Source organism: Microbispora sp. KK1-11 (genome assembly GCF_006874435.1).
In the GTDB taxonomy this organism is placed as follows: Bacteria; Actinomycetota; Actinomycetes; order Streptosporangiales; family Streptosporangiaceae; genus Microbispora; species Microbispora catharanthi.
The window spans coordinates 170,920-212,843 of the sequence record NZ_VIRJ01000016.1; the positions used below are offsets into that span (position 1 = coordinate 170,920).

Annotated in this window: 38 protein-coding genes and 1 pseudogene (1 of these 39 running past the window's edge); 28 read left to right on the forward strand and 11 right to left on the reverse strand. The window is 71.5% G+C overall.

Translation table 11 applies throughout. The features are described 5' to 3' along the window. From FLW16_RS23275 to thiD, 3 genes are all read left to right on the forward strand, one after another. Window positions 1-756, forward strand: the 3' portion of a protein-coding gene (locus tag FLW16_RS23275; protein ID WP_142562230.1) for a thiamine-phosphate kinase. The gene continues 195 nt to the left of window position 1, outside the view; only the last 756 of its 951 coding nucleotides appear in the window; the start codon falls outside the window, past its left edge; its stop codon occupies window positions 754-756. Window positions 757-1,066: 310 nt separating this feature from the next. After that, window positions 1,067-2,329 (forward strand): hypothetical protein, encoded by a 1,263-nt coding sequence (locus FLW16_RS23280; protein WP_142562231.1) that lies wholly within the window; start codon window positions 1,067-1,069, stop codon window positions 2,327-2,329. A gap of 76 nt (window positions 2,330-2,405) precedes the next feature. Next, a complete protein-coding gene (gene thiD / locus FLW16_RS23285; RefSeq protein ID WP_142562232.1) occupies window positions 2,406-3,203 on the forward strand; it encodes a bifunctional hydroxymethylpyrimidine kinase/phosphomethylpyrimidine kinase in 798 nt (265 codons plus the stop codon). A 4-nt stretch (window positions 3,204-3,207) separates the two neighbouring features. Here the strand turns inward: thiD and FLW16_RS23290 are convergent, their stop codons facing one another. Both FLW16_RS23290 and rpmB read right to left on the reverse strand, forming a co-directional pair. Next, window positions 3,208-4,095, reverse strand: a complete 888-nt coding sequence (locus FLW16_RS23290; RefSeq protein ID WP_260615491.1) for an NAD(P)H-binding protein — start codon at window positions 4,093-4,095, stop codon at window positions 3,208-3,210. 77 nt (window positions 4,096-4,172) lie between these two features. Continuing rightward, window positions 4,173-4,358: a 50S ribosomal protein L28 gene (gene rpmB, locus FLW16_RS23295; RefSeq protein WP_079312702.1), complete on the reverse strand. Its 186-nt coding sequence runs from the start codon at window positions 4,356-4,358 to the stop codon at window positions 4,173-4,175. A 206-nt stretch (window positions 4,359-4,564) separates the two neighbouring features. Here rpmB and FLW16_RS23300 point away from each other — a divergent pair, with 206 nt between their 5' ends. The 12 genes from FLW16_RS23300 (at window position 4,565) to ftsY (ending at window position 18,404) form a co-directional block, all read left to right on the forward strand. Next, the gene (locus tag FLW16_RS23300) at window positions 4,565-6,139 is read left to right on the forward strand and encodes a DAK2 domain-containing protein (protein ID WP_142562233.1); all 1,575 of its coding nucleotides are present in this window, start codon (window positions 4,565-4,567) and stop codon (window positions 6,137-6,139) included. A gap of 36 nt (window positions 6,140-6,175) precedes the next feature. Then, window positions 6,176-8,338: an ATP-dependent DNA helicase RecG gene (gene recG / locus FLW16_RS23305; RefSeq protein WP_142562234.1), complete on the forward strand. Its 2,163-nt coding sequence runs from the start codon at window positions 6,176-6,178 to the stop codon at window positions 8,336-8,338. Window positions 8,339-8,689: 351 nt separating this feature from the next. Continuing rightward, window positions 8,690-9,259: a 16S rRNA (guanine(966)-N(2))-methyltransferase RsmD gene (gene rsmD, locus FLW16_RS23310; RefSeq protein ID WP_142562235.1), complete on the forward strand. Its 570-nt coding sequence runs from the start codon at window positions 8,690-8,692 to the stop codon at window positions 9,257-9,259. Window positions 9,260-9,276: 17 nt separating this feature from the next. Beyond that, window positions 9,277-9,753: a pantetheine-phosphate adenylyltransferase gene (coaD, locus tag FLW16_RS23315; protein WP_142562236.1), complete on the forward strand. Its 477-nt coding sequence runs from the start codon at window positions 9,277-9,279 to the stop codon at window positions 9,751-9,753. Window positions 9,754-9,823: 70 nt separating this feature from the next. Further along, the gene (locus FLW16_RS23320; protein ID WP_142562237.1) at window positions 9,824-10,378 is read left to right on the forward strand and encodes a DUF177 domain-containing protein; all 555 of its coding nucleotides are present in this window, start codon (window positions 9,824-9,826) and stop codon (window positions 10,376-10,378) included. 1 nt (window position 10,379) lies between these two features. Next, the gene (gene rpmF, locus FLW16_RS23325) at window positions 10,380-10,559 is read left to right on the forward strand and encodes a 50S ribosomal protein L32 (protein ID WP_030506036.1); all 180 of its coding nucleotides are present in this window, start codon (window positions 10,380-10,382) and stop codon (window positions 10,557-10,559) included. 241 nt (window positions 10,560-10,800) lie between these two features. Continuing rightward, complete coding sequence (gene rnc, locus FLW16_RS23330) at window positions 10,801-11,550, forward strand: ribonuclease III (RefSeq protein ID WP_142562238.1); 750 nt, start codon at window positions 10,801-10,803, stop codon at window positions 11,548-11,550. A gap of 16 nt (window positions 11,551-11,566) precedes the next feature. After that, window positions 11,567-12,448 carry a bifunctional DNA-formamidopyrimidine glycosylase/DNA-(apurinic or apyrimidinic site) lyase gene (gene mutM, locus FLW16_RS23335; RefSeq protein ID WP_142562239.1) on the forward strand — a complete coding sequence of 294 codons (882 nt, stop codon included), beginning with the start codon at window positions 11,567-11,569 and terminating at the stop codon, window positions 12,446-12,448. Between the two features lie 96 nt (window positions 12,449-12,544). Further along, a complete protein-coding gene (locus FLW16_RS23340; RefSeq protein ID WP_182899574.1) occupies window positions 12,545-12,814 on the forward strand; it encodes an acylphosphatase in 270 nt (89 codons plus the stop codon). A 188-nt stretch (window positions 12,815-13,002) separates the two neighbouring features. Beyond that, window positions 13,003-13,197: a hypothetical protein gene (locus tag FLW16_RS23345; RefSeq protein WP_036331364.1), complete on the forward strand. Its 195-nt coding sequence runs from the start codon at window positions 13,003-13,005 to the stop codon at window positions 13,195-13,197. A 260-nt stretch (window positions 13,198-13,457) separates the two neighbouring features. Then, the gene (locus tag FLW16_RS23350) at window positions 13,458-17,171 is read left to right on the forward strand and encodes an AAA family ATPase (protein WP_142562240.1); all 3,714 of its coding nucleotides are present in this window, start codon (window positions 13,458-13,460) and stop codon (window positions 17,169-17,171) included. 51 nt (window positions 17,172-17,222) lie between these two features. Next, window positions 17,223-18,404 (forward strand): signal recognition particle-docking protein FtsY, encoded by a 1,182-nt coding sequence (gene ftsY, locus FLW16_RS23355; protein WP_142562241.1) that lies wholly within the window; start codon window positions 17,223-17,225, stop codon window positions 18,402-18,404. 54 nt (window positions 18,405-18,458) lie between these two features. On the opposite strand, the gene FLW16_RS23360 is transcribed toward ftsY, so the two are convergent. Continuing rightward, entirely contained in the window at window positions 18,459-19,529 is a 1,071-nt protein-coding gene (locus tag FLW16_RS23360) for a PLP-dependent cysteine synthase family protein (RefSeq protein ID WP_142562242.1), read from the reverse strand. A gap of 340 nt (window positions 19,530-19,869) precedes the next feature. On the opposite strand from FLW16_RS23360, the gene FLW16_RS23365 reads away from it, so the two are divergent. After that, window positions 19,870-20,463, forward strand: a complete 594-nt coding sequence (locus FLW16_RS23365; RefSeq protein ID WP_142562243.1) for a sigma-70 family RNA polymerase sigma factor — start codon at window positions 19,870-19,872, stop codon at window positions 20,461-20,463. A gap of 156 nt (window positions 20,464-20,619) precedes the next feature. Here FLW16_RS23365 and FLW16_RS23370 read toward each other — a convergent pair whose 3' ends face one another. Continuing rightward, window positions 20,620-21,423, reverse strand: a complete 804-nt coding sequence (locus tag FLW16_RS23370; RefSeq protein ID WP_260615493.1) for a DMT family transporter — start codon at window positions 21,421-21,423, stop codon at window positions 20,620-20,622. Between the two features lie 98 nt (window positions 21,424-21,521). Here FLW16_RS23370 and FLW16_RS23375 point away from each other — a divergent pair, with 98 nt between their 5' ends. The 5 genes from FLW16_RS23375 (at window position 21,522) to FLW16_RS23390 (ending at window position 25,624) form a co-directional block, all read left to right on the forward strand. Further along, window positions 21,522-22,136: a helix-turn-helix domain-containing protein gene (locus FLW16_RS23375; protein ID WP_142562245.1), complete on the forward strand. Its 615-nt coding sequence runs from the start codon at window positions 21,522-21,524 to the stop codon at window positions 22,134-22,136. Between the two features lie 142 nt (window positions 22,137-22,278). After that, the gene (locus FLW16_RS23380) at window positions 22,279-22,563 is read left to right on the forward strand and encodes a hypothetical protein (protein ID WP_231513742.1); all 285 of its coding nucleotides are present in this window, start codon (window positions 22,279-22,281) and stop codon (window positions 22,561-22,563) included. 37 nt (window positions 22,564-22,600) lie between these two features. Next, window positions 22,601-23,425 (forward strand): polysaccharide deacetylase family protein, encoded by an 825-nt coding sequence (locus FLW16_RS44585; RefSeq protein WP_221891231.1) that lies wholly within the window; start codon window positions 22,601-22,603, stop codon window positions 23,423-23,425. After that, the gene (locus FLW16_RS23385; protein WP_221891232.1) at window positions 23,422-24,939 is read left to right on the forward strand and encodes a helicase HerA-like domain-containing protein; all 1,518 of its coding nucleotides are present in this window, start codon (window positions 23,422-23,424) and stop codon (window positions 24,937-24,939) included. Before FLW16_RS44585 ends, FLW16_RS23385 begins: the two co-directional genes overlap by 4 nt. A gap of 58 nt (window positions 24,940-24,997) precedes the next feature. After that, the gene (locus tag FLW16_RS23390) at window positions 24,998-25,624 is read left to right on the forward strand and encodes a DUF2461 domain-containing protein (RefSeq protein WP_142562247.1); all 627 of its coding nucleotides are present in this window, start codon (window positions 24,998-25,000) and stop codon (window positions 25,622-25,624) included. 27 nt (window positions 25,625-25,651) lie between these two features. On the opposite strand, the gene FLW16_RS23395 is transcribed toward FLW16_RS23390, so the two are convergent. Together FLW16_RS23395 and FLW16_RS23400 are read right to left on the reverse strand one after the other, a co-directional pair. Next, window positions 25,652-26,335: a superoxide dismutase family protein gene (locus FLW16_RS23395; RefSeq protein ID WP_142562248.1), complete on the reverse strand. Its 684-nt coding sequence runs from the start codon at window positions 26,333-26,335 to the stop codon at window positions 25,652-25,654. Between the two features lie 124 nt (window positions 26,336-26,459). Beyond that, complete coding sequence (locus tag FLW16_RS23400; protein ID WP_142562249.1) at window positions 26,460-27,629, reverse strand: FAD-dependent monooxygenase; 1,170 nt, start codon at window positions 27,627-27,629, stop codon at window positions 26,460-26,462. Between the two features lie 106 nt (window positions 27,630-27,735). Here FLW16_RS23400 and FLW16_RS23405 point away from each other — a divergent pair, with 106 nt between their 5' ends. Then, on the forward strand, window positions 27,736-28,314 hold the full coding sequence (locus FLW16_RS23405) for a PadR family transcriptional regulator (protein ID WP_142562250.1): 579 nt from the start codon (window positions 27,736-27,738) through the stop codon (window positions 28,312-28,314). Window positions 28,315-28,387: 73 nt separating this feature from the next. On the opposite strand, the gene typA is transcribed toward FLW16_RS23405, so the two are convergent. Continuing rightward, entirely contained in the window at window positions 28,388-30,241 is a 1,854-nt protein-coding gene (gene typA / locus FLW16_RS23410; RefSeq protein ID WP_142562251.1) for a translational GTPase TypA, read from the reverse strand. 305 nt (window positions 30,242-30,546) lie between these two features. Between typA and FLW16_RS23415 the strand changes: the two genes are divergently transcribed. Genes FLW16_RS23415 through FLW16_RS23430 form a run of 4 tightly spaced genes read left to right on the forward strand, consistent with a single transcriptional unit; the run spans window position 30,547 to window position 33,827 of the window. Continuing rightward, window positions 30,547-30,990: a hypothetical protein gene (locus FLW16_RS23415; protein WP_142562252.1), complete on the forward strand. Its 444-nt coding sequence runs from the start codon at window positions 30,547-30,549 to the stop codon at window positions 30,988-30,990. Beyond that, the gene (locus FLW16_RS23420) at window positions 30,987-32,210 is read left to right on the forward strand and encodes an NRAMP family divalent metal transporter (RefSeq protein ID WP_142562253.1); all 1,224 of its coding nucleotides are present in this window, start codon (window positions 30,987-30,989) and stop codon (window positions 32,208-32,210) included. The genes FLW16_RS23415 and FLW16_RS23420 overlap by 4 nt, the downstream gene beginning before the upstream one ends. Before the next feature lie 28 nt (window positions 32,211-32,238). Continuing rightward, window positions 32,239-33,021, forward strand: coding sequence for a hypothetical protein (locus tag FLW16_RS23425; RefSeq protein WP_142562254.1), 783 nt, complete (start codon window positions 32,239-32,241; stop codon window positions 33,019-33,021). Between the two features lie 50 nt (window positions 33,022-33,071). Continuing rightward, complete coding sequence (locus FLW16_RS23430; RefSeq protein ID WP_260615494.1) at window positions 33,072-33,827, forward strand: alpha/beta hydrolase; 756 nt, start codon at window positions 33,072-33,074, stop codon at window positions 33,825-33,827. 180 nt (window positions 33,828-34,007) lie between these two features. On the opposite strand, the gene FLW16_RS23435 is transcribed toward FLW16_RS23430, so the two are convergent. Together FLW16_RS23435 and FLW16_RS23440 are read right to left on the reverse strand one after the other, a co-directional pair. After that, window positions 34,008-35,444 carry an aldehyde dehydrogenase gene (locus FLW16_RS23435; RefSeq protein WP_142562255.1) on the reverse strand — a complete coding sequence of 479 codons (1,437 nt, stop codon included), beginning with the start codon at window positions 35,442-35,444 and terminating at the stop codon, window positions 34,008-34,010. 122 nt (window positions 35,445-35,566) lie between these two features. After that, a complete protein-coding gene (locus FLW16_RS23440) occupies window positions 35,567-38,629 on the reverse strand; it encodes a M14 family metallopeptidase (RefSeq protein WP_142562256.1) in 3,063 nt (1,020 codons plus the stop codon). A gap of 212 nt (window positions 38,630-38,841) precedes the next feature. Between FLW16_RS23440 and FLW16_RS23445 the strand changes: the two genes are divergently transcribed. Continuing rightward, on the forward strand, window positions 38,842-39,732 hold the full coding sequence (locus FLW16_RS23445) for a hypothetical protein (RefSeq protein ID WP_260615495.1): 891 nt from the start codon (window positions 38,842-38,844) through the stop codon (window positions 39,730-39,732). On the opposite strand, the gene FLW16_RS23450 is transcribed toward FLW16_RS23445, so the two are convergent. Continuing rightward, window positions 39,714-40,994, reverse strand: coding sequence for a GH1 family beta-glucosidase (locus tag FLW16_RS23450; protein ID WP_142562257.1), 1,281 nt, complete (start codon window positions 40,992-40,994; stop codon window positions 39,714-39,716). The two genes, FLW16_RS23445 and FLW16_RS23450, sit on opposite strands and share 19 nt — an antisense overlap. Window positions 40,995-41,068: 74 nt before the next feature. Here FLW16_RS23450 and FLW16_RS23455 point away from each other — a divergent pair, with 74 nt between their 5' ends. Next, a complete protein-coding gene (locus FLW16_RS23455; protein ID WP_142562258.1) occupies window positions 41,069-41,713 on the forward strand; it encodes a TetR family transcriptional regulator in 645 nt (214 codons plus the stop codon). A gap of 8 nt (window positions 41,714-41,721) precedes the next feature. Here the strand turns inward: FLW16_RS23455 and FLW16_RS23460 are convergent. Next, window positions 41,722-41,924 (reverse strand): annotated as a pseudogene (locus FLW16_RS23460) (IS5/IS1182 family transposase); the annotation flags it as partial.

Here is a 41,924-nt window from a genome sequence, read left to right on the forward strand (position 1 = left end):
ATCGGCCGTAAGGCGGCGGCGCAGAATCTTTCCGACATCGTTGCCATGGGAGCCGATCCCACCGCCCTCGTGGTCGGCCTGGGGCTGCCCGCGGACGTCGGCGCCGACTGGGTGGACGCCCTGACCGACGGCTTCCGCGACGAGTGTGACCTGGTGGGGGCGACCGTGGCGGGGGGCGACATCGCCCGCTCGGAGACCGTCGTGCTCGGCGTGACCGCGCTTGGCGACCTCGGCGGCCGGTCCCCGGTGACCCGGTCGGGCGCGCGTCCGGGCGACGTGGTCGCCGTGGCGGGCCGCCTCGGCTACGCGGCGGCCGGCCTGGCCCTGCTCGGGGCGGGCGTGACCGGCGGTTCCGCGGATCTCGTGACGCTGCTGGAGGCGCACCGCCGTCCCCGGCCGCCGTACCCCTGCGGTCCGCGGGCCGCGCTGCTCGGCGCGACGGCGATGCTCGACGTCAGCGACGGCCTGCTGCAGGACCTCGGTCACGTCGCCGACGCGAGCGGCGTGGCCGTCGAACTGGACGCCGCCGCTCTGCCCGTGCCGGAGGCGTTGTCCGCGGCGGCGCGCGAACTCGGCGCGGACCCCCTGGAGTGGGTGCTGACCGGCGGCGACGACCACGCTCTGGCCGCGACGTTCCCTCCCGAGGTACGGCTTCCGCCGGAGTGGACGCGTATGGGGGCGGTCACGGAGGGTCGCGGAGTGCGGGTCGACGGGCAGACCTGGACCAGAGGGGGATGGGATCACTTCCGTGCGTGATGTGAAATTTGTGACATAGGCGTATTAGGTCTGTTATTAAGTATGGCGGTCGGCAACAGGAAGGACCGTCATGGGCCGTCACACGGCAGGACGCAAGGCACGAGAGGGACAGCCCTCCCCGGCTCAGGACGACCCCTCAGAGAGGGGTGCCGGCCCGGACCACCTGGCCTTCCGTCCTCCGGCGACGCCGGATGACACCCCGCAGGCCCACTCCGGGCCGCGGCCGGGCGGCGGGCACGCGCCCTGGCCGGCACCGCCATCGGAGACGACCGGCGGCCCTGTGAGAGGCCCTGTGACAGCCGGTGGAGCTGTGACAGCCGGTGCCGCGGTGCCGTGGCCCGTGCCGCCGTCGGAGGCGACGACCGGGATGTTCGCCGCCCTCTCGCCCGAGAGGCTGGAGTCCGAGAGCCTCACGCCGGAGAGTCTCAAGCACGGGAGCCTGGGGTCCGGGAGCCTGACGCCGCCGTCCGAGCGTCTGGTGACGTCCGGAGGCGCCGGGGACCGTGACCTTCCCGGGCAGGACCGGGACGACCGTGCGAGGCAGCCGAGGCGGATGCGGCGGCTGGCGCTCGTGTCGGGGCTGTCAGTGCTGCTGGCCGTGGGTGTCACGACCGGCGGCGCCCGGCTGATCGCCGGGCGGACCTCCCTCACCATGGAGCAGCCGACGACGGCCTGCCCGACCTCGGAGAACTGCGCCGCCGCGGACGGGCCGCACGGAGCGTCCGGATCCGGCCAGGCCCTCGGCGAGACGCCCGCCCCGGGTGATCCGACCGGCGACCCGGTCCAGGACGGCCAGGAGGACTCCGGCACGACCGGTGCCGATCAGGGTGGCACAGACCAGAACGACACGGGGAAGAACAAGGCGGCGCAGGGCGGGTCGGCGGCTCCTCAGGCCACGCCGGTTTCCACCGCGGCCTCGAAGGGCCGGGACCGCGACCACGCGTCCGCCCGTACGCGCACCCCGTCGACCGCCGCCCCGCGTGCGTCGGCCCACGCGTCTCCGCGGGTGGGCGATGCTCCCGCCGCCGTCACGGCCGCCCCGGACGACACGACGGGCACCGCGTCCGATGACGGCGCGACGCCCGGTGAGACCGCGCTGGACGACACCGACGACACCGGGAGCACAGGGGACGCCGGGGACACCGCGGGCGCGGACGAGGCCGGCACCCGCCCCGACCGCACGACCGGCACGAACCACACGACCGGTACGAACACGGCGCGGACGAGATCCGCTCTCGCCGGCGGCGGTCCGGCCGTGGGGGTGCGCTTCACGGTGACAGACCGTGACCGGAGCGGCTACACGGCCCGGATCGCCGTACGCAACGAGGGACCTGCCATGCCCGCATGGACCATCCGGCTGGCCGTCGGCGGGCAGGTGACCGCGGTCGAGGGGGCGGACTGGCGGCAGCAGGGCGACACCCTGACCCTGAGCTCGCAGGCCAGGCTGGACGAGGGCGGCACGCTGACGCTGACCGTCCACGCCGACGGCGCGTCGGCCGCACCCGCCGACTGCGTGCTCTCCGAGGGGCGATGCGAGGTGACCGGCCCCGGCCCGTCCCGGCGCGGCGACTGACCGCCCCCGTCGGGTCCGCCCGGCCGGGGACGGGGCGTTTTCGGGGGAGCGGCGGGCGTTTTGATTGGATGGGCGCATGACCACCCCACCACGTGTCCTGACCATCGCGGGCTCGGACTCCGGCGGCGGCGCCGGCATCCAGGCCGACCTGAAGACCATGCTGGCCCTCGGCGTGCACGGCATGAGCGTCATCGCGGCCGTGACGGCGCAGAACTCACTGGGCGTGCAGGGCTACTGGGAACTGCCCCCGGAGGCGGTGCGGGCACAGCTCGACTCGGTCCTCGGCGACATCGGAGCCCAGGCGATCAAGACGGGCATGCTGGCGTCGTCCGCGCTGGTGGAGACCGTCGCGGAGGTGCTCGCGGGCGTGGCCGCGCCGGTCGTGGTGGACCCGGTCGGGGTGTCCAAGCACGGCGACAGCCTGCTCGCGGCGGAGGCCGTGGAGACCGTCAAGAGCATGCTGCTGCCGACCGCGACCGTGGTCACCCCCAACCTGTGGGAGGTCGAGCAGCTCACGGGCGTCAAGGTCGAGGATGAGGACGACCTGCCCCGCGCCGCCGAGGCCGTGCTGGCCCTCGGCCCCAAATGGGCGCTGATCAAGGGCGGCCACCTCCCCGGGGAGCCGGTCGACCTGCTCACCGACGGGTCGAGCGCGCACCGTTTCACGGCCGAGCGGCACGACAACCGGCACACCCACGGCACCGGCTGCACGCTCGCCTCCGCGATCGCGTCGTACCTCGCTCTCGGCGAGGACGTGCCCGGCGCCGTACGGCGGGCCAAGGAGTACGTCACGGGCGCGATCGCGCACGGCTTCCCCCTGGGCGCGGGCATCGGCCCCGTGGACCACGGCTGGCGGATGCGGGCGGACGCCTGAGTCGTCAGCGGAAGTCTGCGGCGTGGTCGACGGCCCACTGCCGGAATGATCGCGCGGGCCTCCCGACGATCTCCTCCACCGTCGACGTGATCAGGTCGGACCGGGGTCTACGCGTGCTCGCCAGCAGCGCCTCGACCAGGGCGGGCGGCCGTCCGTCCGCGAGCATCCGCTCCCGTGCCGCCTCCACGGGGACCTTCTCGAAGCGCAGCGGACGGCCGATCGCCTCGCCGATCACGCGGACCTGGTCGGCCCTGCTCACCACCTGCGGTCCGGTCAGCACGTGCGTGGCGCCCACGTGCCCGTCGCCGGTCAGCACGCGTGCCGCCACGGCCGCGACGTCGGCCGGGTGGACCACCGCCGTGGGGGCGATGTCGGGGCCGCGTACGACACCGTCCTGCCGGATCTGCCCGGCCCACCCCAGGGCGTTGGAGGCGATCGTGTCGGCACGCAGGATGGTCCACTCCAGGCCCGACGCCTCGATGAGGCTCTCCATGCCGGCGTGGAGAGCGTTGATCGGATCGGTCTGCCGCTCGGCGCCCTCGTTCACGCCCGACGACGACAGGTAGACGAGGCGGCGGGCGGAGCCCGCGATCGTGGCGAGGACGGCCGGCGCGCCCTCGGACGTGAGGAAGGGCCAGACCAGGAACACCGTCGTGATCCCGCTCAGCGCCCTTTCCAGGGTTTTCGGCTCGGACAGGTCTCCTGTCGCGATCTCCACGCCTTCCGGCAGGCGGGTCGTCCGGGCGGCATCGCGGACGAACGCGCGCACCGGGACACCGGCGTCTATGAGCTGAGCGGCGACTTCCCGGCCGACGTTGCCGGTCGCGCCCGTCACGAGGATCTGGGCCATGACCGTGATCAACCGCACCGTGCCGGGGTTATTCCGGTTCACGCCCTCGCCGTCGCCGGTCGCAGGAGCACGAGAGCCCGCCACCGATCCGGTGGCGGGCTCTCGAGGGAGTCAGACGGTCAGCGCGAGACCTTGCCCGCCTTGATGCAGGAGGTGCAGACGTTCATCCGCTTCGGCGTCCCGTTGACCACCGCGCGCACGGTCTGGATGTTGGGGTTCCAGCGGCGGCGGGTGCGGCGGTGCGAGTGGGAGATGTTGTTGCCGAAAATCGGCTTCTTGGCGCAGACGTCGCAGACGGAAGCCACGGTAATCGCTCCTTTGAATCAGTCGATCGGCCCGGCGCCGGTGCAGCGGCTCGTCCGAGCAATGCCGGGACAACCGGCTGGCCACACGAGGATATCCGATGTTCGCCGGTGCACGCCAAACGGGACTCCGGCGAACGGGGATAGTCTCGTACCCGCCAACGGTAGCGCATCGAGGGGCAGGAGCGCGCGGAAGGAAGGTCGGCCTGATGCTCAAGGTGCTCGATCCCCCCGCGGTGCGCCGCTGGTCGCGCCACTGCGCGGCGGCCCTCGGCCGGGCCAGGGCGGAGATCGACGCGCTCAACGTGTTCCCCGTGCCCGACGGGGACACCGGCACGAACCTGCACCTCACGATCCTGTCGGCGGCCGAGGCGGTGGACGCGCTGCCCGGCGACGCGGACGCGGGCGCCACGTGGGAGGCCCTGACGCGTGGGGCCCTGCTCGGCGCGCGGGGCAACTCCGGGGTGATCGTGAGCCAGGCCGTCAGGGGCATGGGCGAGGTGCTCGGGCGCGCACAGGGAGGCGGCGCCGACCTGCGCGACGGCCTGACGAGGGCGGCCGAGATGGCCAGGGCGGCGGTGGTCCGGCCCGTGGAGGGCACGGTGCTGAGCGTGCTGTCGGCCGCGGCGCATGCCGTACGCGACGCGCCCGACGACCTGACCGAGGTGGCCTGCCGGGCGGCGGACGAGGCACGGCGGGCCCTGCGCCGTACGACGGGTCAGCTCGGCGTGCTGTCCCGCAACGGCGTGGTGGACGCGGGCGCGGCCGGGCTGGTGATCTTGCTGGAGAGCCTGGCCGAGGTGGTGACCGAGGCGTACAGCGAGCGGCACGAGGTGCCTGCCCCGGCCGGGCGGATCGCGCCTGAGGAGCTCGGGCGGCGGGACGCGGGCGGCCCCGGTTACGAGGTCATGTACCTCCTGGACGCGGGCGCGCACGAGGTGGACCGGCTGAGAGGCGAGCTCGACGCGCTGGGGGACAGCCTGATGATCGTCGGCGGGGAGGGTCTGTGGAACGTCCACGTCCACGTGGACGACGCGGGCGCGGCGATCGAGGCCGGGCTGCGGGCGGGACGCCCGCATCGGATCAAGGTGACCTACCTCGGGGGACGGCCGCACGAGCCGGGCCCTGCGAGGGGCGTCGTCGCGGTCGCCGCGGGAGACGGCCTGGCGGCCCTGTTCCGGGAGGCGGGAGCGGTGGTCGTGCGGCGCGAGCCGGGCTCGGCCCCGACGGCGGCGGCCCTGTTACGGGCCGTCCGCGAGGCCGGGACCGAGGTGGCGGTGCTGCCCAACGACGCGGCAGTGCACGACGTCGCCGTGGCCGCCGCGGAGATCGCCAGGGAGGAGGGCGTGACGGTCAGCGTCCTGCCCACCCGGGCGTCGGTGCAGGGCCTGGCCGCGCTGGCCGTGCACGACCCGCTGCGCCGCTTCGACGACGACATCGTGGCGATGACCGACGCCGCCGGGCACACCCGCCACGGGCACGTGTGGGTGGCCGATCGCGAGGCGATGACCAGCGCCGGGATCTGCCGTCCCGGTGACGTGCTCGGGGTGGTGGACGGCGAGGTCGCGCTGATCGGCGCGGACCTGGCCGCGACCACGGTGGAGGTCGTCCGGCGCCTGGTCTCCGGCGGCAGCGAGATGGTCACGCTCGTCACCGGCGCCGGCGCGCCCGAGGCGCTCCTGCGGGCGGTGCGCGACCACCTGGAGCGCGTCCGACCGGACCTGGAGATCGTCGTGTACGAGGGCGGGCAGGGCGGCTATCCCCTCCTCATCGGCGTCGAGTAGCCGGATTGTCGGCCTGTACGGGTAGGAATTGGTGTCGTGACGAGCTTCGACGAGCCGCTCAAGAAGGTGGTCGGCAGGTCGGCCGCCCCGCTGGAGAGCGCGCTGGGCATCAGCACGGTCGGTGAACTGCTGCGCCACTATCCGCGGCGGTACGCGCAGCGGGGGGAGCTGACGCCCATCGCGTCCCTGGAGCACGACGAGCACGTCACCGTGGTCGCCAAGGTGTCGTCCGCCGTGCGCAGGCCGATGAAGAACCGGCAGGGCACCTGGCTCGACATCGAGGTGACCGACGGCAAGGAGAAGCTGCACCTGGCCTTCTTCGGCAAGGGCGCCTACGTCGCCGAGCAGCGGCTCACACCGGGCACGGAGGCGATGTTCTCCGGCAAGGTCGGCGTCTTCGTCGGCGGGAGGACCAGGCGCGTCTCGCTCACCCATCCCGAGTACGAGTCGTTCGACGAGACGGAGGAGACGGCCGAGGAGTTCGCCTCCGCGCTGGTGCCGATCTACCCCTCCGCCCAGGGGCTGCCGAGCTGGAAGATCCGCCGGGCCGTGCGCACGGTGCTCGACGTGCTCAGCCTGGACGACCCGGTGCCCGCCGAGATACGGGAGCGGCTGGGGCTGCTGCCGATCGAGGAGGCGCTGCGGCGCGTCCACCGGCCCCGGAGCCAGTCGGACGTCGCCCGGTCGCACGACCGGCTGAAGTTCGACGAGGCGTTCGTCCTGCAGGCCGTCCTGGTGCGGCGGCGCATGGCCGCGTCCGCCTGGCTCGCCAGGGCCCGCCCAGGGCGCGACGACGGGCTGCTGCGCGAGTTCGACAAGCGGCTGCCGTTCCAGCTCACCGAGGGGCAGCGGCAGGTCGGCGAGGAGATCGCCGCCGACCTCGCCCGTGAACACCCCATGCACCGGCTCCTGCAGGGCGAGGTCGGCGCGGGCAAGACCGTGGTCGCGCTGCGCGCGATGCTCCAGGTGGTCGACTCCGGCGGGCAGGCCGTGCTGCTCGCCCCCACCGAGGTCCTCGCCCAGCAGCACCATCGGTCGATCGTGAACATGCTGGGCGATCTCGCGGCCGGCGGGATGTTCGGCGGGACCGCGGTCGCGCTGCTCACCGGCTCGATGGGGGCCGCCGCGCGGCGCGGCGCGCTGCTCGACGCGGCCTCCGGCGCGGCCGGCATCGTGATCGGCACCCACGCCGTGCTCCAGGAGCACGTCCAGTTCGCCGACCTCGGGCTGGTCGTGGTGGACGAGCAGCACAGGTTCGGCGTCGAGCAGCGCGACGCCCTCCGCGAGAAGGGCGGCGGCGGACGTCCCCACGTGCTGGTCATGACGGCGACGCCGATCCCGCGCACGGTGGCCATGACCGTGTTCGGCGACCTGGAGGTCTCCACGCTCTCCCAGCTCCCCTCGGGCCGGGCCCCGATCACCACGCACGTGGTGCCCGCCGCGGAGAAGCCCCACTTCCTCGACCGCGCATGGCAGCGGGTCCGTGAGGAGGTCGGCCTGGGCCGCCAGGCGTACGTGGTGTGCCCGCGCATCGGCGACCAGGAGGGCGACGAGGGCGACCTCGCGAAGGACGACGACGAGCGCAGGCCGCCCCTGGCGGTGCTCGACGTCGCGCGCATGCTCGGGGAGGGTCCGCTGGCCGGCCTGCGGATTCAGGCGCTGCACGGCAAGCTCGCGCCCGAGGACAAGGACGCGGCGATGCGCGCCTTCGCCCGGGGCGAGATCGACGTCCTGGTCGCGACCACGGTCATCGAGGTCGGCGTCGACGTCCCCAACTCGTCGGTGATGGTCATCATGGACGCCGACCGCTTCGGCGTCTCCCAGCTCCACCAGTTGCGCGGCCGGGTGGGCCGGGGCGGCCTGCCCGGGCTGTGCCTGCTCGTGAGCGAGGCCCCGGAGGGCACCCAGGCGCGCCGCAGGCTCGACGCGGTGGCCACGACCCTCGACGGGTTCGAGCTGTCCCGTGTGGACCTGGAGCAGCGCCGGGAGGGCGACGTGCTCGGCGCCGCCCAGTCGGGGCGCAGGTCCTCCCTCAAGCTGTTGCAGCTTCTGCGCGACGAGGACGTGATCGAGAGCGCCAGGACCGAGGCGACCGCCCTGCTGTCCGCCGATTCCGAGCTGTCGGCCCACCCGGCCCTGCGTGCCGAGATCGACACCATGGTCGCCGACGAGCGCGCCGAGTTCCTCGAAAAGGCGTGACCGCCGGCGTGAGGGCGGGAAATTGAAACGGGCGCCGTGTGAACACGACGCCCGTTGACGACCCAGGGCCCAGCCTTGGGACGGCCTCCCCCCGAATGCCGCCCCCGGCTGGGCCCGCCCTCGGGTCAGGTGCCGAGGGCGCCGACGTGCGGAAGGGCTCACGACCACGCCGGCCGGCCTTCCCCTGGGTCACCGTGAAGGCCGCAGAACTCATGATGCGCATGTGACGGAGCCCGCGATACGACTCTTACTCATTCGTCGCCGCCGCTTGCCCACTCTTGACCCGCGCGATCTTCCGGGTCCTTCGCCCCGCCGTGCGGGGAAGGCCGCCGCGGGCGGGACAATGAAGGCGTGACGCGGGTGATCGCAGGGACGGCGGGGGGACGCAGGCTGGCCGTCCCGCCGGGGAGATCGACCAGGCCGACGAGCGACCGCACCCGGGAGGGCCTATTCGCCACCGTCGGCTCCGCGCTCGGCCCGCTGGACGGGATCCGGGTCCTCGACCTGTACGCCGGGTCGGGCGCCGTCGGGCTTGAGGCGCTGAGCAGGGGGGCCGCCCACGCGCTGCTGGTCGAGTCGGACGCCAGGGCTGCACGCACGATCAGGGAGAACATCACGTCGCTCGGGCTGCCGGGGGCGTCCCTGCGGGCCGAAAAGGTCGAGCGGGTGGTGGGCCGGCCGTGCGAGGAGCCGTACGACTTCGTCTTCGCCGATCCGCCCTACGCCGTCTCCGACGAGGCGGTCTCCCGGGTGCTGGAGGCGCTGCGCGACAACGGCTGGCTCGCGGAGGGCGCGCTCGTGGCCGTCGAGCGGGAGTCGAGGGGTAAGGACCTGGTGTGGCCCGCGGGCTTCACCGAAGACAGGGTCCGTCGATACGGCGAAGCGGCCGTTTGGTACGGTCACGCAGCCGGGAACCCGTGAATCTATGGGGGTGCGCCTTGCGTCGTGTCGTCTGCCCGGGGTCGTTCGATCCCGTGACCAACGGACATCTGGACATCATCGGCCGGACGTCACGGCTGTATGACGAGGTCGTCGTGGCCGTGCTCATCAACATCGAGAAGCACAGCCTGTTCACCGTCGACGAGCGCATCGAGATGCTCCAGGCGGTGACGAAGGAGTACGGCAACGTCCGGGTCGAGAAGTTCCACGGCCTGCTGGTCGACTTCTGCAGGCAGCAGGGCATCCCGGCCATCGTGAAGGGCCTGCGGGCGGTCAGCGACTTCGACTACGAGCTGCAGATGGCCCAGCTCAACTACCGGATGTCGGGCGTCGAGACGCTGTTCATGTCCACCAACCCCGAGTACTCCTTCCTGTCGTCCAGCAGGCTCAAGGAGATCGCCCGGTATGGTGGGGACGTGTCCGGCCTGGTCCCCGACCTCGTCCACCAGCTGCTCGTGGAGCGGCTCAGAGGCTGAACCGGGGCTGGTATTCTTGCCTTTCAGCCTTGCACGACGGCGGTGATTCGCCATGCCTAACGAGAGCAGGATGAGTCTGCACAGCCTCGATCCCCGAGCCCCCTGGGTGATTTCCACCCACGACCTGGGGCGCCGACCGGGATCGATGCGCACGCTCAGCCCGGTCCTCCCGGCACCGGCGGATCTCGCGGTCGGAATGATCGGCGTTCCCAAGGACGCCGACGTCGAGCTGGACATCCGGCTCGAGGCGGTGATGGAGGGCGTGCTCGTTACGGGCACGGGGCAGGCTCCCCTGACGGGGGAGTGCTCGCGCTGCCTGGATCCGTTGACCTCGGAGATCGAGGTCGACTTCCAGGAGCTCTACTTCTACTCGGCGGAGGACGCCGGAGAGGACGATCTGCTCCTCGACGGTGAACTGCTCGATCTCGAGCCGGTATTCCGTGACGCGGTGGTGCTCGCACTGCCGCTGAGCCCGGTGTGCGGTGAGGACTGCCCCGGTCTCTGTGCGGAGTGCGGGATCAGGCTGGCGGAGGCCGGCCCTGACCACCGGCACGACTCGATCGACGCCCGCTGGGCGGCGCTGCAGGGTTTGGTTGTGGAACAGGAAGACGATCAGGAGGGTTGACGTGGCCGTCCCCAAGCGGAAGATGTCGCGGAGCAACACCCGCGCCCGCAGGTCCCAGTGGAAGGCGGCGGCGGTCGCACTCGTGAGCTGCCCGCAGTGCCGCTCGCCCAAGCGCCCGCATGTCGCGTGCCCGACCTGCGGCACCTACAACCGCCGTCAGGTCGTCGAGCCGTCGGCCTGATCGCGCGTAGCCATCGGGGCGCCGGCCGGATCGTCAAAACGAGCCGGTCGGCGTTACCGTGCTTCAAGGAACGTGCGGTGGCGGTTGGACGGTACGCACCGACATGCACGCCCGCGGCCGTGGTGGACGCCGGGGCCATCGGCTCCCGGCGGACCGGCGTCCACCACGCCTTCGGGCCTTCGGCCGGTCCACCTGCCTCCCGTGCACGGCCCTGCCTGCACCTAGGAGTTGGGAGGATTTCATGGCCGCGCCGTCTGTCAAGCCCGTGCCCGTCGAAGTCGCAAGGGACGAGCTGTTCCAGACTCTGGACGTCCGGCTCAGCACCGGCATCCTCGAACGGGCGCTGACGCACCGCTCGTACGCGTACGAGAACGGCGGGTTGCCGACGAACGAGCGCCTGGAGTTCCTGGGCGACTCGGTGCTGGGTCTCGTGGTGACGGACACGCTGTTCCGCAACCACCCGGACCTGCCGGAGGGTCAGCTCGCCAAGCTGCGCGCCGCCGTGGTCAACATGCGGGCGCTCGCGGACGTCGCCAGGACGCTCGACCTCGGCAAATACCTGCGGCTCGGCCGCGGCGAGGAGGGCACGGGCGGCCGGGACAAGTCGTCCATCCTGGCCGACACGCTGGAGGCCCTGATCGGCACGGTGTACGTCGACAAGGGCCTGGACGAGGCGTTCCGCGTCGTCCACCTGCTGTTCGACCCGCTCATCACGCGGTCGGCGTCGCTGGGCGCCGGGCTCGACTGGAAGACGTCCCTGCAGGAGCTCACCGCCGCCGAGATGCTCGGCGTGCCGGAGTACCACGTGGACGAGAGCGGGCCCGACCACGCCAAGTCGTTCTCCGCGATCGTGCGCGTGGGCGGCAAGGAGTACGGCAAGGGCTCCGGGCGCAGCAAGAAGGAGGCCGAGCAGCAGGCGGCCGAGGCGGCCTGGACCGCGATCCGCGCGCTGCGCGACGCCCGCGAGGGCGCCGGTCCCGTACGCGCCTGAGCCCGGGAGACGGCGCATGCCCGAACTGCCCGAGGTCGAGGTCGTCCGCAGGGGCCTGGAGAGCTGGGTCGCCGGCCGGACGGTGGCCGCGGCCGAGGTCCTGCACCCCCGGGCGGTCCGCCGCAACGTCGGCGAGCTGCCCGCCCAGCTCAAGGGCCGCACGCTGGCGTCGGCCGAGCGGCGCGGCAAATACCTGTGGCTGCCCCTGCGGGACGGCGCCTCCGGCGAGGAGGAGCCCGGTGAGGCGCTGATCGCCCATCTCGGCATGAGCGGCCAGCTTCTCGTCGTGGACCCGCTGTCGCCCATCGAGAAGCACCTGCGTGTGCGCGTGGGCTTCACCGACGGCGGCCTGGAGTTACGCTTCGTCGACCAGCGCACCTTCGGGCACCTCCTGGTGGCGCCCATGGCCGCCGGGCGAGGGCGGCCGGTGCCCGAGCCGATCGCGCACATCGCCGCCGACCCGCTGGAGGACGCCTTCGACGACGCGGAGTTCGCCGTGCGGCTGCGGCTGCGCCGTACGGGGATCAAGCGGGCGCTGCTCGACCAGTCGCTGATCAGCGGGGTGGGCAACATCTACGCGGACGAGGCCTTGTGGCGCGCGCGCCTGCACTGGGCGCGGCCGACGGAGACGCTGACCCGGCCGAAGATCGCCGAGCTGCTGGCGGCGGTCCGCGCGGTCATGACCGAGGCGCTGGGGCAGGGCGGCACGTCCTTCGACAGCCTCTACGTGAACGTCAACGGCGAGAGCGGCTACTTCGACCGCTCGCTCGCCGTGTACGGCAGGCGGGACGAGCCCTGCCGCCGCTGCGGGTCGCCCATCCGGCGGGAGGCGTTCATGAACAGGTCCTCCTACAGCTGCCCGAAGTGCCAGCCCCGTCCGAGCAACGCCCGCCCTTAGCGCCCCTCCCGCCGCTCTTCGTCCCGTCGCGTCGCCCTGAGCGACACCCGGCACCCCCCGCTGTGGCGGCCGAAGTCGATCTGGATACTTGTAGGCGTGGTTCGGTTGACGGCATGGGTCCGGGGACGGGTGCAGGGTGTGGGGTTCCGCTGGTGGACCCGTGCCCGCGCACTGGAGCTCGGGCTCGTCGGGTGGGCCTCGAACCTGGCCGACGGGAGGGTCGAGGTCGTCGCCGAGGGCCCGAGGGAGTCGTGCGAGAGGCTCCTGTCGTTGTTACGCACCGGAGACACGCCCGGCCGCGTTGAGGGGGTGGTCGAGCGCTGGAGCGATGCGAAGAGAGGTATCGCCGGGTTTGTCGAGAGGTAGGGCTTCCCTCAAACCCCTCAAATCCGGTATATTTATCTAGCGAGAGTGCCCACCGGCACGTCTGTGCGGAGCGTTCAACTTGACCGTCTCCATTGCCGGTGCGACTCTTGAGAGGAACCACGCGCACCCCTCCCGCGGCATGAAGTGCGCGAACCAGTCTGGTCACTCAGCGTGGAGGACCCTTTACTATGGCGAAGGCTCTACTCGGCCACGTCGGCGGTCCTGACCCTCGGATGATCTCGGAAATGCGCCGTCTCCAGCAGCGCATCCGCGACCTCGAGGCAGAACTCACCCGGCTCCAGGCCCAGAACGACGCGCTCGCGGCGCAAACTCGTGACGAGGCCCTGGTCCGGCTGCAGGATCGCGAGCCGGCTCTCACCTGAGGACCGGCAGGAAACGGGAAAGGATTGTAGGGACGCCCCGCAAAGGCGTCCCTTGCCATTTCCGCCGTCGTTCCCCGGCAATTGATTCGACGGCTAACTGATCATAAATAAACGGGCCGTGGGCGGGATGGGCGAACCGCCCGGCTTGCCTTACCCGCATTCATTCCCAGGCGGGCCGCCGGTGCCTATCCCCGCGTACCCGGGCCTTGGGAGCTGTAGTCTTTCCCCCCGAACGCCAGGCGGCACCGAGGGGGGCGGACGTGTACCTGAAGACGCTCACCTTACGCGGCTTCAAGTCCTTCGCCTCGGCCACCACCCTCCGCTTCGAGCCGGGCATCACCGCCGTGGTGGGCCCCAACGGCTCCGGCAAGTCCAACGTCGTGGACGCCCTCGCGTGGGTGATGGGCGAGCACAGCGCCAAGTCGCTGCGCGGCGGCAAAATGGAGGACGTGATCTTCGCGGGCACCTCCAGCCGCCCGCCCCTCGGCCGCGCCGAGGTCACGCTGACGATCGACAACACCGACGGCGCGCTCCCGATCGACTACACCGAGGTGACGATCAGCCGGCTGATGTTCCGGTCCGGCCAGAGCGAGTACGCCATCAACGGCGACACCTGCCGCCTGCTCGACATCCAGGAGCTGCTGTCCGACTCCGGCATCGGCCGGGAGATGCACGTCATCGTCGGCCAGGGCCAGCTCGACCAGGTGCTGCACGCGGGTCCGGAGGAGCGCCGGGCGTTCATCGAGGAGGCCGCGGGCGTACTCAAGCACCGCAAACGCAAGGAGAAGGCCCTCCGCAAGCTCGACGCGATGCAGGCCAACCTGAACCGCGTCCAGGACCTCGTGGCCGAGCTGCGCCGCCAGCTCAAACCATTGGGCCGGCAGGCCGAGATCGCCCGCAAGGCGGCCGTCATCCAGGCCGACCTGCGTGACGCGCGGCTGCGGCTGCTCGCCGACGACGTGATCATCCTCCGCGACACGCTGCAGCGGGAGGAGGCCGACGAGGCGGCCGTACAGGCGCGGCGCGCCCAGGTCGAGGCGCAGCTGGCCGAGGGCCAGCGGCGGGAGGCCGAGCTGGAGGCGGCAGAGAACGAGGCCCAGCCGCGCCTCAAGGCCGCGCAGGAGACCTTCTACCGCCTTTCCGCCCTGCGGGAGCGGCTGCGCGGCGTGGAGAGCCTCGCGGCCGAACGGCGGCGGCACGCCGCGGACGCCGCGTCCGTCGAACGGCGCGGGCGCGACCCGGAGGACCTGGAGCGCGAGGCCGCCGAGGTGCGGGAGCAGGAGCGGGTGCTGGCGGAGGAGCTGGACGAGGCGCGCGAGCGGCTCGAGGCCGCCGTCGAGGTCCGCGCGGAGGCAGAGGAGGCGCTGGCCGCCGAGGAGCGGCGCCTTACTGTTGCCGCCCGCGCCGCGGCCGACCGCCGCGAGGCCCTGGCCCGCCTCCGCGGCCAGGTCGAGTCGGCCAGGAGCCGGGCCAGGGCCGCCGGAGACGAGATCGGCAGGCTCACCAAGGCCGTCGAGGACGCCACCCGGCGCGCGGAGCAGGCCCAGGACGAGCTCGACGCGCAGGCGCTCGACGAGCCGCCGGCCGATCCCGAGCTCGCGGCCGAGCTGGAGGCCGCGCAGGAGGGCGTGGACCTCGCCCGCGCCGCGGTGGAGGAGGCCAGGGCCGTGGCCGAGCAGGCCGAGGCCGTCGTGGAGCGGGCGCGAGCCGACCTGGCCGCGCCCAGGGACGCGCTCGCCGCCGCCAAGGCCGCCGTGAGCACGGCCCGAGCGGCCGACCAGGAGTCACAGCGCACGGTCGCCGCTCTCCAGGCGCGGTGCGAGGCCCTGGAGATGAGCCTGGCCGGGGGAGCGGACGGGGCCGCCGCGCTGCTCGGCGCCGGTCTGCCCGGCCTGCTCGGCCCGATCGCCACGCTGCTCGCCGTACGCCCGGGGGCGGAGGCGGCCGTCGCGGCCGTGCTGGCCGTGGACGGCGTGGCCGTCGCCTCGCTCACCGCCGCCGTGGCCGCCGTCGAGCACCTGCGCGAGGCCGACGCCGGCCGCGCCGCCCTCCTGATCGCAGGCGACCGGCAGAGCGCCGGCAGGCGGCAGGAGGTGCCCGTCGCGGGTGCCGAATGGGCCGCCGACCTGGTGACCGTGGCGGACGAGCTGCGCCCCGCCGTGGAGGCGCTGCTGTCCGACGTGGTCGTGGTGCCCGACCTGCTCACCGCGCGCAAGGTCGTGGACGCCCATCCGGAGCTGCGGGCCGTCACGACGTCCGGCGACCTGCTCGGTGTCCATGCCGCGCACGGCGGCTCGGGCGGCGGCTCCTCCCTGCTGCAGATGCGCACGGCCCTGGACGAGGCCGCCGCCGACCTCGCCACCGCCAGGGCCGAGGCCGAACGGCACGCGGAGGCGCTGGCCGGGGCCGTGACCGCCGAGCGGGAGTCCCAGCTCGCGCTGGAGGCGGCGCAGGCACGCGTCACGGAGGCGCAGAGCGGCGTGAGCGCCGCCCAGAGCGGCGTCAACGCCGCGCAGAACGGGCTGAACGCGGCGCAGGCCGGGCTCGACCGCCTGCGTGGCAGGCAGCGGGAGGCCGACCAGCGGGCCGCGGCGGCGGCCAAGCAGCTCGCCCGGCTGGAGGCCGCCGTCAAGGCCGCCCAGGACGAGGCCGCCCGGCTGAGCCGGTCCGTGGTGGACGCCCAGGAGGCGCGCGAGCAGGCGCAGGCCGCGGTCGTGGAGCTGGAGGAGCAGCTGGCCGAGGCCGAGTACGCCGCCGAGCTGGAGGCGGAGCCGACCACCGACACCCGCGACGAGCTGGCGGCCGCCTGCGGCGTCACCCGGCAGGCCGAGATGGAGGCCCGGCTGACCGTCCGTACGGCCGAGGAGCGGGTGCGGGGCATCGCGGGCCGCGCCGACGGCCTGCTGCGCGCGGCCCAGCGCGAGCGGCAGGACCGGGCCCAGGCCGCGGCCGACCGGGAGCGCCGCCGCAGGCAGGCGGAGATCGCCGCGGCGGTGGCCGACGGCGCGCGTGCCGCCCTGGGCGCCCTGGAGGGCTCGCTCGCGCGGGCCGCCGAGGAGCGCGACGAGGCCGAGCGGGCGCGCGGGCAGATCGACGCCGAGCTCAAGCAGGTGCGCCTGCGCGTACGTGAGCTCAGCTCCGAGCTGGACGCCCTGGTCAACCGGGTCCACGGCAGCGAGATGGCCAGGACGGAGCGGCGGCTGCGCCTGGAGCAGATGGAGCAGCGTGCCCTGGAGGAGTACGGCATCGAGCTCGAACCACTGATCGCCGAATACGGGCCGAGCGTGCCGGTGCCCGGCGACCCGCCGGTGCCGTACGTGCGGGAGGAGCAGGAGAAGCGGGCCAGGACGGCCGAACGGCAGATGACCCAGCTCGGCAAGGTCAACCCGCTGGCGCTGGAGGAGTTCGCCGCCCTTGAGGAGCGGCACGCCTTCCTCACCTCGCAGCTCGAGGACCTGAAGAAGACCAGGCGCGACCTGCTGCTCGTGGTCAAGGAGGTCGACGACCGGGTCGAGCAGGTCTTCGCGGCGGCGTTCGAGGACGTGGCGCGCGAGTTCGGGGAGATCTTCCAGCGGGTCTTCCCCGGCGGGGAGGGCCGCCTGCTGCTGACCGACCCGGAGGACATGCTGACGACGGGCGTCGAGGTCGAGGCCAGGCCGCCCGGCAAGAAGGTCAAGCGCCTGTCGCTGCTGTCCGGCGGCGAGCGGTCGCTGACGGCGGTCGCGTTCCTCGTCTCGATCTTCAAGGCCCGCCCGTCGCCGTTCTACGTGATGGACGAGGTCGAGGCGGCGCTCGACGACACCAACACCCAGCGGCTGCTCACCCTGTTCGAGGAACTGAGACAGACCTCACAGCTCATCGTGATCACGCACCAGAAGCGCACGATGGAGATCGCCGACGCGCTGTACGGCGTGTCGATGCGCGGCGACGGCGTCACCCAGGTCGTCAGCCAGCGCCTCCGCGAGAAGGTCTGAGGACTTCGCCCCTGGCTGGAGTAATGCGGGTCATCTGGGAAACTGCATGGTGTGGACGGTTACCTCGGCATCATCGTGATCGTGGCCATCGTCGCCATATTGGCGGTGGGTGGCCTGTGGCTGCTGTTCCGGCCGAAGGCGAAGGACCTGCCGCCCGCCCCGCCGGCCCCGCCCGAGCCGAAGGCTCCCGTTGTGGAGGAGCCCGCGAAGACGGGGCTGGGCGAAGAGGACGGCGGCACGACGACCACACTGCCGCCGCCCGCCCCTCCGATCGAAGAGCTGATCAAGGCTCCCGAGATCGAGGTCCCGCCGCCCTCGGCCGGCCGGATGGTGCGGCTGCGCGGCAGGCTCGCCCGTTCGCAGAACGTCCTCGGCCGGGGCCTGCTCGAACTGCTGTCGCGGGACCGGCTCGACGACGAGGTCTGGGACGAGATCGAGGAGACTCTGATCACGGCCGACGTCGGCGTGGCCCCCACCCGTGTGATGGTGGAGGAACTGCGGACGAAGGTGAAGGTGCTCGGCACCCGCACCCCCGATGAGGTGCGCAAGCTGCTGCGCGAGGAACTGCTGACGCAGGTCGCGCCGGACCTCGACAGGACCCTGCACACCCAGCCGCACGGGGAGCGGCCGGCCGTCGTCCTCGTCGTCGGCGTCAACGGCACCGGCAAGACCACGACCTCGGGCAAGCTCGCCCGGGTCCTGGTCGGCGACGGCAGGAAGGTCGTGCTCGGCGCCGCCGACACCTTCCGCGCGGCGGCCACCGACCAGCTCCAGACGTGGGGTGACCGCGTCGGCGCGGGCGTGGTGCGCGGCCCGGAGGGCGGCGACCCGGCGTCCGTGGCGTTCGACGCCGTGGCCAAGGGGATCGAGGACAAGGCGGACACCGTCATCATCGACACCGCGGGACGGCTGCACACCAAGACCGGCCTCATGGACGAGCTGGGCAAGGTCAAGCGGGTCATCGAGAAGAAGGCGGCGGTGGACGAGGTGCTCCTCGTCCTCGACGCGACCACCGGGCAGAACGGCATGCGCCAGGCGCAGGTCTTCGCCGAGGTGGTCAACGTGACCGGCATCGCGCTGACCAAGCTGGACGGCACGGCCAAGGGCGGCATCGTGATCTCGGTGCAGCGTGAGCTGGGCGTGCCCGTGAAGCTGGTGGGTCTCGGCGAGGGGCCGGACGACCTCGCGCCGTTCGACCCCGAGGTCTTCGTCGACGCCCTGCTCGGCGACTGACACGAGAACGCAAGGAACACCGTGGCGGGCCGGGATTCCCCGGCCCGCCACCCGTCAGCTCCGGAGGAAGGCGCGCAGCTCTTCGAGGTGGGGCGCGATGTCGATGCCCCGCTCCGACAGCCAGCGCGGGTCGCCGTAGGTGTCGCGGTAGCGCTCGGCGCCGTCGCAGATCAGCGTGACCACGCTGCCGCGCTCGCCCCGCTCCCGCATCTCCCGGATGATCTGCACCGCCGCGGCGATGTTGGTGCCGGTCGAGCCGCCGACCTCCCTGCGGGTGACCTCCCTGACCCAGTGCATGGCCGCGATCGACAGGGCGTCCGGCACCTGGGTCATCCGGTCGATGACCGTCGGCAGGAACGACGGCTCGACCCGCGGCCGGCCGATGCCCTCGATCCGCGATCCGGCGCCGCCGTGATCCTCGCCCGAGATCCAGGACGGATAGAACGCCGAGCCCTCGGGATCGGCCACGCACAGCCGGGTCTGGTGGCGGCGGTAACGGATGTAGCGGCCGATCGTCGCCGAGGTGCCGCCGGTGCCCGCGCCGACGACGATCCACGCGGGCTCCGGGTGCCGTTCGAGCGCCATCTGCTGGAAGACGCTCTCGGCGATGTTGTTGTTGCCCCGCCAGTCCGTCGCCCGTTCGGCGTAGGTGAACTGGTCCATGTAGTGCCCGCCGGTCTCGGCGGCGAGCCGGTGCGACTCGTCGTAGATCGCTCTCGGGTCGTCCACCAGGTGGCACTTGCCGCCGTAGAACTCGATGATCTCCCGCTTCTCCGGCGAGGTGCTCGCCGGGATCACCGCGATGAACGGCAGGCCGAGCAGCCGGGCGAAGTACGCCTCACTCACGGCGGTGGACCCGCTGGACGCCTCGATGATCGTGGTGGCAGGCCCGATCCAGCCGTTGGCCAGGCCGTAAAGGAAGAGGGACCGGGCGAGACGGTGCTTGAGTGAACCGGTCGGGTGCACCGACTCGTCTTTCAGATAGAGGTCGACACCCCAGTGCGAGGGGAGCGGGAACACATGCAGGTGAGTGTCACAGCTTCGGTTGGCGTCGGCCTCGACGGCCTGGATGGCGTCGGCCACCCATGCCCTCGTGACCGGATCGTGGCGATCCAGGTGGTTCATGCCGCCACTCTGACACGCTCCACGGCATGAGCACCAAAGAGGCGGAGCTTCCGCGGCTTTCCGCCTTCGTCGGCCTGTGCGTGTCGGCGGCGAGTGAAATCTGCCACATTTTACTCCGGATTGAGGCTCCAGTGTTACGCTACTGAGACTTGTTCGGCTTGCGCGTGACCTGGCCGCGCGGGCCTGGTCTTCACGGCGATGACGCTGACCAGGCCGGACGACATTAACACCGTGCTTAGGCCCCAATCGGCACGATGTCCTTGGCACAACGATGAACGAGCGACCTCGCATGTGTTCCGGCCGGACGGGTAACGGGGGAGAAGTTCCGTAGGGGGAAGAGATGATCTCGACCGACGAGCAGCGGCAGGCATGGTTCGAGCGTGAGGTCGTGCCGGTGACGAGCCAGCTCTACGCGTCCGCCATGCGTCTGACGCGCAACCCCGCCGACGCCGAGGACCTGGTCCAGGAGACCGTCGCGAAGGCGTTCACGTCATACCACCAGTTCCGCGAGGGCACGAACCTCAAGGCGTGGCTGCACCGCATCCTCACCAACAACTTCATCAACGACTACCGCAAGAAGCAGCGCTCGCCCAAGCTGTCGGCGGCCGAGGAGATCGAGGACTGGCAGCTGGCCGCAGCCGAGTCCCATATGTCGACCGGGCTGCGCTCGGCCGAGACCGAGGCGCTCGACCAGATCCCGGACAGTGTCGTGATGAACGCCCTGCGGGCCCTGCCGGAGGACTTCCGGGTGGCCGTCTACCTGGCCGACGTCGAGGGCTTCGCGTACAAGGAGATCGCCGACCGGATGGGCACTCCGATCGGCACCGTCATGTCCAGGCTGCACCGGGGCCGCCGTCAGCTCCGGGGCATGCTGGAGGACTACGCCCGCGAGGAGGGCGTCGTACGCATCCCCGAGCAGGTCTGCGCGGCCTGACCCGCGCCCGAACGGGCCCGTGAGGAGCGCCGGGACGTAACCCCGCGCCCGCGGGCCCCGGGCCGGGACGCGCTCGGGGGCACGGCGGGGGCACGGCGGGGGCAGGGCTGGGGCACGGCTGGGGCCCGCTTTCGGGCGGCGCTTAGGGCGGCGGTTTCAGGCGGCGGCGATGAGGGCGATCGCGCCGAGCGCGAACCCGACGCCGGTGATCTGCACGGGGCTCAGCCGCTCGCCCAGGACGTACCGCGCGAGCAGCAGCGTGCTCGCCGGATAGAGCGACACCAGGACGGCCACCAGGGTGAGCATCCCCCGCTGCGCCGCGAAGAGATAGAGCACGTTGGCGGCCATGTCGAGCACTCCGGCCGTGATCGTCACCGTGAGGCTGCCGGGCACCGGGCGCAGGCTCCTGCGCGTCGCGAGGGCCAGCAGCGCGACCAGCGTGATCGAGGCGATCCTCGCCCCCAGCAGCGGCCACGTGCCGGAGTCGGCCGGGGCCAGCTTGAGCAGCACGAAGAACCCGCCGAAGCCCGCTCCCGACACCAGGGCGGCGAGGATCGGCCCGGCCTTCGGGCCGCTCGCCCCGCCGTTCGGCTCGCGGCTGACCAGCAGGACGGCGAACAGGCCGAGCGCGACGCCCACGAGCGCCAGGGCGGATGGCCGGTCGCCGGTGAGGAGGCCGAACACCACGGGGACGGCCATCGCGGTCGTGGCCGTGGTCGGGGCGATCACCGACATCATGCCGGTGGCCAGGCCGCGGTAGAACAGCACGATGCCGAAGGCGCCGGCGACCCCGGAGGCCATTCCCCAGGCCAGCGCGGCCGTGCTCGCGTGGCCCGGCAGCACCGGGAGGAGGGCGGAGACCAGCAGCAGGCCGCCGAGCTGGGAGAGCACGACGACGGCCAGCACCTTCGACCGCCTGGTGGCGAGACCCCCGAAGAAGTCGGCCGTGCCGAAGATCACCGCGCATGCCGTAGCGAGGGCCACCGCCGTCACAGATCCCCCAAGAGATCGCCTCAATAGTGCAATGGATTGTAGTGGGAGATCACTACGCTGTACCCATGGCTGATCCTGCGACGATCGCCGCGGCCATCGCCGCGAACGTACGAGGCCAGCGGGCCCACCGGGGGATGACCCTCGACGAGCTCGCGGCCAGGTCGAACGTGAGCCGCGGCATGCTCATCCAGATCGAGCAGGGCCGCACCAACCCGAGCGTCAACACGCTCACCCGGATCGCCGACGCGCTGGGCGTGACCCTCGCGCGGCTGGTGGAGGTCGCCGACACCCCGGTCGTCCGGGTCGTGCACGAGTCCGAGGTGGTGACGTTCCGGCATCCCGGGGGAGGGTCGGCCCGCCTGCTCGTGGGGACGGACGCGCCCGCGATCCTGGAGCTGTGGGACTGGCGGCTGGAGCCGGGCGAGCACCACGACGGCGACGCGCACCCCGCCGGCACCCGCGAGATGCTCACCGTCCTGGAGGGACGGCTGACGCTGACCGTGTACGGCAGGAGCCACGTCGTGGGCCCCGGCGACGCCGTCGTGTTCAGCGCCGACCGGCCGCACCGGTACGCCAACGAGCACGACGAACCGCTGCGGTTCGTGATGGTGGTCACCGAGCCACCCGAGCCGCCCGACGTGCGTGAGCCCTCTGATGGCGGAGAATCCGCACATGACTGACCAGTAAGGGCTGCGTGGTGACGCTTAGTAGCCGATGATTACAGAATGAATCCGCAAGCGCCGCTCCAAGGTTGGGTACATCCCTTTTTGTGCGTGTCTGCTGTGCAGGGGGCGGTGGCCGGTGAGTGAATCGCGAGTCGCGGTGGAAAAACTTCGCGCGGAACTCGCCGCGCTCGGGGTGGCCGACGCCTACGAGATCGGTGACGAGGCTACTCTCTCCGTCTGGATAGGCCTGGTCGTGACCTTCCGTGAGGGCTTTTACCGTTGGCGCGAGGGTGCCGTGAAGTGCCGGCACCTGGGTACGGACCCCGGAGGATGCGCCATCCGGGTGGCTCGCAGGTACGCCGAGCTCAAAGCGGATGTGCCGCCCTGGTGGGAGGAGCTGGAAAAGGTTCTGCGGGGGGGAGCGGCCGGAGGCTATCCGTAGCGTTCGTGGCCCCCCGCCTGCTCCGGGGGGTCGTCGTATGCGGATCGGATCCGTTCTGCTGTCGTTGCTGCTGCTCGGCGGATGTGCCCAGGCCAGGACCGTACCGGTTTCGGGGGAACGGCCCGGACCCGCGGCGCCGCATCCGCGCTTCGGCACGCCGCGGCATTTCGACGCCGACCTGCTGCGCTTCCGGCTCGCGGGGACGCAGCGGGGTGCGCCCGGGCCGCGCATGCCCGCGGTCCCGCCGCCCCGGCACGTCGACTGCAGGCAGCACAAATGCGTGGCGCTGACGTTCGACGACGGGCCCGCCGAGTACACCGGGCACGTCCTCGACCTGCTCGCGGCCCACCACGCCCGGGCCACGTTCTTCATCCTCGGGCAGATGATCACGGGCGAGACGCGGGACTTCGTCCGGCGGATGGCCGCCGAGGGCCACGAGATCGGCAACCACTCCTGGGACCACGCCTCGCTGCCGGGGCTGTCGTCCGACGGCCTGCGCCGCGAGCTCGACCGGACGCAGGAGGCCGTGCGGAAGGTGACCGGCGTGACGATGCGGCTCATGCGCCCGCCGTACGGCGCGACCAACCAGGCGGTGGACAACGAGACGAAGCAGACCGGGCTCGCGCAGATCCTGTGGGCCGTCGACACCCTCGACTGGCTCAACCGCAACCCCACGGTGATCGCCCAGCGCAGCGCCGCGGCCAAACCCGGCGACATCGTGCTCATGCACGACATCCACCCCACCACCGTGCAGGCGCTGCCCCTTGTGCTCGACGAGCTCGACCACAAGGGCTTCACGTACGTGACCGTCTCGGAGCTGCTCGGCAGCGCCACGCCCGGCAAGAAGTACACGAACCGGTGAAGGGCTACGACTTCGAGGGGCCGGCGCTGGAGCTGGGCGCGCTCGTACGCGAGGACGGGACCGCCGACCCCTCCGAGCGCGTCCGCATCCCGGTGCGCATGATGAACCGGCACGGCCTGGTGGCCGGGGCGACCGGCACGGGGAAGACCAAGACGCTGCAGCTCATGGCCGAGCAGCTCGCCGGTCAGGGCGTGCCGGTGTTCCTCGCCGACGTGAAGGGCGACCTGTCCGGACTGGCCTCGCCGGGGACGCCTGGCGACCGGATCGCCCGCCGCGCGGCCGACGTGGGGCAGGACTGGGCGCCTGAGGGCTGCGCGACCGAGTTCTTCTCCCTCGGCGGCGTGGGGGAGGGCATCCCGCTGCGCGCCACCATGAGCGCGTTCGGGCCGACGCTGCTGTCGCGGGTGCTCGAACTCAACGAGACCCAGGAGTCGTCGCTCGGGCTGATCTTCTACTTCGCCGACACACACGGGCTGCCGCTGCTGGACCTCAAGGACCTGATCGCCGTCATCCGCTATCTGACCGAGACGCCCGAGGCGCTGAGCGGCATCGGCGGGCTGTCGGCGTCCACCGCGGGGGTCATCCTGCGTGCCCTGGTGAACTTCCAGGCCCAGGGGGCGGAGGCGTTCTTCGGCGAGCCCGAGTTCGACGTGCACGACCTGCTGCGGACCACGCCGGACGGACGCGGCGTGATCTCCGTCCTGGAGCTGCCCGCCGTGCAGGACCGGCCGCAGCTGTTCTCCACGTTCCTGATGTGGCTGCTCGCGGACCTGTTCGAGACGCTGCCCGAGGTGGGCGACCCCGACAAGCCGTCGCTGGTGTTCTTCTTCGACGAGGCGCACCTGCTGTTCGAGGACGCGTCCAAGGCGTTCCTCAGGTCGATCACCCAGACCGTGCGGCTGATCAGGTCGAAGGGAGTCGGGGTCTTCTTCGTCACCCAGACGCCCAAGGACGTGCCGGCCGACGTCCTCGCCCAGCTCGGCGCGCGCGTGCAGCACGCCCTGCGCGCCTTCACCCCGCAGGACGCCAAGGCGCTGAAGGCGACCGTCTCGACGTTCCCCGCCTCCTCCTACGACCTCGAACGGCTGCTCACCGAGCTCGGCATCGGGGAGGCGGTCGTCACGGTCCTGTCCGAGACCGGGGCGCCGACGCCGGTCACCTGGACACGGCTGCGCGCGCCGCGGTCGCTCATGGCGCCGTCCGCCCCGGCGGTCGTGCGGGGGGCCATCGCCGCGTCCCCGCTCCTGTCGAAGTACGGCACGGCCGTGGACCGGCAGTCGGCGTACGAGATCCTCACCGCGCGCCTGGCCCGGCAGCAGGAGCCCGAACAGGAAGCGCCGGCCGAGAGACCGACGGAGAGGCCGGCGGAAAGACCGGCGAAGACTCCCAGGCAGTCGGCGCTCGAAGAGATGCTCGCCTCGAAGGAGTTCCGGTCGCTGGCCCGCACCGCCGCGACCGCGCTCGGCCGGGAGATCACCAGGACGATCTTCGGCACGGCGAGACGGCGGCGCTGAGCGCGTCCGCGCGGTCCCGGGCCCGGGACTGTCGGTGGGGCGTGCGAAGGTGGGTGGCATGGGTTTCAGCGGGTTCCCTGACGAGGCGCTCATCTTCTACGAGGGCCTCGTCGCCGACAATTCGAAGGCGTACTGGACGGCCCACAAGGAGTTGTACGAGACCGGGGTCCGGGCGCCGATGCTCGCGCTCATGGACGAGCTGGAGCCGGAGTTCGGACCGGCCCACCTGTTCCGGCCGCACCGCGACGTCCGGTTCGCCAAGGACAAGTCGCCGTACAAGACGCATCAAGGGGCCTACTGCGGAGTGGGCGTGGAGGGCGTCGGCTACTACGTGCAGGTGGACGCGGACGGCCTCTACGTGGCGGCGGGCTGGTGGATGCCGGGCGACCAGGTGGCACGCTTCCGCGAGGCCCTGGACGACGACACCGCGGGACCCCTGCTGGAGGAGATCCTCGCGGCCCTGCCCGATGATCTGACGGTCGGCGGCGAACGGCTCAAGACCCGCCCCCGCGGCACCGCGGAGGACCACCCCCGGCTCGAACTCCTCCGGCACAAGACGCTGCACGCCGGGCGGCGGTTCGAGCCGGAGCCGTGGCTGCACACCCCCGAGACGCTCGACCGGGTCCGCTCGACCTGGCGGGCGCTGGTCCCGCTGGTCGACTGGCTGCGCCGTCACATCTCCTGACGCCGCCCGCGAAGCGACGGACCCGGATCAGGCGCGGACTTTGACGACCCCGCAGCCGATCCGGGCACCGGCGTCGCCGGTCTTGCGCGTGGTCGCGTCCGGGCCCGTGGCGCCGGTGGCGTCGGGCCGGTGGAAGTACCTGTCCGGGATGTGCGCGAAGTTGTCCGGCCCGGCGTGCACGATGAACGCGCTGCCGTTGGCGTCGCCCAACTGCTCCAGGGTGAACCTGTCGGTCACGAACGACGCGGAGGCGGTGCCGTCGGCGGCCGCCAGCAGCGGCGGCATGTCCCCGGCTCCGTCGCCGTGCTCCCCAGGCCCGAGATGGCTTCCGGCGCTGGAGAACGCGCTGCCCGTCGCCCGGTCGACGGAGCGCGCGTCGCACACGCCGGCGGCGTGGACATGGAAGCCGTGGAACCCGGGAGTGAGCCCCCGCACGCTGACGCTGACCCTCGACTTCTTCGCGTCGTACCGCTCGACCCGCACGGTGCCGAGGACGCGCCCGGCGGTGTTCTTGATGACGGCGGTCGCCGACTGACCCGCCGACTCCCCCGCCGGCTCGCGGGCCGACTCACCCGCGGGCTGACTGGGGCGGGTCTGCGCGGCGGAGGCCGCCGCCATGCCGGCGGACAGCACCGGCACGGCCGGGGCGGCCACGGCGGCGAGTCCCAGGGCGAGCCCGGCGGCCAGGGCGAAAGGGGTTGTGCGGGGCATGGTCGCTCCTCCTCAGACACTCGTTGCCTGCGACAGCAGAGCACGGGCGGGCGCGGCGGGGAGCGGCACACGACGTCATCCGTACCGGCCGTTTACCGGCTCTTGCCGGTGCGGCCCCGCCGGCCTAGGCGATGACGGGCGCGTCCCAGTCGATGTGGTGCAGGTGGACGGGGGCGAACATCTGCTCGGGGGTCGGCATGGCGGGCCGGTCGCCGGCCTGGCCCGCCTTGGCCTTGTTCTTGGCCGCGGCGTCGCCGCCGACCATCTCCACCCGAGGGCGGCGCAGACGCTCGAACGCCGCGAAAGCCCCGAAAGCTCCGTGCAGCGGCAGGTCGCGCAGGCAGCGGGCCAGTTCGACGGCGCTCTCCACCGCCAGCGAGGCGCCCTGCCCGGAGCTGGACGACGGGGCGTGGGCCGCGTCGCCGACGAGGACCATGCGGCCGCGGTGCCAGTGCGGCACCGACGGCATGCGCTCCATCGGGCCGGTGATCATGAGGTCGCCGGGGTCGGTGCCCGCCAGCAGTTTCTCGCCCGGGACGTGACCGGCGTAGAGGTCGCGCAGGCGGGCCAGCCAGTCGGCGGCGGGAACACGGACGACCTCGGCGTAGGTGAGGGGCTCGGTGCGGGGCAGGCTCGCGAACCAGCAGATCCGGCCGTCGGGCAGTCGCCAGTAGCCGATGAAGGTGCGGCCGAAGGCGAAGTGCATGACGCCCGGCTCGGCCCGTACGCCGCCGTCGTGGGCGTAGCCGCCGAAGCTGAGGACCCCGCCGTACTCGGGGCCGGGAGCGCCAGGGTCGATCAACGTGCGGACGGTGGACCGGATGCCGTCGGCGCCGATCAGCACGTCGGCGGTGGCGGTGGTGCCGTCCGCGAACGTGGCGGTCACTCCCTCGGAGGTCTCCTCGGCGGAGACGAGCCGCCTGCCGTATTCGATCCGCACCCCCGCCGCCACCGCGTGATCGGCCAGGGCCCGGAAGAGGGCGGCGCGCGGCATCGCCAGGGTGGGCGGCAGGCCGGGGAATCCGCCGAACTCGGCGAGCCGGTTTCCGGCGCCGTCGGCCATCACCACGCCGGGGACGGGCTGCCCCACTGCCCGCACCACCTCGTCCGCTCCGACGATCCGCAGCGCGTCGAGCCCGTTCGGGGCCAGGCTGAGCATCGCCCCGACGCCGTCCGCGGCGCTGTCGTGGGCCTCGTGCACGGTCGCCCGGATGCCGGCCCTGGCCAGGGCGAGCGCCGTCACGGGCCCGGCGATGCCGCCGCCGATCACCAATGCGCTGGTCACCTTGCTCATGCTCACCACTCCTCGTCTGCCGCGAGCCGTTGTTCGCCCGCAATGGAATAGTTACATTGCAACTAGTTGTCCGTCAACTAGTTCGCTTGAGGCTAGGATGCGGGACATGAGCGCTTCCCTCCGCAGTTCCCCGCTCGCGCTGACCGTGCTGGCGCTGCTGCACCACGAGCCGATGCACCCGTACGCCGTGCAGCGGCTGATCAAGCAGTGGGGCAAGGACCAGGTCGTCAACGTGAGCCAGCGGGCCGGGCTCTACCGCACGATCGAGCGGCTGCACGGCGAGGGGCTGATCGCGGTCCGCGAGACCTCGCGCGACCCGGCCTATCCGGAGCGGACCGTGTACGAGCTCACCGACGCGGGACGGCGCGTCGCCCGCGAGTGGCTGGACCAGATGCTGGCGGAGCCCAAGCAGGAGTTCCCGCAGTTCCCCGCGGCACTGTCACACCTGATGATGATCCCGCCGGAGGACGCGCTGCGGCTGCTGGAACGCCGTGCCGAGCGGCTGGCGGAGACGAGGGCGGGCCTGGAGGCCTCCCTGGCGGCGCAGACGGGCGACCTGCCCAGGGTCACCGCCATCGAGAGCGAGTACATGCTCGCGGTCGCCGGCGCGGAGGAGCGCTGGCTGCGGTCGGTCGTGGACGACCTGCGCGCGGGCCGGCTGACCTGGCCCACGGGAGACTCCTGACAAAAGCCGAAGCCCCCGCCGATCGTCCGGCGAGGGCTTCGGCGCCCGGCCCGCGTGGCGGGCCGGGGCGGGATCAGCTGCCGCGCTTGGCGCGGGCGGCGGCGCGGCCACGGCTGGACGCGTCGAGGACGACCTTGCGGATGCGCACGGTCTCCGAGGTGATCTCCACGCACTCGTCGTCGCGGATGAACTCCAGGGCCTGCTCCAGGGACAGGACGCGCGGCGGGATCACCTTCTCGGTCTCCTCGCTGGTGGAGGAGCGCATGTTGGTGAGCTTCTTCTCCTTGGTGATGTTCACGTCCATGTCGTCGGAGCGGGAGTTCTCCCCGATGATCATGCCCTCGTACACCTCGGTGCCGGGGGAGACGAACAGCGTGCCGCGCTCCTGCAGGTTGAGCATCGCGAACGCGGTGACCTGGCCCGCGCGGTCGGCGACCAGCGAGCCGTTGTTGCGGGTGCGCAGCTCGCCGAACCACGGCTCGTACGTCTCGAACACGTGGTGCACGAGGCCGGTGCCGCGGGTCTCGGTGAGGAACTCGGTGCGGAAGCCGATCAGGCCGCGCGCCGGCACCAGGAACTCCATGCGGATCCAGCCGGTGCCGTGGTTGGTCATGTGCTCCATGCGGCCCTTGCGCACGGCCAGGAGCTGGGTGACGGCGCCGAGGTACTCCTCCGGGCAGTCGACCGTGAGGCGCTCGACCGGCTCGTGCACCTTGCCGTCGACGACCCTGGTCACGACCTGCGGCTTGCCGACGGTCAGCTCGTAGCCCTCGCGGCGCATCTGCTCCACGAGGATCGCCAGGGCCAGCTCGCCGCGGCCCTGCACCTCCCAGGCGTCCGGGCTCTCGGTGGGCAGCACGCGCAGCGAGACGTTGCCGACCAGCTCCTTGTCGAGACGGTCCTTCACGAGGCGGGCGGTGACCTTGGCGCCCTTGACCTTGCCGACCAGGGGGCTGGTGTTCGTGCCGATCGTCATGGAGATCGCCGGCTCGTCGACCGTGATCAGCGGCAGCGGGCGCGGGTCCTCGGGGTCGGCCAGCGTCTCACCGATCATGATGTCCGGGATGCCGGCGATCGCGATGATGTCGCCCGGCCCGGCCTCCTCGGCGGGCTTGCGCTCCAGCGCCTCGGTCATCAGCAGCTCGGAGATCTTGACGCGCTGCACGCTGCCGTCGGTGCGGCACCACGCGACCTGCTGGCCCTTGCGGATCGTGCCCTGGTGGACGCGGCACAGCGCGATACGGCCCAGGTAGCTGGAGGCGTCGAGGTTGGTGACGTGGGCCTGGAGCGGTGCGGACGGGTCGTAGACCGGCGCCGGGATCGTGTTCTTGATCGTCTCGAACAGCGGCTCGAGGTCGGGGGAGTCCGGCATGCCGCCGTCGGCGGGGCGCTCAAGCGAGGCCCGTCCGGCCTTGGCCGAGGCGTACACGATCGGGAAGTCGATCTGCTCCTCGGTGGCGTCGAGGTCGATGAACAGCTCGTAGACCTCGTCGACGACCTCGGCGATGCGGGCGTCCGGCCGGTCCACCTTGTTGATGCACAGGATCACCGGCATCTTCGCGGCGAGCGCCTTGCGCAGCACGAAGCGGGTCTGCGGCAGCGGGCCCTCGGAGGCGTCCACCAGCAGCACCACGCCGTCCACCATCGACAGGCCGCGCTCGACCTCGCCGCCGAAGTCGGCGTGGCCGGGCGTGTCGATGATGTTCAGGGTCATGCCGCCGTGCCTGACCGCGGTGTTCTTCGCGAGGATGGTGATCCCCTTTTCGCGCTCCAGGTCGTTGGAGTCCATGACGCGCTCGTCGACGTCCTGGTTGGCCCGGAACGCGCCGGACTGCCATAGCATGGCGTCGACCAGCGTGGTCTTGCCGTGGTCGACGTGCGCGATGATCGCGATGTTCCGCAGGTCGTCGCGGGTGTTCATAGGCATAGTGAAGTTCTCGCTCTGGTTCGTCGGGGTGTCGTCCGCGTCCCGGGACCGAAGCGAGACGCACATCCGCCGCATGACACGGCCCAGCCATTTTAGTTGATCCCGATCGCCGCCACACGCCGCCGCCGTAAGGGACCCTCGATGGCAACGCCGTCGGCGCGAGTCGCATTCCATCCTGTCTAAATGCGTGCCGTACGGGCAGGTGGGTCGGCTGTGACGGATGAAGGTCTCGTGCTGCTGATCGCCTGGGCCGAGTTGCTCGTGCCGATCCTCGTCCTCGCCTACCTCCTGCTGCGGCGGCGCACATGATCCCCTCGGCCCGGCTGGCGCCGCTCGTCCTCCTGACGGCACTCCTGCTGTCCGCCTGCGTCAGTCCCGCGTGGGACGACCACGACTACGCGCTCAAGGCCGGGAAGACGGCCGAGTCGGCCGTCTCGGCCGTGCGCTTCGCCCGCTCCGCCGTCGCGTACCGCGACCGGATGACCGGGCCGTACGCCGAGGTCGTGCTGACCGAGGCGGTGCAGGACCTGAGCAGCGTGAACGACCAGTTCGGCGGCGTGCAGCCGCCCTCGGACGCCGCCGGCCGGATCAGGGACGAGGCGCTGCGCCTCACCGAGAAGGCCGAGAGCGAGGTGGAGGACCTGCTCATCCAGGCGCGCCGCGACGGGGTGAAGGACCCGGAGGCGGCCGTACGGGAGCTGGACAGGCTCGCGAGCGAGCTGAGCGACTTCGCGGAGAAGCACAAGTGAAGAAACTGGTCGCGGTCACGCTCGGCATCCTGACGGCCTTCGGCGGCTTCGTGGACATCGGCGACCTGGTCGCCAACGCCGTCGTGGGGTCGAGGTTCGGGATGTCCCTCTCGTGGGTGGTGGTCGTCGGCATCATCGGGATCTGCGTCTTCGCCGAGATGTCCGGCAGGATCGCGGCGGTGTCGCAGCGGCCCGTCTTCGACCTCGTCCGCGAGCGCATGGGCCCGCGCGCCGGGCTGGTCAACCTCGGCGCGTCGTTCTTCATCAACGTGCTCACGCTCGCGGCCGAGATCGGCGGCTCGGCGCTCGCGCTCGAGCTGGTGACCGGCCTCAACTATCTGCTGTGGGTGCCGCCGGTGGCCCTGGTCGCCTGGCTGGTCATGTGGCGGGTGAAGTTCGAGACCATGGAGCGCGTCTTCGGGCTGGCCGGGCTCGCGCTCGTCGTGTTCATCGTCGCGCTGTGGCAGCTCGGGCCCGACTGGGGCGAGCTGACCACGCAGCTCGTCCGGCCGCCGCAGGACGAGGGCGTGCCGACCTACCTCTACTACGCGATCGCGCTGCTCGGCGGGGCGATGACGCCGTACGAGGTGTTCTTCTTCTCCTCGGGCGGCGTCGAGGAGAAGTGGACGCGCAAGGACCTGGTGACGGCGCGGGCCAACGTGTTCGTCGGCTTCCCCCTCGGCGGCGCGCTGTCGCTGACGATCGCGGCGTGCGCGGCGACCGTCTTCATGCCGGTCGAGGCCGAGCCCGACTCGCTCGGGCAGATGGTGCTGCCGGTCGCCGAGGGACTGGGCAAGATCGGGCTCGGGGTGGTGATCCTCGGGGTGTTCGCGGCCACGTTCGGCGCGACGCTGGAGACCGCCCTGTCGTCGGGCTACTCGCTGAGCCAGTATTTCGGCTGGCAGTGGGGCAAGTACGTGGTGCCGGGCCGCGCCGCCCGGTTCCACGTGACGGTGCTGGCCTCGGTGATCGTCGCGACCGCGCTGATCCTCACCACCATCGATCCGATCAAGGTGACCGAGTATTCGCTGGTCTTCTCGGCCGCGGCCCTCCCGCTCACCTACCTGCCGGTTCTCATGATCGCCAACGATCCCGACTACATGGGGGAGAAGGCCAACGGCAGATTCAGCAACGTGCTGGGAAGTTTCTACATGGTGCTGCTTCTCGTCGTGGCGCTCGCGGCCATCCCCCTGATGCTCGCGACGAAGGCGGGACAGTGACGGCGCGGTACGAGGAGGTGAACGATCGGTGAGTGAGCCGGCACGGGTGCTGCACGCCCGCCTGCACCTGCTCGACCGGCAGGTCATCAGGGAGAGCGACGACCGCCTGCTGTGCAAGGTGGACGACCTGGAGGTGCAGCCGGGCGACCGGCCGTACGTCACCGCGATCCTGTCCGGGCCGCTGGCGCTCGGCCCGCGGCTGGGCGGCCTGCCGGGATGGCTGATGACCGAGACCGACCGCCTCTTCCGGGGGGAGGAGCGGCCGGGGCCGTACCGCATCGAGATGAGCGTGGTCACCGAGATCGGCAGCGCCGTACGGGTGGCCGGCCACCGGCAGGACCTGGCGCTGGAGCGCTGGCTGACCAGGAACGTCGTCAGCCGGATCCCGGGAGCGGCAGGCACAGAGGAGCAGGACGCGCCGGAGAAGACCCTCCAGGTGCGGGAGAGGTGGGAGGACAGGCCCAATACCATGCGGCTCGGCGGACTGCTCGGCCGCACCGTCCGCGGGCCGTCGGGGGAGGTCGCCGGCGACACGGTGGACGTCCGCCTGGTCCAGGACGGGCCGCTGCTCGCGGAGGTCCATCAGGCGTTCCGGCTGGCCGGGCTGCTGATCGCCCGGCGGCGTGCCGGGCAGCTCTTCGGGTACGAGCGCGGCCCCGGGCTGTGGCGGCCGTCGCTGCTCGGCGCCCTCGTGCGGCGCATGCACGGCGAGATCCGGTACGCCGAGTGGGACCAGATCGAGTCACTCGACGACGAGGAGGTCAGGCTGGGGGTCGCCTGGGACCGGCTGCGCTCGACGGCCGACCTGTGAGAGATCCCCGTCGCTCAGGGGGTGAAGCGGTGGGAAATAAGGTCGGGGGCATGGCTCTCGCTGCTGCTTACGGGGCGATGCTGCGCACGGCGGACGGTGTCCGCATCGACGCGGCGCACACGCCCAACCGCTCTCTCGATCTGGGAATCGTGGTCGCGCACGGCTTCACCGGCACGTGGAGAGGGCCGGACACCCGGCGCATCGTGCACGCCCTGTCGAAGTTCGGCGGCGTGGTGTCGTTCGACTTCCGCGGGCACGGCCGCTCCGGCGGCCGGTCCACGGTGGGTGACCTGGAGGTCCTCGACGTGGACGCGGCGGTCAAGCACGCCCGCGCCATCGGCTACCGCCGGATCGCCACAATCGGCTTCTCGATGGGCGCCGCCGTGGTCGTGCGGCACGCCGCACTGCACCGGGGCGTGGACAGGGTGGTGTCGGTGAGCGGCCCGGCCCGCTGGTACTACCGGGGCACCAAACCCATGCGGCAGGTCCACTGGGCGATCGAACGCTGGCACGGCCGGCTGGCGGCCCGGCTGGCCAAGCGCACCAGGATCGCGCGCGGCGGCTGGGACCCCGTCCCGCTCCCGCCGTACGAGGCGGCGGCGCTGGTCGCGCCCACGCCGCTGCTGATCGTCCACGGTGACAGCGACCCGTTCTTCCCCACCGAGCACGCCTACCAGTTGTACGAGTGCGCCGCCGAGCCGAAGGAGTTGTGGATCGAGCCCGGCTACGGCCACGCGGAGGCGGCGGCGACCCCTGACCTGGTCCGGAAAATTGGTCACTGGATCTCGCGAACCAAAACCCCATAAGGGTCGTCTATACGGGTTGTGCGGATTCGGAACCCCTCCATCCGCGCCGCCGATTGGGGATCGGCGCACACCTTCACACGGTGTGGCCCAGCGTCGCGGGGGCGCGCTGGGCGGTTTCACCGGCCCGGTACGGCACGCACGCCGTACCGGGCCGGAGGGACGCGTTCCGCCGGGACGCGTTCAGCCCAGGCGGGCGATGGACTTGGTCTCCAGGTAGGCCGACAGGCCCTCGGGTCCGAGCTCCCGGCCGAGGCCGCTGGCCTTGAAGCCGCCGAACGGCGTGTTCGGGTCAAGCGTGTGCATCATGTTGACGCCGTAGGTGCCGGTGCGCACCCGGCGGGCGACGTCCATCCCGTGGTCGGTGTCGGCGGTCCAGACCGAGCCCGACAGGCCGTAGTCGCTGTCGTTGGCGATCCGCACCGCGTCCGCCTCGTCCTCGAACGGGATCACCGCCAGCACCGGGCCGAAGATCTCCTCACGGGCGATGCGCATGTCGTTGGTGGCCCCGGCGAAGACGGTCGGGGCGACGTACCAGCCCCGGTCGTACGGCCGGTCGAGGCCGCCGACGACGGGCTTGGCGCCCTCCTCGATGCCAATCCTGATGTAGCCCTCGACCCGCTCCTGCTGCCGCCTGGCCACCAGCGGCCCGATCCCGGTGGCCGGGTCGGCGGGGTCGCCCACCTGCTGGCTCGTCACCATCTCGGCGACGGCCTGGACGACCTCGTCGTACCGGTTGCGGGAGGCGAGGATGCGGGTCTGCGCGACGCACGCCTGGCCGTTGTTCATCAGCGAGGCCATCGACAGGAAGCCCATGGCCGAGGGCAGGTCGCAGTCGTCCAGGATGATCGCGGCCGACTTGCCGCCGAGTTCGAGCGTGCAGCGCTTGAGCTGCTCGCCGCAGATCGACGCGATCCTGCGGCCGGCGGCGGTCGAGCCGGTGAAGGCGACCTTGTCGACGCCGGGGTGGGAGATCAGGTGCTCGCCCGCCTCGCGGCCGGCCGCGACGATGTTGACGACCCCGGCGGGGACGCCGGCGTCCTTGATCATCTCGGCGAGCAGGTAGGAGTCGAGCGGCGTCTCGGGAGCGGGCTTGAGCACCACGGTGCAGCCCGCGACGAGCGCCGGGGCCAGCTTGGTCATGGTGACGAACTGCGGGACGTTCCAGGGGACGACGGCCGCCACCACGCCGACCGGCTCGCGGCGGACGATCACCGGGCCGAACAGGCCGGGCCGCTCCTCCTCCTCGGGGAACGTCGCCCCGAGGCCCGCGTAGTACTTGAGCATGCCGAGCGGCTGCGGTGCCTGGGCGAGCTGGGAGAACGTGATCGGAGAGCCCATCTCCGTCGTGATGATCTCCGCCATCTCGGCCTGGCGCGCCTCGTAGATCTCCGCCAGCCGTCCCACGATCGCCGCGCGCTCGGCCATCGTCATCCGCGGCCAGGGCCCGTTGTCGAAGGCGTCCCTGGCGGCCGCGACGGCCCGGTCCATGTCGGCGGCGGTGCCGTCCGGCACGCGGCCGACGACCTCCTCGCTGTGGGGAGAGATCACCTCGATCGTGCCCGTGCCCGCGGGGGCCACCCAGTCGCCCCCGATGAACAGCGTGTCGTGCTGCAGCATGCCTGCCTCCTGATCGGGCGCGCCTTCGCGCACTCAGTCAGACCGAACCATGTTCTGCTCGGCCTTGGCAAGAGCTGCCGCGGTCCGGCCCGCGCCGGGCGGTGCGGGCCGGACCGCGGGCCCTACGGAAGCGCCCGCCCGAGCAGGTGGGCCATCGACCGCCGGACCAGGTCCGTCCGCATCGCCTGCGTCGTCGCGCCCTCCGCGCCGAAGCCGAAGTAGACCGTGTCCTTCGTGGTGATGCCCGCGCCGTCGTCGAGCGCGCGGTCGCTGCGTGCCCAGTCGTTCAGCGCGGTCGCCGACCCGGGAGGCGGCCCGGCGACGGTCCAGTCGCCCAGGTCGTCCTCGAACGAGGTCTCCGCGACGGTCGCGCCGTCGGCCTTGACGGTCATGTCGTCCAGCCACACGCCGAGGCCCTGGGTGCCCCAGTCGCTGATGTAGGAGATCGACACCTCGACCTTCTTGCCCGCGTACGCCGTCAGGTCCACCGACCACTGCTGCCAGCCGTTCGACGAGCCGGTGGCCGCGTGCCACGCGCCGGTCGTGCCGGTGGCGGTGCAGGACGACGCGCCGTCGTACGTCTGGTAGTGGGCGGTGAACGGATGGATGTCCACCCAGCCGCTGGCGCAGCTGTCGCCCGCCTCCTGCGAGGTGTGCCCGTTGGCGTCGGGCAGCGTCGTCCAGTCGTCCTGGCCCGCCGTGTGCGCCTCGACGGTCAGGAAGTCCCAGTTGGGCTCGGTGTTGTACGACGTCCAGAACGACAGCTCGCCGCTGGTCCTGCCGGTGAGGTCGATCGTCCTGGTCAGGCGCTTGTAGGACACGTCGGCCTGGCCGCTCTGCACGTCCCAGGAGCCGGTGCGCGGGCTGAACGGCGATCCCGCGCCGTACTGCCACTTGAGCGGGGCCGAGCTGGCGAACTGCGGGAACCGGTCGGCCGGCAGGACCGAGGAGGTCGTGACGAACGAGGCGGTGCGGTTCTGGTTCCCCGGCGAGTCGCCGCCGTTGAGCGTGCCGGTGAAGCCGGCGAAGGCGCCGCCCGCGCCTCGCAGCGGCAGCGTGTTCCCGCCGGAGTCCTGGCCGCCGCCCTCCACGTAGGTGTAGGCGCCCAGGTAGTACTGCACGAAGTCGTTGCTCAGCGAGAGGCACGGCGGCTTGCTCAGCGTCGTGCACTCGGGTTGCGCCGGATAGTCCGGCTCATACCAGTAGGAGCCGTTCGTGTTCTGGGCGTACAGCGCGTACTTTCCGGTGGCGAGCAGCTTGCCGCCCTCGTTGAGGTAGTCGCGGAACGCCAGCTCCAGGGCCTCGGCCAGATTGGCGGCGCTGCCGCCCGGCTGCCCGGACGCGCGGGGGATGATGTCGTCGCCGGTCTCCCAGACCACGGCCTTGTAGTGGCTGAGGACCCCGAGCGGGTGGGGCGCCTTGCGGCCGTTCTTGTCCACGTCGTACACGTCGGAGGAGTAGCCGGCCTCCGCGAGCGCCTTGGCGTAGTCGTCGGCGTACTTCGCCTCCGTGACGCCCTGGGCCGGGCTGATGCCCGTGACGTCCTCCGCCGCGACGATCAGGACCTTGCCGCCGAGGTCCGTGGCGACCTTGTAGGTGAACTCCTCGCTCTTCTCCGTGAGCGAGCGGAACCACACCTTCACGGTGTCGCCGGGTTTCGTGCCCTTGACCGTGCCCCTGAGCTGGTGGAAGTAGGTGTCGTAGCCGTCGCCGTACCGTTCCCCGCCCTTCCATTCGGAGGTCGGGACGATCTTGGTGCGGCCGCCGTTGACCTGGTAGTTGAGGAACACCGGCCCGAGCTTGCGCTTGGCGTCCACCTGCACGACCTGGTCGGTGCCGTAGCTGGCGTCGAACGCGTCCACGACGAAGTCGGGCACGGTGGTGCCGAGGTGGCTGACCGGCTCGCTCGGGTTCGGCGCCGACTTCAGGACGTCGAGCGCGAAGGGAAGCTGTTTCTCGAACTCGGCCTGCACCAGCGCCTCGTCGTCGGGGAAGACGAAGCCGCAGCCGTCGCAGCCCTCGTCCAGCTCCGGCGTCCAGGCGAGCGTGCCGTACGCCTTGTGCGCGTGGTCGGTGGTCTCGCCGTTCGTCGTGTAGAGCTCGGCGCCGACTCCGGGGTCGAAGCCGGGGACGGCCGGGTTCTCGTCGGTGCCGGTCAGCGCCAGGTAGACGGGGTCGTCCGCGGTCTTCGTCTCGACCTGCCAGCCCTCGGGATACAGCAGCAGCGGGCCGAAGGAGTGGTAGTTGACCTGCGCCTTGAAGCGCAGCCGCTTGAGCAGGCCGTCCATGGCCCGGGTCTCGGGCTCCGACGCCGGGCCGGTGCCGCGGTAGGTCTCGCTGCTGAAGACGCTGGAAGAGCCCTCCTCGTCGTACCCCCAGCGCGTGGGGAAGTTGCGGTTGGGGTCGACGCCGTCGTTGCCCGTGATCTGGCCGTCGCCGTCGTTGTCGCGGAGGTTCTTGCGCCAGAGCCGGTTGCCCTCGGTGAAGGTGAAGTCGTAGCCGTCGGGGTTGGCGACCGGTACGAACCACACCTCGGTGGTGGTCAGCAGCTTTCCGACGTCGGATTTGCCCTTGTTGGCCACCAGATACTTCAGCAGCCGCATGTCGACCTCGGTCGCGATCCACTCACGGGCGTGCTGGGTGGCCGAGTAGAGCACCGACGGCTTGACGCCGTCGGGCAGCACCCGGGCCAGCTTCGTGAGCTTCAGCGCGAGGATGTCCTTCCCTTGGAGGGTCTTGCCGATCGTCTCCAGCTTCGCGATGTCCTTGTTGGCGTCCGCGATGGATCGGAGCTGGTCGGCGATCCCGCCCTTCTCCGAGTAGGACTTCCAGACGGTGTATCCGCCGGCCGCCTGCGCCTTCGCGGCCTGCAACTGCGTCTGGCCCTGCGGGTTGCGCACCGGCTGCGGCCGGTAGCCGAGGATCTGGAGCTTCTTGAGCTCGGCGGGGGTCGCCGTCAGTTCGACGTGCTCCTTGTCGCCCGTGAGGTGCCGCTGGACGACGTCGAAGCCCTTCTGGGTCAGCGTGCCCGAGGTGCCGGGCGCGCTGTCGAGCTGGTAGAGGTCGGCTTGGTCCGCCGGGGGGAGCGGGTCGCCCTGGCCGGCCTGCGCCGGGGAGACCGGCAGCAGGAGCGCCGCGCCGAGAGCCGCGGCGGCCAGAGTCGAGACGATCTCTCGTCGGGACATCGGTGAGCCCTTCGTGGGGGGTGACGATCTCCCGAATCTCTGTCGGGGGCAAATCGCGTTCAAGTGCGGTAAGGCGACGCGTAAGTCTCGAATTGGTCACAGCGCGGGGAATTCGGCGATTGTCCGCTTTGGACCCAAGAGTTTCACCTGTTCCGGTAGCAGACGTAAAGATCGTCTTCTATAGTTTCAGGCCGAATCCGAGTGGAGGTCGCGTGCGGCGCTGGACCAAGCTGGCGGTGGTCACCACCGTGATGCTCGTCGCACCGTCCGTTTCCGGTGCGCTCACCGCGGAGGCCGAGCCGGACCAGCAGGCCAAGCTCCGCAAGCTCACCCAGGAGGCCACGGCGCTCCAGAAGGAGTACCGCGGCGAGATCCTCAGCCTGGATGACGCGAAGAGGGCCGCGCAGAAGGCGTCCAGCAGGGTCAAGAAGCTGAAGGGAGACCTGCTCGCGGCCCAGCGGCAGGTGGCCGCGTTCGCCCAGACCTCGTACATGAGCGGGGGCGCGGACGCCTCCCGGCTCTTCTCCCTGTCGGTCGACCCGAGTTCGCTGGCGACGCTGGCCTACCTGGGCACCGCCAGGACCGAGCGGCTCAACGGCGTCAAGGACCTCGTCGCCAAGCAGAGGAAGGCGGCCGCCTCGGCCGCCGACGAGATCGACAAGCTGCAGGCCCACATCAAGGAGCTCAAGTCGAGGCGCGGCGAGATCGAGCGGCTGATGGCCAAGTATGGCTTCCAGACGCCCGACGCCGGCAGCGGCCTGACGCAGCGCATGATCACCGTACGCAACGCGATCATGTCGCAGTTCCCGATGCCCTTCAGTGTGGGCTGCCTGCGGCCCGGCGACCCGGGAGAGCACGGCAAGGGCCGGGCCTGCGACTTCATGATGAGCAGCGGCGGCCGCATGCCCGACGCCGTGGCCAAGGAGCGCGGCGACGCCCTCGCGCAGTGGTGCATCCAGCACGCGAGCGAGTACGGGATCATGTACATCATCTGGCAGCAGCGCTACTACGACATGCGTACGCGTGCCGGTTGGCGGATGATGTCCGACCGCGGCGGCATCACCGCCAACCACTACGACCACGTTCACGTGTCGGTGCTCTGAGCCTCCAGGAACTTCCGCAGCCAGTGGTAGGACGCCTTCGGGGTGCGCTGCTGGGTCTCGAAGTCGACGTGGACCAGGCCGAACCGCTGGTGGTAGCCCTCGGCCCACTCGAAGTTGTCCAGCAGTGACCAGACGAAGTAGCCCCGCAGGTCCACGTCCGCCCGGCGCGCCGCCGTGATGTGGCCGTCGAGGTAGGCGATCCGCTCCTGGTCGTCCAGGCCGTCGTACGAGCAGCCGTTCTCGGTGATGTAGACGGGCGGCAGCGCGTCGCCGTACCGGGCCTTGAGGGAGTCGAGCAGTTCGCGCAGGCCGTCGGGGACGACGGGCCAGCCGAACGCGGTCAGGGGAACGCCGGAGATCTCCTCGAACCGGAACGGCAGGCCGTCCCCGCCGGGCCCGCCGATCCGGGTGGGGTTGTAGTAGTTGATCCCGAGCCCGTCGAGGGGCTGGGCGATCGTCTCCAGGTCGCCGGGCTTCACGGGGATCTCGACGCCGAACGCCGACAGATCGGGGTAGGCGCCGGTGAGGACCGGGTCGTTGAACAGCCGGTTGTGCAGGATGTCGTACGTCTCGGCGGCGGCCAGGTCCTCGGGGGAGTCCGAGGCGGGCCAGACCGGAGTGCAGTTGTTGGTGATCAGCACCTGCTCCGCGCCGGCCGCCCGCAGCGCCTGCGTGGCCAGGCCGTGCCCGAGCAACTGGTGGTGGGCCACCGGCAGCGCGTCGAACATGAGCGCCCTGCCCGGGGCGTGTATGCCCAGGCCGTATCCCTCCACCATGTGGACGAACGGCTCGTTGAGCGTGATCCACATGCGTACGCGGTCGGCCAGCCGTCCGGTCACGACGGCGGCGTAGTCGGCGAAACGGCGGGAGGTGTCACGGTTGAGCCAGCCGCCGTCGTCCTCCAGCGCCTGCGGCAGGTCCCAGTGGAAGAGCGTCGGCACGGGAGCGATGCCGCGCTCACACAGCGCGTCCACGAGACGGTCGTAGAAGTCGAGCCCGGCCTGGTTCACCGGGCCGGCGCCGGTGGGCATCACCCTCGGCCAGGCGATGGAGAAGCGGTAGGCGTTCACGCCGAGACCGGCCATCAGCGCCACGTCCTCGGGGTAACGGTGGTAGTGGTCGCAGGCCACGTCGCCCGTGTGCCCGTCACGGACCTTGCCGGGAGTGTGGGAGAAGGTGTCCCAGACAGAGGGCCCTCTGCCGTCCTCGGTGACCGCCCCTTCGATCTGGTAGGACGCGGTGGCCGTACCCCAGAGGAACATGGTGCCGCCTCTCAGTTAATATGAGGTGAACTCATGTTAGCTCGGTTGTCCGAAAAGCGGGAGAGAATGGCGGAATGACAACAGGGGGAGCGTTGCGCCGACGACCAGCACAGCGCCGCAGTCAGGAGCGGGTCGAGCGCATGCTGGACGAGTGCGCCCTGCTGCTCGACGAGGTGGGGTACGCCGCCCTGACCACCAAGGAGGTCGCCCGCCGGGCCGAGGTGCCGATCGGGACCTTCTACCAGTTCTTCACCGACAAGCAGAGCCTGGTCCGCGCGCTCGCGCTGCGGAACCTGGAGGCGTACCTGGACCGGGTCGCGTCCCGGCTGGCCGCCGCGCCGCTGTCCGACTGGACCGGCGTCGTGGACCTGGTCGTCGACGAGTTCGTGCGCATGAAGCGGACCACCCCCGGCTTCGGTGTGGTGGACTTCGGCGAGGTGCTCGCCGCTCCCGGCGGCCCCGCCCTGCCCGGCACCCAGCGGATGCTCGACGAGGCGCTGGAGAACAACGTGGTCGTCGCCGACCGCCTGCGCTCTCTCATCGTGGACCTGCTCGGCGTGGCGCCGGGCGACGGCCTGTCCCGCGCCCTCGTGGTCGCCGTCGAGGCCGCCGACGCCGTTCTCAAGCTGGCCTTCCGCGCCCACCCCGACGGCGACCCCGAGCTCATCGCCGAATGCAAACGCCTCGTCCGCCGCTACCTCTCGGACCACCTTCGCTAGGGCCTGTCTCAAAGCCTGGTGAGCCAGTCGTCTATCGCGGTTATGAGAATGGCGGCTTGGTAGCGGACGGCGAGTTTGTCGTACCTGGTTGCGATGGCGCGGTGGCGTTTGAGCCGGTTGATGCCGCATTCCACAGCATGACGGGCGCGGTAGTCGTGGGCATCGAAGGCGAAGGGTCGACCGCCGCGGCTGCCCCGCCGCAGGCGCGCGG

Coding starts and splice junctions, on each gene's coding strand:
- thiD (WP_142562232.1), top strand. CDS start 2,406: ATGACCACCCCACCACGTGTCCTGACCATCGCGGGCTCGGACTCCGGC.
- FLW16_RS23300 (WP_142562233.1), top strand. CDS start 4,565: ATGCTCAAGGTGCTCGATCCCCCCGCGGTGCGCCGCTGGTCGCGCCAC.
- FLW16_RS23320 (WP_142562237.1), top strand. CDS start 9,824: ATGAGTCTGCACAGCCTCGATCCCCGAGCCCCCTGGGTGATTTCCACC.
- rnc (WP_142562238.1), top strand. CDS start 10,801: ATGGCCGCGCCGTCTGTCAAGCCCGTGCCCGTCGAAGTCGCAAGGGAC.
- mutM (WP_142562239.1), top strand. CDS start 11,567: ATGCCCGAACTGCCCGAGGTCGAGGTCGTCCGCAGGGGCCTGGAGAGC.
- FLW16_RS23345 (WP_036331364.1), top strand. CDS start 13,003: ATGGCGAAGGCTCTACTCGGCCACGTCGGCGGTCCTGACCCTCGGATG.
- FLW16_RS23360 (WP_142562242.1), bottom strand. CDS start 19,529: ATGAACCACCTGGATCGCCACGATCCGGTCACGAGGGCATGGGTGGCC.
- FLW16_RS23365 (WP_142562243.1), top strand. CDS start 19,870: ATGATCTCGACCGACGAGCAGCGGCAGGCATGGTTCGAGCGTGAGGTC.
- FLW16_RS23375 (WP_142562245.1), top strand. CDS start 21,522: ATGGCTGATCCTGCGACGATCGCCGCGGCCATCGCCGCGAACGTACGA.
- FLW16_RS44585 (WP_221891231.1), top strand. CDS start 22,601: ATGCGGATCGGATCCGTTCTGCTGTCGTTGCTGCTGCTCGGCGGATGT.
- FLW16_RS23390 (WP_142562247.1), top strand. CDS start 24,998: ATGGGTTTCAGCGGGTTCCCTGACGAGGCGCTCATCTTCTACGAGGGC.
- FLW16_RS23395 (WP_142562248.1), bottom strand. CDS start 26,335: ATGCCCCGCACAACCCCTTTCGCCCTGGCCGCCGGGCTCGCCCTGGGA.
- FLW16_RS23400 (WP_142562249.1), bottom strand. CDS start 27,629: ATGAGCAAGGTGACCAGCGCATTGGTGATCGGCGGCGGCATCGCCGGG.
- FLW16_RS23405 (WP_142562250.1), top strand. CDS start 27,736: ATGAGCGCTTCCCTCCGCAGTTCCCCGCTCGCGCTGACCGTGCTGGCG.
- typA (WP_142562251.1), bottom strand. CDS start 30,241: ATGCCTATGAACACCCGCGACGACCTGCGGAACATCGCGATCATCGCG.
- FLW16_RS23415 (WP_142562252.1), top strand. CDS start 30,547: ATGATCCCCTCGGCCCGGCTGGCGCCGCTCGTCCTCCTGACGGCACTC.
- FLW16_RS23430 (WP_260615494.1), top strand. CDS start 33,072: ATGGCTCTCGCTGCTGCTTACGGGGCGATGCTGCGCACGGCGGACGGT.
- FLW16_RS23435 (WP_142562255.1), bottom strand. CDS start 35,444: ATGCTGCAGCACGACACGCTGTTCATCGGGGGCGACTGGGTGGCCCCC.
- FLW16_RS23440 (WP_142562256.1), bottom strand. CDS start 38,629: ATGTCCCGACGAGAGATCGTCTCGACTCTGGCCGCCGCGGCTCTCGGC.
- FLW16_RS23450 (WP_142562257.1), bottom strand. CDS start 40,994: ATGTTCCTCTGGGGTACGGCCACCGCGTCCTACCAGATCGAAGGGGCG.
- FLW16_RS23455 (WP_142562258.1), top strand. CDS start 41,069: ATGACAACAGGGGGAGCGTTGCGCCGACGACCAGCACAGCGCCGCAGT.